General features: G+C 71.8%; 55 protein-coding genes and 1 pseudogene (1 of these 56 cut by a window edge). 22 read left to right on the top strand and 34 right to left on the bottom strand.

Annotated features, from left to right (window positions below):
* On the top strand, positions 1 to 569 hold the 3' portion of the coding sequence (locus ABD295_RS06555) for a hypothetical protein (protein ID WP_344302871.1). The gene continues 775 nt to the left of window position 1, outside the view; 569 of the gene's 1,344 nt are visible here — the last part of the coding sequence; its start codon lies off the left edge, out of view; its stop codon occupies positions 567 to 569.
* On the opposite strand, the gene ABD295_RS06560 is transcribed toward ABD295_RS06555, so the two are convergent.
* Both ABD295_RS06560 and ABD295_RS06565 read right to left on the bottom strand, forming a co-directional pair.
* The gene (locus ABD295_RS06560; protein WP_344302872.1) at positions 532 to 1,800 is read right to left on the bottom strand and encodes a CpaE/TadZ family protein; all 1,269 of its coding nucleotides are present in this window, start codon (positions 1,798 to 1,800) and stop codon (positions 532 to 534) included. The genes ABD295_RS06555 and ABD295_RS06560 overlap by 38 nt on opposite strands.
* A 5-nt stretch (positions 1,801 to 1,805) precedes the next feature.
* A complete protein-coding gene (locus tag ABD295_RS06565; RefSeq protein ID WP_344302873.1) occupies positions 1,806 to 2,462 on the bottom strand; it encodes a CpaB family protein in 657 nt (218 codons plus the stop codon).
* Between the two features lie 100 nt (positions 2,463 to 2,562).
* Between ABD295_RS06565 and ABD295_RS06570 the strand changes: the two genes are divergently transcribed.
* Entirely contained in the window at positions 2,563 to 2,796 is a 234-nt protein-coding gene (locus ABD295_RS06570; RefSeq protein WP_344302874.1) for a helix-turn-helix domain-containing protein, read from the top strand.
* 22 nt (positions 2,797 to 2,818) lie between these two features.
* On the opposite strand, the gene ABD295_RS06575 is transcribed toward ABD295_RS06570, so the two are convergent.
* From ABD295_RS06575 to sigE, 3 genes are read right to left on the bottom strand one after another with little or no spacing between them, the layout of a single operon-like run.
* The gene (locus ABD295_RS06575) at positions 2,819 to 4,324 is read right to left on the bottom strand and encodes a S1C family serine protease (protein ID WP_344302875.1); all 1,506 of its coding nucleotides are present in this window, start codon (positions 4,322 to 4,324) and stop codon (positions 2,819 to 2,821) included.
* Positions 4,321 to 4,800 (bottom strand): anti-sigma factor, encoded by a 480-nt coding sequence (locus ABD295_RS06580; protein ID WP_344302876.1) that lies wholly within the window; start codon positions 4,798 to 4,800, stop codon positions 4,321 to 4,323. Before ABD295_RS06580 ends, ABD295_RS06575 begins: the two co-directional genes overlap by 4 nt.
* Positions 4,797 to 5,402, bottom strand: a complete 606-nt coding sequence (gene sigE / locus ABD295_RS06585) for an RNA polymerase sigma factor SigE (protein ID WP_344302877.1) — start codon at positions 5,400 to 5,402, stop codon at positions 4,797 to 4,799. Before sigE ends, ABD295_RS06580 begins: the two co-directional genes overlap by 4 nt.
* A 188-nt stretch (positions 5,403 to 5,590) precedes the next feature.
* Here sigE and ABD295_RS06590 point away from each other — a divergent pair, with 188 nt between their 5' ends.
* Entirely contained in the window at positions 5,591 to 6,292 is a 702-nt protein-coding gene (locus tag ABD295_RS06590) for an O-methyltransferase (RefSeq protein WP_344302878.1), read from the top strand.
* A 27-nt stretch (positions 6,293 to 6,319) separates the two neighbouring features.
* Here the strand turns inward: ABD295_RS06590 and ABD295_RS06595 are convergent, their stop codons facing one another.
* From ABD295_RS06595 to ABD295_RS06605, 3 genes are read right to left on the bottom strand one after another with little or no spacing between them, the layout of a single operon-like run.
* The gene (locus ABD295_RS06595; protein ID WP_344302879.1) at positions 6,320 to 6,667 is read right to left on the bottom strand and encodes a hypothetical protein; all 348 of its coding nucleotides are present in this window, start codon (positions 6,665 to 6,667) and stop codon (positions 6,320 to 6,322) included.
* Complete coding sequence (locus tag ABD295_RS06600; protein ID WP_344302880.1) at positions 6,664 to 8,247, bottom strand: leucyl aminopeptidase family protein; 1,584 nt, start codon at positions 8,245 to 8,247, stop codon at positions 6,664 to 6,666. The genes ABD295_RS06595 and ABD295_RS06600 overlap by 4 nt, the downstream gene beginning before the upstream one ends.
* Positions 8,248 to 8,252: 5 nt before the next feature.
* Complete coding sequence (locus ABD295_RS06605) at positions 8,253 to 8,420, bottom strand: DUF3117 domain-containing protein (RefSeq protein ID WP_344302881.1); 168 nt, start codon at positions 8,418 to 8,420, stop codon at positions 8,253 to 8,255.
* Between the two features lie 135 nt (positions 8,421 to 8,555).
* On the opposite strand from ABD295_RS06605, the gene ABD295_RS06610 reads away from it, so the two are divergent.
* Positions 8,556 to 9,365 carry an enoyl-CoA hydratase/isomerase family protein gene (locus ABD295_RS06610; RefSeq protein ID WP_344302882.1) on the top strand — a complete coding sequence of 270 codons (810 nt, stop codon included), beginning with the start codon at positions 8,556 to 8,558 and terminating at the stop codon, positions 9,363 to 9,365.
* 25 nt (positions 9,366 to 9,390) lie between these two features.
* Here ABD295_RS06610 and ABD295_RS06615 read toward each other — a convergent pair whose 3' ends face one another.
* A complete protein-coding gene (locus ABD295_RS06615; RefSeq protein WP_344302883.1) occupies positions 9,391 to 10,767 on the bottom strand; it encodes a hypothetical protein in 1,377 nt (458 codons plus the stop codon).
* 323 nt (positions 10,768 to 11,090) lie between these two features.
* On the opposite strand from ABD295_RS06615, the gene ABD295_RS06620 reads away from it, so the two are divergent.
* Both ABD295_RS06620 and ABD295_RS06625 read left to right on the top strand, forming a co-directional pair.
* Positions 11,091 to 11,558 (top strand): hypothetical protein, encoded by a 468-nt coding sequence (locus tag ABD295_RS06620; RefSeq protein WP_344302884.1) that lies wholly within the window; start codon positions 11,091 to 11,093, stop codon positions 11,556 to 11,558.
* Positions 11,559 to 11,566: 8 nt separating this feature from the next.
* Positions 11,567 to 12,109, top strand: coding sequence for a hypothetical protein (locus ABD295_RS06625; RefSeq protein ID WP_344302885.1), 543 nt, complete (start codon positions 11,567 to 11,569; stop codon positions 12,107 to 12,109).
* Positions 12,110 to 12,113: 4 nt separating this feature from the next.
* Here ABD295_RS06625 and ABD295_RS06630 read toward each other — a convergent pair whose 3' ends face one another.
* Genes ABD295_RS06630 through dapE form a run of 5 tightly spaced genes read right to left on the bottom strand, consistent with a single transcriptional unit; the run spans position 12,114 to position 15,466 of the window.
* On the bottom strand, positions 12,114 to 12,857 hold the full coding sequence (locus ABD295_RS06630; RefSeq protein ID WP_344302886.1) for a M14 family zinc carboxypeptidase: 744 nt from the start codon (positions 12,855 to 12,857) through the stop codon (positions 12,114 to 12,116).
* Complete coding sequence (locus ABD295_RS06635) at positions 12,854 to 13,273, bottom strand: hypothetical protein (RefSeq protein WP_344302887.1); 420 nt, start codon at positions 13,271 to 13,273, stop codon at positions 12,854 to 12,856. The genes ABD295_RS06630 and ABD295_RS06635 overlap by 4 nt, the downstream gene beginning before the upstream one ends.
* Positions 13,274 to 13,287: 14 nt before the next feature.
* Positions 13,288 to 13,581, bottom strand: coding sequence for a DivIVA domain-containing protein (locus tag ABD295_RS06640; protein ID WP_344302923.1), 294 nt, complete (start codon positions 13,579 to 13,581; stop codon positions 13,288 to 13,290).
* Positions 13,581 to 14,393, bottom strand: a complete 813-nt coding sequence (locus tag ABD295_RS06645) for an LOG family protein (protein ID WP_344302888.1) — start codon at positions 14,391 to 14,393, stop codon at positions 13,581 to 13,583. Before ABD295_RS06645 ends, ABD295_RS06640 begins: the two co-directional genes overlap by 1 nt.
* A 5-nt stretch (positions 14,394 to 14,398) precedes the next feature.
* Positions 14,399 to 15,466, bottom strand: coding sequence for a succinyl-diaminopimelate desuccinylase (gene dapE, locus ABD295_RS06650; RefSeq protein WP_425573996.1), 1,068 nt, complete (start codon positions 15,464 to 15,466; stop codon positions 14,399 to 14,401).
* Between the two features lie 57 nt (positions 15,467 to 15,523).
* Between dapE and ABD295_RS21145 the strand changes: the two are divergent.
* A pseudogene (locus ABD295_RS21145) lies at positions 15,524 to 15,787 on the top strand (2'-5' RNA ligase family protein); the annotation flags it as partial.
* Between the two features lie 160 nt (positions 15,788 to 15,947).
* Here ABD295_RS21145 and ABD295_RS06655 read toward each other — a convergent pair.
* From ABD295_RS06655 to ABD295_RS06665, 3 genes are all read right to left on the bottom strand, one after another.
* Positions 15,948 to 16,628: a VOC family protein gene (locus ABD295_RS06655; protein ID WP_344302889.1), complete on the bottom strand. Its 681-nt coding sequence runs from the start codon at positions 16,626 to 16,628 to the stop codon at positions 15,948 to 15,950.
* Complete coding sequence (ileS, locus tag ABD295_RS06660; RefSeq protein ID WP_344302890.1) at positions 16,625 to 19,807, bottom strand: isoleucine--tRNA ligase; 3,183 nt, start codon at positions 19,805 to 19,807, stop codon at positions 16,625 to 16,627. The genes ABD295_RS06655 and ileS overlap by 4 nt, the downstream gene beginning before the upstream one ends.
* A gap of 265 nt (positions 19,808 to 20,072) precedes the next feature.
* Complete coding sequence (locus ABD295_RS06665; RefSeq protein ID WP_344302891.1) at positions 20,073 to 21,440, bottom strand: FAD-binding oxidoreductase; 1,368 nt, start codon at positions 21,438 to 21,440, stop codon at positions 20,073 to 20,075.
* A 101-nt stretch (positions 21,441 to 21,541) separates the two neighbouring features.
* On the opposite strand from ABD295_RS06665, the gene ABD295_RS06670 reads away from it, so the two are divergent.
* The 5 genes from ABD295_RS06670 (at position 21,542) to ABD295_RS06690 (ending at position 25,448) form a co-directional block, all read left to right on the top strand.
* Positions 21,542 to 22,138 carry a TetR/AcrR family transcriptional regulator gene (locus ABD295_RS06670; protein ID WP_344302892.1) on the top strand — a complete coding sequence of 199 codons (597 nt, stop codon included), beginning with the start codon at positions 21,542 to 21,544 and terminating at the stop codon, positions 22,136 to 22,138.
* A 259-nt stretch (positions 22,139 to 22,397) separates the two neighbouring features.
* Positions 22,398 to 23,348 (top strand): 2,3,4,5-tetrahydropyridine-2,6-dicarboxylate N-succinyltransferase, encoded by a 951-nt coding sequence (gene dapD / locus ABD295_RS06675; protein ID WP_344302893.1) that lies wholly within the window; start codon positions 22,398 to 22,400, stop codon positions 23,346 to 23,348.
* A 4-nt stretch (positions 23,349 to 23,352) separates the two neighbouring features.
* Positions 23,353 to 24,333 carry a VldE C-terminal domain-containing protein gene (locus ABD295_RS06680; protein WP_344302894.1) on the top strand — a complete coding sequence of 327 codons (981 nt, stop codon included), beginning with the start codon at positions 23,353 to 23,355 and terminating at the stop codon, positions 24,331 to 24,333.
* A gap of 209 nt (positions 24,334 to 24,542) precedes the next feature.
* On the top strand, positions 24,543 to 24,938 hold the full coding sequence (locus ABD295_RS06685) for a hypothetical protein (protein WP_344302895.1): 396 nt from the start codon (positions 24,543 to 24,545) through the stop codon (positions 24,936 to 24,938).
* 117 nt (positions 24,939 to 25,055) lie between these two features.
* A complete protein-coding gene (locus ABD295_RS06690) occupies positions 25,056 to 25,448 on the top strand; it encodes a hypothetical protein (protein ID WP_344302896.1) in 393 nt (130 codons plus the stop codon).
* A 6-nt stretch (positions 25,449 to 25,454) separates the two neighbouring features.
* Here ABD295_RS06690 and ABD295_RS06695 read toward each other — a convergent pair whose 3' ends face one another.
* The 5 genes from ABD295_RS06695 to ABD295_RS06715 all read right to left on the bottom strand — a co-directional run bounded on the left by ABD295_RS06695 (position 25,455) and on the right by ABD295_RS06715 (position 31,531).
* Positions 25,455 to 26,978 (bottom strand): glucoamylase family protein, encoded by a 1,524-nt coding sequence (locus ABD295_RS06695; protein WP_344302897.1) that lies wholly within the window; start codon positions 26,976 to 26,978, stop codon positions 25,455 to 25,457.
* Positions 26,979 to 27,322: 344 nt separating this feature from the next.
* Positions 27,323 to 28,234 (bottom strand): carbohydrate ABC transporter permease, encoded by a 912-nt coding sequence (locus ABD295_RS06700; protein ID WP_344302898.1) that lies wholly within the window; start codon positions 28,232 to 28,234, stop codon positions 27,323 to 27,325.
* Entirely contained in the window at positions 28,231 to 29,199 is a 969-nt protein-coding gene (locus tag ABD295_RS06705) for a carbohydrate ABC transporter permease (protein ID WP_344302899.1), read from the bottom strand. Before ABD295_RS06705 ends, ABD295_RS06700 begins: the two co-directional genes overlap by 4 nt.
* A gap of 1 nt (position 29,200) precedes the next feature.
* Positions 29,201 to 30,490, bottom strand: a complete 1,290-nt coding sequence (locus ABD295_RS06710; RefSeq protein WP_344302900.1) for a sugar ABC transporter substrate-binding protein — start codon at positions 30,488 to 30,490, stop codon at positions 29,201 to 29,203.
* A gap of 45 nt (positions 30,491 to 30,535) precedes the next feature.
* A complete protein-coding gene (locus ABD295_RS06715; RefSeq protein ID WP_344302901.1) occupies positions 30,536 to 31,531 on the bottom strand; it encodes a LacI family DNA-binding transcriptional regulator in 996 nt (331 codons plus the stop codon).
* A 167-nt stretch (positions 31,532 to 31,698) separates the two neighbouring features.
* On the opposite strand from ABD295_RS06715, the gene ABD295_RS06720 reads away from it, so the two are divergent.
* Together ABD295_RS06720 and ABD295_RS06725 are read left to right on the top strand one after the other, a co-directional pair.
* Positions 31,699 to 32,586, top strand: a complete 888-nt coding sequence (locus ABD295_RS06720) for a phosphotransferase enzyme family protein (protein ID WP_344302902.1) — start codon at positions 31,699 to 31,701, stop codon at positions 32,584 to 32,586.
* A gap of 212 nt (positions 32,587 to 32,798) precedes the next feature.
* Positions 32,799 to 33,314 carry a glycine cleavage system transcriptional repressor gene (locus tag ABD295_RS06725; RefSeq protein WP_344302903.1) on the top strand — a complete coding sequence of 172 codons (516 nt, stop codon included), beginning with the start codon at positions 32,799 to 32,801 and terminating at the stop codon, positions 33,312 to 33,314.
* Here the strand turns inward: ABD295_RS06725 and ABD295_RS06730 are convergent, their stop codons facing one another.
* From ABD295_RS06730 to ABD295_RS06755, 6 genes are all read right to left on the bottom strand, one after another.
* Positions 33,315 to 33,998, bottom strand: coding sequence for a Type 1 glutamine amidotransferase-like domain-containing protein (locus ABD295_RS06730; RefSeq protein ID WP_344302904.1), 684 nt, complete (start codon positions 33,996 to 33,998; stop codon positions 33,315 to 33,317).
* Positions 33,999 to 34,093: 95 nt separating this feature from the next.
* Positions 34,094 to 35,239, bottom strand: a complete 1,146-nt coding sequence (locus ABD295_RS06735) for a hypothetical protein (RefSeq protein ID WP_344302905.1) — start codon at positions 35,237 to 35,239, stop codon at positions 34,094 to 34,096.
* A gap of 324 nt (positions 35,240 to 35,563) precedes the next feature.
* Positions 35,564 to 36,694 (bottom strand): succinyldiaminopimelate transaminase, encoded by a 1,131-nt coding sequence (gene dapC, locus ABD295_RS06740; RefSeq protein ID WP_344302906.1) that lies wholly within the window; start codon positions 36,692 to 36,694, stop codon positions 35,564 to 35,566.
* A 3-nt stretch (positions 36,695 to 36,697) separates the two neighbouring features.
* Entirely contained in the window at positions 36,698 to 37,024 is a 327-nt protein-coding gene (fdxA, locus tag ABD295_RS06745; RefSeq protein WP_344302907.1) for a ferredoxin, read from the bottom strand.
* Positions 37,025 to 37,077: 53 nt separating this feature from the next.
* Positions 37,078 to 38,001, bottom strand: coding sequence for a hypothetical protein (locus ABD295_RS06750; protein WP_344302908.1), 924 nt, complete (start codon positions 37,999 to 38,001; stop codon positions 37,078 to 37,080).
* 20 nt (positions 38,002 to 38,021) lie between these two features.
* Positions 38,022 to 39,077, bottom strand: a complete 1,056-nt coding sequence (locus ABD295_RS06755) for a hypothetical protein (protein WP_344302909.1) — start codon at positions 39,075 to 39,077, stop codon at positions 38,022 to 38,024.
* Between the two features lie 50 nt (positions 39,078 to 39,127).
* Here ABD295_RS06755 and ABD295_RS06760 point away from each other — a divergent pair, with 50 nt between their 5' ends.
* Positions 39,128 to 40,048 (top strand): GNAT family N-acetyltransferase, encoded by a 921-nt coding sequence (locus ABD295_RS06760; RefSeq protein WP_344302910.1) that lies wholly within the window; start codon positions 39,128 to 39,130, stop codon positions 40,046 to 40,048.
* A gap of 169 nt (positions 40,049 to 40,217) precedes the next feature.
* Entirely contained in the window at positions 40,218 to 41,504 is a 1,287-nt protein-coding gene (gene aspS, locus ABD295_RS06765; protein ID WP_344302911.1) for an aspartate--tRNA(Asn) ligase, read from the top strand.
* A gap of 96 nt (positions 41,505 to 41,600) precedes the next feature.
* Here aspS and ABD295_RS06770 read toward each other — a convergent pair whose 3' ends face one another.
* The 4 genes from ABD295_RS06770 to ABD295_RS06785 are packed head-to-tail and all read right to left on the bottom strand — an operon-like array spanning position 41,601 to position 45,420.
* Positions 41,601 to 43,355: a VanW family protein gene (locus tag ABD295_RS06770; RefSeq protein ID WP_344302912.1), complete on the bottom strand. Its 1,755-nt coding sequence runs from the start codon at positions 43,353 to 43,355 to the stop codon at positions 41,601 to 41,603.
* A gap of 4 nt (positions 43,356 to 43,359) precedes the next feature.
* Positions 43,360 to 43,698, bottom strand: a complete 339-nt coding sequence (locus ABD295_RS06775; RefSeq protein ID WP_344302913.1) for a hypothetical protein — start codon at positions 43,696 to 43,698, stop codon at positions 43,360 to 43,362.
* Positions 43,699 to 43,708: 10 nt separating this feature from the next.
* Entirely contained in the window at positions 43,709 to 44,611 is a 903-nt protein-coding gene (gene mshB / locus ABD295_RS06780; protein WP_344302925.1) for an N-acetyl-1-D-myo-inositol-2-amino-2-deoxy-alpha-D-glucopyranoside deacetylase, read from the bottom strand.
* 38 nt (positions 44,612 to 44,649) lie between these two features.
* Positions 44,650 to 45,420 carry a (deoxy)nucleoside triphosphate pyrophosphohydrolase gene (locus ABD295_RS06785; protein ID WP_344302914.1) on the bottom strand — a complete coding sequence of 257 codons (771 nt, stop codon included), beginning with the start codon at positions 45,418 to 45,420 and terminating at the stop codon, positions 44,650 to 44,652.
* 51 nt (positions 45,421 to 45,471) lie between these two features.
* Between ABD295_RS06785 and ABD295_RS06790 the strand changes: the two genes are divergently transcribed.
* From ABD295_RS06790 to ABD295_RS06800, 3 genes are read left to right on the top strand one after another with little or no spacing between them, the layout of a single operon-like run.
* Positions 45,472 to 46,155, top strand: a complete 684-nt coding sequence (locus tag ABD295_RS06790; RefSeq protein WP_344302915.1) for an AzlC family ABC transporter permease — start codon at positions 45,472 to 45,474, stop codon at positions 46,153 to 46,155.
* Positions 46,152 to 46,457: an AzlD domain-containing protein gene (locus tag ABD295_RS06795; RefSeq protein ID WP_344302916.1), complete on the top strand. Its 306-nt coding sequence runs from the start codon at positions 46,152 to 46,154 to the stop codon at positions 46,455 to 46,457. The genes ABD295_RS06790 and ABD295_RS06795 overlap by 4 nt, the downstream gene beginning before the upstream one ends.
* Positions 46,458 to 46,467: 10 nt before the next feature.
* On the top strand, positions 46,468 to 47,580 hold the full coding sequence (locus ABD295_RS06800) for a hypothetical protein (protein ID WP_344302917.1): 1,113 nt from the start codon (positions 46,468 to 46,470) through the stop codon (positions 47,578 to 47,580).
* A gap of 10 nt (positions 47,581 to 47,590) precedes the next feature.
* On the opposite strand, the gene ABD295_RS06805 is transcribed toward ABD295_RS06800, so the two are convergent.
* Complete coding sequence (locus ABD295_RS06805; protein ID WP_344302918.1) at positions 47,591 to 48,415, bottom strand: thioesterase family protein; 825 nt, start codon at positions 48,413 to 48,415, stop codon at positions 47,591 to 47,593.
* A 24-nt stretch (positions 48,416 to 48,439) separates the two neighbouring features.
* Here ABD295_RS06805 and ABD295_RS06810 point away from each other — a divergent pair, with 24 nt between their 5' ends.
* From ABD295_RS06810 to ABD295_RS06820, 3 genes are read left to right on the top strand one after another with little or no spacing between them, the layout of a single operon-like run.
* Positions 48,440 to 49,351, top strand: a complete 912-nt coding sequence (locus ABD295_RS06810) for a LysR family transcriptional regulator (RefSeq protein ID WP_344302919.1) — start codon at positions 48,440 to 48,442, stop codon at positions 49,349 to 49,351.
* A 2-nt stretch (positions 49,352 to 49,353) separates the two neighbouring features.
* On the top strand, positions 49,354 to 49,710 hold the full coding sequence (locus tag ABD295_RS06815) for a YidH family protein (RefSeq protein WP_344302920.1): 357 nt from the start codon (positions 49,354 to 49,356) through the stop codon (positions 49,708 to 49,710).
* A complete protein-coding gene (locus ABD295_RS06820) occupies positions 49,707 to 49,988 on the top strand; it encodes a DUF202 domain-containing protein (RefSeq protein ID WP_344302921.1) in 282 nt (93 codons plus the stop codon). Before ABD295_RS06815 ends, ABD295_RS06820 begins: the two co-directional genes overlap by 4 nt.
* 29 nt (positions 49,989 to 50,017) lie before the next feature.
* Here ABD295_RS06820 and ABD295_RS06825 read toward each other — a convergent pair whose 3' ends face one another.
* Positions 50,018 to 51,310, bottom strand: a complete 1,293-nt coding sequence (locus ABD295_RS06825) for a phospholipase D-like domain-containing protein (protein WP_344302922.1) — start codon at positions 51,308 to 51,310, stop codon at positions 50,018 to 50,020.
* Between the last annotated feature and the right edge of the window lie 476 nt (positions 51,311 to 51,786).

Genomic DNA, 51,786 nt, shown 5'->3' on the forward strand with positions numbered 1-51,786 from the left:
TGGTGGCGGTGCTGTTCGGGAGCACGGCGTACGACTCCTTCCAGGACTCCCAGCCCTGGGTACGTCTCACCAACGACCACCTCGAGTACGCCCAGCTGCTCAACCACGCGGCCCTGCTGGGCTTCTGCGTGGGTGTGGGACTGATCCTCGCGGCCGGCAGCATGCTGACGGGGGTCGGTCCCGAGCAGAGCCGCCGGGCGCTGCCGGACCTCTTCGCCCACTCGGTGGTGCCGATCATCGTCGGCTACGTCGTGGCTCACTACCTGAGCTATCTCGTCGAGACCGGCCAGGACACGATCATCAAGATGAGCGACCCGATGGGCGACGGCAGCAACCTGCTGGGCACCGGGGACTGGAAGGTCAACTTCTGGCTGTCCTACCACCCCACGCTGCTCGCCACGACGAAGGTCGTCGCGGTCGTGGTCGGTCACATCCTGGGGGTCGTCGCCGCCCACGACCGGGCGATCCGGCTGCTGCCGAAGCGACACCAGGTCACCGGGCAGCTCTCGATGCTCGTCGCGATGATCGTCTTCACGGCCGGCGGGCTCTACCTCCTCTTCGCCGCCTGACCCCGCGACGGGGCGCGGTCCCCGAGGCCGGGACCAGGGCGGCAGCGACGTCCTCGACGGCACGGCCGAGCGCGGAGTCACCGGACTCGACGAGCGTGCGACCCGCGACCAGGGCGCGGTCGACGGCGACCCGGTCGTCGGGGAGGAAGTGCACCCCTGCCACCCGGGCGAAGCCCCCGACCATGTCGCGCACCTCACGCTCCGACCATCCCAGGCTGGACCGGTGCTGGTTCACGACCAGCCGCACCGGTGTCGCCGGGACGACCTCGCGGAGGTCCACCAGGCCTCTGGCCAAGCGGGTCAGCCCGACCGGGTCAGGAGTCGCGACCACGACGACCTCGTCGGCGACGCCGAGCGACCCGAGGGTCATGGCGTTGCGCGACGGCCTGCCGCCGACGTCACCAGCAGGGTCCTCCTCGAGGCAGAAACCGGTGTCGACGACCACGTGGCCGTGCGCGCGGAGGGTCTCGACGAGGTGCTCCACCGCGCCCGAGCGCACCTCCACCCAGCGGTCCGGACGCGGCAGGCCCGTCACCACCGACAGGTGCGGGCCCACCGCACGGAGCACGCGCGGCCATCGCTCGGCGAGCGTTCCGGCCGCAGAGAGACGCGCGGCAGCCAGGAGCCCCGAGACCTCGTCGAGCACGCCGAGGTGCTGCGCCAGCGCCCCGCCGTAGGGGTCGGCGTCGACGAGGGCGGTGTCCTCTCCGCGGGCGGCCAGCGCAGCGGCGAGCCCGGTCGCGACCGTCGTACGCCCCGGCGCACCCTGCGGGCCCCACACGACCACGACGCGGCCGGGGTCCCGGACCTCAGGCGCCGGCTCGCCGACCGGCGTCTGCTCCACCGGGCGCGGAGCCTGGTCCGGGGTGGAGTCCGCGACGACCGCGCCGAGGGAGTCGAGCTCGGACTCCGCCACCACGGCGGTCACGCCGATCCGGTGGGCCCGCAACCGGGCCTGGTCGTGGGTCGCGGCCGCGCCGGCGACGATCACCACGGGCCGGACGTGCTGGCGTCGGAGGTGCTCCACCGCCGCGGTGTCGAGCCCGGGCGCGTCCAGGGCGACGACCGCGACGTGCGCCTGACCGGCGGTCGCGGCGGCCAGGAGGTCCTCCACGTCGACGCAGCGCTTGAGGACGACGACGCCGGGACGGGCGCCGAGCGCGGCCAGCGCGCGTGACTCCCAGGCCGCACCGGACGCCACCACGAGCACGCACACAGGCGGGCTGACCATCGGGCTCACCCCCGCCCGACCACCGTGAGGGACCCCGCGCTCGACGCGGCGATCAACCGGGACAGGGCGGCATCGTCCACCCGCACCCCCAGCACCAGCTGGCGCTCGCCACTGGACCCGAGCGTCTCGGCCACCCGGGGGGCCGCGGTCACCGCCACGTCGGTGAGCAGCAGTCGCGCCGGCCGCTCGGACTCGGTCTCGTCGCTGGCGTAGACGTCCACCCGGCTCCCGACCTCGACGCTGGGCGGGACTCCCTCGGCGCCCACCCGGATCGGCACCTGAACCACGCCCGAGCCCGCGGCCGGCCCCAGCGCGGTCACGGGGAGCAGCTCGCCGGCCCCCAGCCCGCGCAGGAGCGTGCGGTCCGCGGGCAACGCCTGGTCCGCCCGCAGGTAGAGCGCCAGGTCGTCCTCGTCGCCGAACCGCACCGCACGCACCTCGAGGGCCTCGGGCTCGACCGTCGCCCCCACCGCGAGGTCCTCGCTCAGCGCCCAGACGGACACCGAGTCGTCCGCGGCGCCCACCACCCGGACGCCCGCCACCACCGAGACTGCGACGATCGCGACACCCACCCAGAGGCGCGGGTCGCGCCAGCCGGGCGTGCGCACGCGGGTCGCCGCCGCGACGTCGTTGTTCCGACCGGTCCCGAGAGAGGTGTCCACCCGCCCATCCTGGCCGCTCCGCGGCGGTCGGCCGGCTGGCTGTCCACATGCCCCCTGACGGCGGCCAGGGACCTTCAGGCGGGGCTGGCACGATGGGGCCATGTCCGAAGCCCCCCGCTTCCTCACCCTCGCCGATGTGGCCGAGGTGTTGAACACCTCCAGCGCGCAGGTCTACGCCCTCGTCCGCCGTGGCGAGCTGCCCGCCATCAAGATCGGTGGCCGTGGCCAGTGGCGGGTCGAGAGCAGCCAGCTCGAGGAGTTCATCCAGCGCATGTACGTCGAGACCCGCACCTTCGTCGACGAGCACCCGCTGGTCGACGACCGCAGCGACTGAAGGGCCCGGGCCCTGCGTCGTCCTAACCGACCTTGGAGTCGAGGGTCACCTCGACCTGCCGGTCCTCGCCGCCACGCCGCACGGTCAGCTCGATGGTCTCGCCGGGCTGGTGGGTGCGGATCATCACGATGAGCGCGATGCCGTTGGCGACCCGGTCGCCGTCGACGGCGGTGATGACGTCGTCGGTCTCGAGGCCGGCCCGCTCGGCGGGGGTGTCGGACTGGACCTCCTCGACCACGGCTCCCTCACCGCTGTCTCGGCCTCCGGTCTGCACCGTCGCCCCGATGATGGGATAGCGCGCCTCCCCGGTCTTCAGGATCTGGTCGGCGGTCACGCGCACCTGCTCGATGGGGATCGCGAACCCCACGCCGATGTTGCCCGACTCGCCGCCCAGGCCGCCCCCCGTGGTCGCGATCGCGGAGTTGACCCCGACGACCTCGCCACGCAGGTTCACCAGCGGCCCGCCGGAGTTGCCGGGGTTGATCGCCGCGTCTGTCTGCACAGCGTCGATGTAGGAGGTGTCGTCGGCGGAGTCACCGGTGGTCACCGGCCGGTTCAGTGCGGAGACGATGCCCGCGGTGACGGTCGAGCTGAGGCCCAGGGGCGACCCGATGGCGACGACCGCCTCGCCGATGCGCAGGTCCCGCGAGGCGCCGAGCGCCGCGGGCCGCAGGTTCGGCGCGTCCTCGACGAAGAGCACGGCCAGGTCGTAGACCGGGCTGCGGCCGACCAGCTCGGCCGTGTAGCGGTTGCCGTCGGTGTCGACGATCTCGATGAGCCCGTCGTTCTGGGCGGCATCGGCGACCACGTGGTTGTTGGTGATCACGTGGCCCTGGCGGTCGATCACGAAGCCGGAGCCGGTGGCGCCGCCCTCCTGGCCGTCGAACTCCGCCGCGATCTGCACGGTGCTGGGCAGCAGCTCCTGGGCGACCGCGGCGACCGAGCCGTTCTCAGGGGGCAGCGGCGCCTCGTCACGGGTGTCGACCCCGTCGAGCCCTTCACGGTTGGCGCCCGGCGAGGACGTGGAGTCGACCCAGCGGTCGTACGCCGCTCCGCCCACCGCACCGCCCAGCAGTCCCACGACCATGGCCAGGGCGGCCACCGTCGGCCAGACCCAGCCGCCGAGGCGGCCGTGACGCGACGACCGCTCGGGGCGTCCGAGGACGAGGGTCTGCGGCGGACCGCCGGGAAAGCCCGGGGGCGGCGCGTTCCAGGGCCCCGGGGCGGAGCCCTGCTGCGGTCCCGGGTACGGACCTCGCGGGGGCCCGGGCGGGAATCCGCCCTGCCGGCCCGACAACTGGGGGCCCGACAGCTGGGGGCCCGACGGGTGCGGGCCGGACGCGCGCGGGAGCGGCTGGGTCGGCGCCGCTGCGCTGGGCGGCGTCCACGCAGGAGGGGCGGTCCTGGGGCCGCTCTGCCGGGGCTCGTCGTGCCGGAAGCGCAGGCCGCCGATGGGCTCCGTCACCGCACCGTCCGAGGGGCTGTCGGCGGGAGGCGACTCCGAGTGGTCGCCGTGCTGGTCCGTCACGGCACTATCTTGACCCCGGCGATACCGCCTGTCGCGTGCCGGGTCGCCAACCGCAGGTCTGCGGTCACGGCGGGAGAGCTGCTGGGTCGGGCGTTCAGGCTGGTGACCGGCGGACGACGATCCGCAGGCGCGCCGCCCTGGGCGACGCCCAGCGCCAGCACCCCGGCCACGGCCGCCCCGAGCGCGGTGCCGCCGAGGAAGGCGACGCCGCTGCGTCCACGTCCTGGAGCGGCGGTCCGCAGGGGCGGGGCGCCGAGGAACGACCCGTGCGCGAGCGCGCCCTTGAGCCGGTCGGGAGTTTCTCCGGTGCGGTGGGCCGAGAGCCCCGCGAGCTGGGTCTTGACCCAGCCCTCACGCTCGACCAGGTCGCGGCAGGCATGGCAGGCGTGCACGTGCGCCCACGCCTTCTCGGCCTCCTCCGCGCTGAGCTGGCCGTCGAGGAGCGCCGACACCCGCGGCCCCAGGTGGCCGATCACGACACGTGCCCTGACGGCTGCGGAGCGGACTCGTCAGGGCCGGCGTACCGCTCCCGTCCCTGCCCCGGCGCGCGGTGCGCCAGCGCGGCCCGCAGCATCGCGCGTCCACGGTGGATGCGCGAGCGCACGGTGCCGAGCTTGGCGTCCATCACCTCGGCGATCTCCTCGTAGGAGAGCCCCTCGACGTCGCACAGCACCACGGCCGCCCGGAAGTCCGGGGGCAGCGAGGCCAGTGCGCGCTCGACGTCGTCGTCGAAGGTGTGGTCGGCCACGGCGATGTGCGGCTCGGGCGACGCGCTGCGCAGCCGGGCCGCACGCTCGTCGGAGAGGGCGTCGAAGCGGATCCGCTGGCGGCGCCGGGCCTGGTCGAGGAAGAGGTTGGTGGTGATGCGGTGCAGCCATCCCTCGAAGGTGCCGGGCGTGTAGCTGTCCAGGCTGCGGAAGACGCGCACGAACACCTCTTGGGTGAGGTCCTCGGCGTCTGCCCGGTTGCCGGTCAGACGGTAGGCGAGGCGGTAGACGCGGTCGGAGTGACGCTCGACGATCTCGCCCCAGGACAGCGCCTCGCTCGGCACCACCTGCTCGACTGCCGACTCGGCCACGGGGCCCTTCCCTTCGTTGGTGAGCTGCTCCTGGATCAGGACTTCCTCCAGCTGTCGACAACGGTAGGGATCTCTCCTGAGAGGAACCTGGGAGCGGACCCGGAAGCAGACTTGGGTGAAGCCTTTGCAGCGGCCTGCCCGAGCCGTACCCACTTCCTCTCGACCCCACAACGAGCCGACCGCCCGAGATGTTCCTGTCGCGATACAGTCGGGCGCAGTCGCGACCCCGGGAGGCCACCATCACCAGTCCGCTCAAGCCGGCCAGCTGGCTCTACGCCGAGCAGTTCGTGGCCGAGGACGAGGTCCTCGCCGAGGCTCGTGCTCGCGCCGAGGAGGTCGGGGTCGTGCCGATCGGCCCGGGGGGCGGCGCCGCGCTGCGGTTCCTCGCCTCGATCCTCGAGGCGCGCGCCGTGGTGGAGATCGGCACCGGCACCGGCGTCTCGGGCCTGTGGTTGCTGCGGGGCATGCGCTCCGACGGTGTGCTCACCACCGTCGACGTGGAGGCCGAGCACCAGCGGCTGGCCAAGCAGACCTTCGCCGACGCCGGCATCCCCCACCAGCGGGCGCGCACCATCTCGGGCGCGGCGCTCGACGTGCTGCCGCGGCTGACCGACGGGCACTACGACATCGTGTTCTGCGACGGTGACAAGCGGGAGTACGGCGCCTACCTCAAGGCCGCGCTGCGGCTGTTGCGCCCCGGCGGGATCGTGGCCTTCGACAACGCCCTGTGGCACGACCGCGTCGCCGATCCGGCCCAGCGTGACGAGGAGACGGTGGCCGTCCGCGAACTCGGTCGCGCGGTCGCGGAGGACGAGTCTCTGGTGCCGGTGCTGCTCCCGGTCGGCGACGGCCTGCTGGTCGCCAAGAAGGAGTGGGCCGGGGACGCCTAGCCCGTCGGTCCCAGACCGGTCTCGGGGTCAGGCGCGCGGGGCTGCGACGAACCCGGCGGCGCCCTCGGCGATCGAGACCACCTGGCACGGCTCGATGAGCACGGGGCTGCTGCCGATGATCTGCGAGCCCGGCGACTCGGCGGCGACGTCCCGGAAGGACGCCTCGAACGCCGCCCGCGCCGCGTCGTCGGTGAAGACGTAGCAGCCCTCGAACCACTCGCCGGGGACCAGCCGCCACGTCTTGTAGGACAGCCCGTCCATGCCGGTGAAGCGCGCGTGGGAGGTGTCGACGACGTACGTCGCCAGCGCGGCCTCCACGCCGTCCGGGGCGTCGGCGAGCGACCAGCGCACGGTCAACCCGCGCATCCCGGTCATCGGATCCCCTTCACCGGGTCGTCCGAACCCAGCCACTCCAGGAGCGCCCGCGCGCCCCACCCGGTCGGTCCCTTGGACCACTCGAACGAGTCGGCCGTCGCGTCGCCGACCGAGGCGAGGTCGTAGTGCGCCCAGGGCACCTCGCCGACGAAGCCCTGGAGGAACAACGCAGCGGTGATCGAGCCGGGGCCTCCCGGCGCGTTGTCGACGTCGGCGATCTTGGACGCCAGCTTCTCGTCGTAGACCGACGCGAGCGGCATCCGCCACGACGGCTCGCCCGCACGTCGGCCCGAGTCGAGGAGCCGTTCGGCGAGCGTGTCGTCGGTGGCGTAGAGCGCGGCGATGCTGCTGCCGAGCGCGACCCGGACCGCGCCGGTCAGGGTGGCGACGTCGACGATCACGTCGGGCTTGAGCTGGTCGACGGCGTACGCTAGCGCGTCGGCCAGCACCAGCCGGCCCTCGGCGTCGGTGTTGTTGACCTCGCTGGTGCGACCGCCGTAGTGGTGGACGACGTCGCCGGGCCGCACGGAGTCGGCGCCGACGGCGTTCTCCGCCGCGGCGACGAGACCGGTCACCCGCACCGGGCAGCCGACGGCGGCGAGCGCGCCGAGGACGGAGATGACGACACCGCCACCGGTCATGTCGCGCTTCATCGTCGCCATGCCCTCGGCGGTCTTGATGGACAGTCCCCCGGTGTCGAAGGTGATGCCCTTGCCGACCAGGACCACCCGCGCCGCGCGGCGGGCGCCCCGGGTGGTCCGCTTGCCGGAGGTCCTCCCCGACGAGGGCGTGTAGTCGAGCCGGATCAGCCGGGGCGGCGTCGCCGAGGCCCGGCCGACGGCCAGCAGGCCGCCCATGCCGCGCTTGGCGAGCTCCTTCTCGTCCCAGACCGACACCTCGAGGCCGGAGTCGGCGGCGACCTCGCGGGCCTGCTCGGCGAGCCACTCGGGGTTCTTGAGGTTGGACGGCACCGTGGCCAGCGTGCGGGACCGCCAGGACGCGCCGCCGATGGCGATGGCGCGCCGCAGGACGCCGTCGAGCTCGCCCGCGTCGGCGTGGCCGGCCAGCACGATCCGCGCGACCGGCGTGTGCTCGGGGCCGGTCGAGCGCCAGTGGAAACCGAAGGAGCCCAGCATCGCGCCGACCACGAAGGCCTCGAACCCGTCGGGCTCGGCGATCGCCGCGATCGAGCTGGCGACCGCGTCCACGTCGCGGGTCGCCCGCGCCAGCGCGGCGCCGGCCCGCCGGAAGGCTGGGGCGCTCTGGTCGCCGACCCCCACCAGCAGCACCCGGCGCACGGACGCGTGACCGCCCACGGGGAGCGTGGTCACCTGCCCGGGCTTGCCGGGTGCGTCGGCACCGGGCCCGGTCAGCGCGTCGAGGAGGTCGAGCAGGCCGATCCCGAGACTCTCGGCGGCCTGGTCGGCGCCGGGGCCGAGCAGGGTCGATCCGTCGGGACCGGGGAGCGCGGGAAAGGCGAGCACCTCGACGCCACCGATGGCGTCGGGGAGCAGCGTGCTGAGGGCGAACTGGGGCGGAGAGACCTGCGGGGGAAGGCCTGCCGAGTCAGACGGCGTCACCCGGGTCAGCCGGTGACGGCTTTGAGGGCGTCACCGAGAGCGCCGGCCTCGTCCGCGTTCAGCTCCACCACCAGGCGTCCGCCGCCTTCGAGGGGCACGCGCATGACGATGCCGCGACCTTCCTTGGTGACCTCGAGCGGTCCGTCGCCCGTCCTGGGCTTCATCGCCGCCATCCGCGCACCTCTTCCTGTTGTCCGTGAAAAGGACGCGGCCCTCCGTCCGCGTCGCGCTCACCATTATCCCCCATCCACGCGTGATCCCGACCACAGACCCTCTCCGAGCCCGGCGGCGTCCCTAAGGTGGCGGCCATGAGCCTGCCCCACGAGCCCGTCCGTCTCGATGTCTCCGAGGGGGTCGCGACCATCACGCTGGACCGGCCCGACGCGATGAACAGCCTCGACGTCGCCACCAAGGAGGCACTGCTCGCGGCCGTCCGCTCCGCCGCCGACGACGCGGCCGCCCGCTGCGTCGTGCTCACCGGGACCGGCCGGGCGTTCTGCGTCGGCCAGGACCTCAAGGAGCACATCGGCATCCTCCGGGCGCTGAAGTCGGACGGTGAGGGCGAGCTGTTCGACACCGTCACCGCGCACTACAACCCCATCGTCGAGGCCCTCAGCACGATGCCCAAGCCCGTCGTGGCGGCCCTCAACGGCGTCGCCGCCGGAGCCGGCGCGAGCCTCGCGTTCGCCTGCGACCTGCGCGTGCTCGCGGACACCGCCGGCTACAACCTCGCCTTCGCCGGGGTCGCTCTCTCGTGCGACACCGGCTCCAGCTGGACGCTGCAGCGGCTCGTCGGCCGGGCCAAGGCGTTGGAGCTGCTGTACTTCCCCCGCACGATCGGCGCCGACGAGGCCCTCACCTTGGGCCTGGCCAACCGCGTGGTCCCCGCCGACGAGCTGACGACCGTCGTCGCCGAGCTGGCGGGCCGGCTGGCGACCGGCCCCACCGTCGCCTACGCGTCGATGCGGCACTCCGTGGCGTACGCCGCCGAGCACACGTTCGCCGAGTCCCTCGCCGTGGAGGCGGAGATGATGGCCCGCACCGGCGCGACCCGCGACCACGAGGCCGCGGTCGCGGCTTTCGTGGCCAAGGAGAAGCCGGTCTTCGAGGGCCGCTGACCGGGTGCGGCCGGCGCGGGGACGGCTAGAACCCCGGCGTGGGGAACCTGGCCTCCGCGTTCGGGAAGCCGTCCGCCTCGAGGGTGACGACGAACTCCCCCTCCTGAGCCAGGTGGCTCTCGTTGCCCGTGACGTAGACCCCGTACGGGGACAGGACGGGGATCACTTCGCCGGGCCCGTTGTCGACGGTGCTCGTCCAGGTCGCGACGGTGTCCACCTCGGGGCCGGAATTGTTCTCGTAGCCGGTGAAGTAGTCCGCCTGCTTCGGCAGGATCGACATGTCCATCCGCGTGCCGTCCGCTGCCTCGAAGGTCACCATGACACGCAGGGTCCCCGCCAACGCCCTCGCACCACCGCCGACGATGGCGTTGCCCCGCAGGTCCAGCTCCCAGGGCGCAGCGGCATCCGGGCCATGGGTCACGGCTGTGCCCTGGGGGTCGTAGAGCAGCTCCTGCGCCCCGACGGTCGAAGCCGACGTGTGGACCGCCGGCACGAACCCAGGGGCCTCCAGGGTGATCACGAAGCGGCCACGCTGGACGTCTTCCCACTCAGCAGCGTCGAAGTACTCGCCGTTCTCGATCCTCAGCGACGCGCCGTCGGTCAGACCCGAGGCAAGGGTGTAGGCGAGGCTCTCCTCGATCTCACCCCCTGTGTAGGGGAAGTCCCACCCCGACGGCCCGGAAGGGTTCTGCAGGGCCCTGAGGCTGATCTGGTCCTCGAAGCCGGGATCGGGCTGGTAGGTGACCGTCATGGTCAGAGCACCGGCGGCGACGTCGCCGCTGGTGGCCGTGACCGTGGCACCGCTGAAGGTGAGCGCACCCGTGCCCAAGAAGTTGATGGACGAGGCGCCGGGATCGAAGTGCAGGGTCGGGACAGCCGACGGGACCACGTCGGAGAAGAAGTGGACCGGAGCGAAGCCGTCCGCCGACACGCGCATGACGAACCTGCCGCGCTGGACGTCGTCGGTCTTCTCCGTGCGGGCCCAGACCCCGTCGCTGAGCGTCAGGCTGCTCTCGGCGTCGATCTTCGCGGCAGACATGCACTGCAGGAGCACTCCTTGGCTGGTGCTCCACAGGCCGCCGGCGCCGAACGGCGTGCCGGCCGTTGTGTTCTCGGCCACCAGCGACTTCTCGTCCTCGAAGCCGGTCGACGGCTCGAAGGACACCTCGAGCCGGAGATCGCCGGCAGCGATGTCGCCCCCCGTGACCCAGAACGACACACCGGACAGGCGCAGGCTCCAGGTGCCGTCGTCGTTGCGCTCCGCCGAGACGGAGCCGTAGGGGACCAGCTGCCGCATCGGGGACCCGGCGTACGCCGGAGCCGCAGCGGCGACCGACACCACGGGCAGTGACCAGGCCGCGGCGCGCACGACGGTGCGGCGCGGCAGGGGGAGGTGGTTCATGGAAGCCTTCCTTCGACGGGTGGCAGCAGCCCGAGCACCACGCGAGAGCCAAGTCATTCGATCGGAAGAACCATACGAGCGTATTACACTCGTCGTCGCCAGTCCGAGCACGCTTGGACGTTCGGCCTCCACCGCGCGCGCAGCCGAACATTCTGTTTCGATCGCTCCGACGTCGGCCGGCCTCGAGGTCACCTCGAGCCCGGGGGTGCGTGACGTCCGGGAGTTCTTCCGGTTCGGTCTCGATTAAGGTGATCGCCTGAAAGAATGGGAGGATCGCCCCCCACCACCTCGACCCACAGGGATCCACGTTGACGCTGCACTCGATGCCCCAGCGGCTCGACCCCCCGCCCGGCGACGGCGCACCCACGCTGTCCTTCAACCCAGGCCGCTCGGTGGTCAAGGCGACCGGGAAGGGCGGACGCCACGTGCTGGTGCTGGCCAACGCCTCGATCGTGGCCAACGGCGCATCGCTGCCGGACGGCGGGCTGGTGATGTCGGCCTCCTTCGAGCTCGACTCAGGAGCCGTCAAGCCGATGTTCGTGCACGCCTGGACCTCCGCCGGGTGGACGGGTCCCCGAGAGCCGCGCGTGCTCTACTCCGCCGAGTTCAGCTTCGGGCTGCCCGTCCCCGACGACTTCGCCATCCCGCTCGGTCCGCGCTGGCCGGACACCGCACCACCGATCGTCGAGACGACCGTCGATGCGGGTCGCTGGCCCGGCAGCGTCGTGCTGATCTGTTCCGCGCCCGGTTTCACCGACGGCGTGCACGCCTTCCGGGTGCCGGCCGAGTGACCCGGCCGGTGACCCGTCCGACGCGCCGCACCGTCGTGCGGGCGGCCGCCTGGTCGGCGCCCGCGCTCACCATCGCCGCCACGGCTCCTCCCGCTGCGGCGAGCACCCCGCTGCAACTGGTCCTGAACCCCGCCGACGCGGGTGTCGTGAAGCGCACCGACGGCCGCTACGACCTCTACTTGCGGACCGCGACGATCACGGCTTTCGGGGGGCAGGTCGACGCGGGGACCCTCCTGCTGGAGATCCAGTTCATCTCCGCCGCCGATGGCCAGCCCAAGACGTCCTCGCCCTATCCCAACATCCCCTTCGGCTGGTCGCCCTACAGCGCCCCGACCAACGTCGTCGTCGCCAACCTCACCTATCCCGCCGGCCTCTCAGCCCTGGTGCCCCTTCAGATCCTTCAGCCTGGGGAGGTCGCCTCACCCGTGTTCCGGACACCGCTCAACACTGCCTTCCTACCTGGAGAGATCAGGTTGTCCGTCACCGGCCGCACGCCCGGCCCCGTTCGCCGGAACTTCTTGCCGGACACTCACCAGATCACGATCGGCTGACAGCTCACCGCCAGTCGGACCAGCCGCCGCCGAGCACCTCGACGACCTGGCGCGGCGCCTCGACGCGCATCCGGTGCCGGCTCGGCCGGGCGCCGTACTCGATCGTCATCGCGGAGCCCTCGAAGTGGCGGTTGAACCACATCGTCATCGTCCCGTGGCACACGCCCCCGCAGTCGAGCGTGCGTCGCGGCAGCCGCAGCTCACGGGCGACCCGGCGGGCGAAGCGCGCGTCCTTGGTGTCGGTGTCGACACCGAGCAGCGGCTGGTGAAAGCTCAGCACCCGCAGCGGACGGACCTCGCGGAGGAAGTCCATCATCGCCCGCGTCTCGGGCTCCGAACCCGGCCGCGGGCCGGACTCGTAGCCGCCGTCGAGGTCGGCCCAGCGGTAGGGGAAGTTGCGGTTCAGGTCGACCCCGTGGGCGTTCTTGCGCGTCCCGGCCACCAGGCCGTCGGGGTTGTACGTCGGCACGACCCACACGTTGATGCCGTCGAAGGCCGGGCCGTCGCGCAGCGCCTGCAGGATCTGGCGGGTGTGCGGCTCGTTGCCGTGCATGGTCGCGATCAGCACGTACGTCGGCGTCCCCGGCTCACCCAGGTGCCAGGCGACGATGTCGCGACCATGGACGGACTGGCCGATGACCCGCTTCTCGAGCAGCGACGTCTCGGGCGCGGCCGACGCCGGCACGACGAGGGCGAGCATCAGCAGCAACGCGGCCCCGAGCGCTCGCAGGTTGCGTGGCGGGTTCACACGGCGGAGGTGAGGTAGGCGTAGGTGAACACGAGCACGCCCACCAGCAGGCCGACGTGGGCGAGCACCGAGAGTCCCGGACCGTCGCTCCACGAGTCCTCGACCGCGCCGGAGGCGTGCCGTCCGCGCGACGGCAGCCAGCGCAGCAGCAGCAGGAGCCCGGCCAGGACGGTGAGCCACCAGAAGCCGAGGGCCACGATGCCGACCAGGCCGTTCCAGGACAGGTCCTCGTCGGTCACGAGGAACGTCACCCAGCCCGCAAGCGCGAGGACTCCGCAGGCCGTGTGCAGGAGGAGCAGGCCCGAGCCGACCTGGTGCCGGCCGGCTCCCTCGTCACGCCGTAGTCGGAGGCGGGTCAGCACCACCACGACCGCCGCGAGGGCGGTGAGGACGTAGACGACCACCTCGAGGGACATCTCGGAATGATCCCTCAGTCGGTCTTCGCGTCGCCACTGGACGCGTCGGTGGGAGCGGCGTCCTCGGACGCTTCCTCCTTCTCCTTCGCCAGGCGGTCGAGGAGGGCGTCCACCTCGGACATGCGATAGCCACGGAAGGCCAGGGAGAAGCGCACCCGTCGCAGGTCGTCCGCGCCGATCTCGCCCTCGGCAGGGACGAGCGCGTCCGGGCGGTCGTCGTACGCCGGCGCGAGCGGCTGGCCGCGACCGGCCGCGACCGCCGCGATCACCCCGAGGGCCAGCACGACCAGGACGGCGAAGAACCACATCACGGCGACGACGGCTCCCCGGGCTCCCCGGGCTCCCCGGGCTCCCCGGGCTGCCCGCCCTGCCTGCTCCGGCCGCCCTTCGCGCTGGCCTCGACCATCAGCCGCACCGCCTCGTCGACGTCGTCGGTGAGGGTCAGGCGATCGAGGTCGGCGGCGGAGATCTTGCCGTCGGCGAGCACGGTGTCGCGCAGCCAGGCGAGAAGACCCTGCCAGTAGGTGGTGCCGACAAGCACGATGGGGAACGACGTGATCTTGCCGGTCTGCGCGAGCGTCAGCGCCTCGAAGAGCTCGTCGAAGGTGCCGAGTCCTCCTGGCAGCACCACGAACCCCTGGGCGTACTTCACGAACATCGTCTTGCGCGCGAAGAAGTAGCGGAAGTTGATGCCCTTGTCGACCCACTGGTTCAGCCCGGTCTCGAAGGGCAGCTCGATGCCGAGCCCGACGCTCAGCCCCCCTGCCTCGCTGGCTCCCTTGTTGGCGGCCTCCATCGCACCAGGTCCGCCGCCGGTGATCACCGCGAAGCCCGCCGCGACCAGCTTGCGGCCGACCTCTTCGGCCTGGGCGTACGACGGGTGACCCTCGGGCGTCCGCGCCGAGCCGAACACCCCGATCGCGGGACCGATCTCGGCCAACGACCCGAAGCCCTCGACGAACTCCGCCTGGATCCGGAGCACTCGCCATGGATCGGTGTGCAGCCACGCCGCCGAGCCCTTGTCGTCGAGGAGCCGCTGGTCGGTGGTGGTGCCGTCGACCTGGTCCCGGCGCAAGACCTCCGGGCCGCGGTACTTCTCGCCGGAAAGGTCCCTCGGCACCGGGCTCACAGGTCGCCCCCGGTCAGCCAGGCGCGCAGCCGGCGTTCGCACTCCACGAGCTGGGCGACGGGGACGTGCTCGTCCTTGTGGTGGGCGAACATCGGGTCGCCGGGTCCGTAGTTGACGGCAGGGACCCCGAGCGCGCTGAAGCGGGCCACGTCGGTCCAGCCGAACTTCGGGTTGACCTGACCGCCGACCGCCTCGACGAACGCCTTCGCCGCCGGCACGTCCAGCCCGGGGCGGGCGCCCGGTGCGACGTCGAGCACCTCGACGTCGTACCCCTCGAAGAACTCACGGACGAACGCCTCCGCCTCGGCCGGGCTCCGGTCGGGGGCGAAACGGTGGTTGACGTTGACGGTGCAGCGGTCGGGAATGACGTTGCTGGCGACGCCGCCGGTGATGCCGGTCGCGTTGAGTCCCTCGCGGTAGGTCAGGCCGTCGATGACCGGTTCGCGGGCGACGTACTCCGCCAACCGGGCCAGGATCGGGCCGGCCTTGTGGATCGCGTTCTCGCCGCGCCAGGAGCGCGCCGCGTGCGCCCGCGCGCCGGTGGTCGTCACGGCGACGCTGAGGGTGCCCTGGCAGCCTGCCTCGACGAGCGCGTCGGAGGGTTCCATCAAGATCGCGAAGTCGGCCTCGAGCAGGTCGGGGCGGCTCTGCGACAGGAGGTAAAGGCCGTTGAACGCCGCCTCGATCTCCTCGGCCTCGTAGAGCAGGTAGGTCACGTCGTGCACCGGCTCGGTCACCGTGGCGGCGAGCTTGAGGATGACGGCGTCGCCGCCCTTCATGTCGCAGGTGCCGAGCCCGCGGAGCATGTCGCCGTCGAGCGTCGACGGCCAGTTGTCGTTGACCGGCACGGTGTCGAGGTGCCCGGCGACCACGACCCGCTGCGCCCGCCCGAGGTTGGTGCGCGCCACGATGGTGTTGCCGTGCCGGCTGACCTCGAGGTGGCTGAGAGGTTGGAGCGCCCACTCGACCTGGTCGGCGATCTCCTGCTCGTTGCGGCTCACCGACTCGATGTCGACGAGCGCGGCGGTCAGGCTCACGACGTCCGCGCTGAGGTCCAGGGACATGCGGCCCATCCTGTCATCGGCACCGCCCGGCGCTGAGGACCGGCCAGCGTCACGGCCATGTCGGACTCGGTGCTGCTCGTCCAGATCCCCGAAGCCGAGCCGGTCGTGGGACAGCACCGCCTCCGCCTCGACCCCGTGACCGAGCACGGCGTGCCGGCGCACGTCACTGCGCTGTTCCCGTTCGTCCCCCGCGGACTGCTGGACGACGGGGTCGTGGCTCGCGTCGCCGAGGTCGCCGCGCAGCACTCCGCGTTCGACTACCGGCTGTCGCGGACGCTGTGGTTCGAGAACAGCGCGCTGTGCCTGGACGTCGACGATCCCGCGCCGTTCTCGGCGGCAGGCTCTCCTCGACCCGGCTGTGAACCTGCGGCGGGGCTCCAAGGCCACGTTTGGTCAGAGACTGCAGGATTCGCGGCACATTTCCTGCGGACTCTGACCAATCGTCGCCCTCACCGCGTCCGCGCCCGGCGGAGTGCGCGGATCAGCCGGGGAAGGCGCAGAACTCGTTGCCTTCAGGGTCGGCGAGGGCGGCCCCGCCGCCCTCGTGGTCCCACAGGTGCGTGGCTCCCGCCGCGAGCAGCGGTTCGACCTCGCCGAAGAGGTCCCAGTGCACGCGGTTGGAACCGACGCGCGGTTCGGGCACAGGCACGAAGTCGAGGGTGAGCCTGGGATCGGGGGTGGCGTGCTCGAGAGTGCACCAGGGCTCGTCGTCGTAGGTCGTGACGTCGACGCCGAGGACCCGGCCCCACCACGCGGCCTGAGCGGCGGGGTCGACGCAGTCGATCACCACGCCGTGCAGCCGGTACGCCGGCATCCGGTCGGGCTCGCGCACGAAGGCGCAGAACTCGCCACCCTCGGGGTCGGCCATCACCGTCCACCCGAAGCCGGTGTCCTCGGCGCGCTCCAGCACGGTCGCCCCGAGCGCCTCCAGGTCGGCGATCGCGGCGGTGTCGATGTCGAGGTGGAGGCGGTTCTTGACCGCCTTCGGACGGTCGACGGCATTGATCCAGATCCGCTGGTAGTCGTGCTCGCCCTCCAGCGACACCTTGCCGGGCGAGGTCTCGATGCCCAGGCCGATCACGGCAGCCCAGAACTCGCCGAGCGCGAGCTGACCGTTCGACGCGTCCAGGCAGAGGTCCTTCCAACGGGCGAGGGTGGTCATGCCTTCACCACCGCCACGGTCATGACGTCGGGCGTCGCCGTGTCGTCGACGACCAACGTCGTCGCGAGCGTCTCGTCGGCGACGAACCGCTCGTGTGCCCGCACCGCCGACCGGGTCGCGTCGGAGCCGCCGATCGTCAGCGCGATCCGGTCGGACACGTCGAGACCGGCGTCCTTGCGGGCCTGCTGGACCGCGCGCACGACGTCGCGCGCGACGCCTTCCGCCTCCAGCTCAGGCGTCACCACGGTGTCGAGCACCACGAAGCCACCGCTCGGCAGCACGCCGGTCGCCGCGCCTTCGCCGGCACCGGCCACGGTGTCGAGGGCGTACTCCCCCTCCTCCAGCACCAGCCCGCCCGCTGTCACGGTGCCGTCCTCGGCCACCGACCAGTCACCGGACTTCGAGCCCTTGATGGCCGTCTGGACGTCCCGGCCCAGGCGGGGACCGGCCGCGCGCGCGTTGACGGTCAGTCGCTGCGAGACGCCGTACGCCGCCGCCTCGTCGGACGCCGCGTCGAGCAGGCGGACCTCCTTGAGGTTGAGCTCGTCGGCGACCAGCGACTCGAAGCCCTGGAGGGCCGCCGGGTCGGCGACGACCACCGTCATCGACGCCAGCGGCAGCCGGTTGCGCAGGGACGCCGCCTTGCGCAGCGCCGAGCCTGCGGAGCAGACCTCACGCACCGTGTCCATCGCGGAGACGAGCGCGGGGTCGGACGGCAGGGTGTCGGCCGACGGCCAGTCGGTCAGGTGCACGGACCGCTCGCCGGTCAGTCCGCGCCAGACCTCCTCGGTCGTCAGCGGCAGCAGCGGCGCGGTGACGCGGCAGACCGTCTCCAGCACCGTGTAGAGGGTGTCGAACGCCGCGGCGTCCTCGGCCCAGAAACGGTCGCGCGAGCGACGGATGTACCAGTTGGTCAGCACGTCGAGGAAGGTCCTCGTCGAGTCGCACGCGTTGGCCACGTCGTACTCGTCGAGCTGGTGGGTCATGGTCTCGACGAACTGCTGCGCCTTGGCCAGCACGTAGCGATCGAGCGGGTCGGTCGAGTCGGTCCTCAGGGACGCGGAGTAGCCGGCCGCGTTGGCGTAGAGGGCGAAGAACGACCAGCTGTTCCACAGCGGGATCAGCACCTGACGCACCGAGTCGCGGATGCCCTGCTCGGTCACGATCAGGTTGCCCCCGCGCAGGATCGGCGACGACATCAGGAACCACCGCATCGCGTCGGCACCGTCGCGGTCGAAGACCTCGCGCACGTCGGGGTAGTTGCGCAGGGACTTCGACATCTTGTTGCCGTCGTGACCGAGCACGATGCCGTGGCTGACGCAGGCCGAGAAGGCCGGCCGGTCGAAGATCGCGGTGGCGAGGACGTGCAGCGTGTAGAACCAGCCGCGAGTCTGGCCGATGTACTCGACGATGAAGTCGCCCGGGAAGTGGTGGGTGAACCACTCCTCGTTCTCGAACGGGTAGTGCACCTGCGCGAACGACATCGACCCCGAGTCGAACCACACGTCCAGCACGTCGGGGACGCGCCGCATCATCGACCGCCCCTCCTCCGGCGACCGCGGGTCGTCGGGGTTGGGCCGCACGAGCTCGTCGACGTACGGCCGGTGCAGGTCCGTGACGGGCACGCCGAAGTCCGCCTCCAGCTGCTCGAAGGAGCCGTAGACATCGATGCGCGGGTACGCCGGGTCGTCGCTGCGCCAGACCGGCACCGGCGAGCCCCAGAACCGGTTGCGGGTGATCGACCAGTCGCGGGCGTTGGCCAGCCACTTGCCGAACTGGCCGTGCTTGATGTGGTCGGGGACCCAGCGGATCTGCTCGTTGAGCTCGAGCATCCGCTCCTTCACCGCGGTCACCTCGACGAACCACGACGAGACGCCCTTGTAGATCAGCTTCTCGCGGCAGCGCCAGCAGTGCGGGTAGGAGTGGTCGTAGGTCTCGCGCCGCAGCAGCTCGGTGCCCGGGGTGACGGCGCCGGTGCGGGTCTTGAGGTGGTCGATGATGTGCAGGTTGGCGTCGAAGACCTGCATGCCGGCGTACTCGTCGACCGGCGTGGTGAACCGGCCGTCCTTGCCCACCGGCATCACCGGCGCGATGCCCTCGCGGTCGGTGACCTCCTTGTCGACCTCACCGAAGGCGCCGGCGCTGTGCACCAGACCCGTTCCGTCGGTCGTGGTGACGAACTCGTCGCCGGCGACGACCCGGAAGGCGTTCTCGTGTCCCTCGAAGTAGGAGAACGGCGGCGTGTACTCGAGCCCGAGCAGCTCGGAGCCCTTCCCGCGCCACACCACCTCGGCGTCGCCGAGCTCGCGGGCGTACGCCGGCAGCCGCGCCTCGGCCAGCAGGTAGCCACCACGCCCGTCGGGGCCGTCGGCGTGGACGCCGACGTAGTCGATGTCGCTGCCGACCATGACTGCGAGGTTGCTCGGCAGCGTCCAGGGGGTCGTCGTCCAGGTCAGCAGCTTGACGCCCTTGAACTGGCCCTCCGTCGTGATCGAGAAGCCGACGGTCACGGCGGGGTCCTGGACCATCTGGTAGACGTCGTCGTCCATCCGCAGCTCGTGGTTGGACAGGGGCGTCTCGTCGTTCCAGCAGTAGGGCAGCACCCGGAAGCCTTCGTAGATCAACCCCTTGTCGTAGAGCTGCTTGAACGCCCACATCACCGACTCCATGTAGTCGGGGTTCATGGTGCGGTAGTCGTTGTCGAAGTCGACCCAGCGCGCCTGACGGGTGACGTAGTCGCGCCACTCGCCGGTGTACTGCATCACCGACGCCCGGCAGGCGTCGTTGAACTTCTCGATGCCCATCTCGACGATCTCGTCGGTCGTCTTGATGCCGAGCTGGCGCATCGCCTCGAGCTCGGCGGGCAGCCCGTGCGTGTCCCAGCCGAACCGGCGCTCGACCCGGCGCCCGCGCATGGTCTGGTAGCGCGGGATCAGGTCCTTGACGTAGCCGGTGAGCAGGTGGCCGTAGTGGGGCAGGCCGTTGGCGAACGGCGGCCCGTCGTAGAAGACGAACTCGTTGGCGCCGTCGTCCCCGGCCTCGCGCTGGTCGACGCTCGCCTGGAAGGTGCCGTCGGCGTCCCAGTAGGCCAGCACCGCCTCCTCGATCGCCGGGAAGCGCGGGCTCGACGGGACGCCGCTAGCGCTGGCGTCGGTGTGGGAGACCTTGGGGTACGTCATCGAGTGGCCCTCCTGCGGTTCGTCTTCGGTGATCGAGCTGAGTCGAGATCTCGAGGACGACGTGAGCCGCGGTACCACCTCGCTTGCCTGGTTCGTTGGTCGAGACCAGACCGCTTCGTTCAGGGCTGTGACGGGCCTACCCGTCCGGTTCTAGTAGGCCGCTCCTGGTGGGAGAGACCGTTCTTCCGGAGGCTCGCCGCTGATGACGGCTCGGACGCCTGTGCCTCGATCGTACGGGGAGGCACAGGCGTCCGGCCAACTGGAATCACCGCGGCGTCGGAGAAGGCGGCACGTGGTGGTTGCCCCGGAACAGGTCGTCCGGGTCGTAGGCGTCCTTCACCCTCCGCAGCCGCGCCCAGGTCGCGCGGTCGAAGAACGCGCTGGGGTCGGCGGGGTCCATCACGAAGTTGGGGTAGTCGCCGGCTCGTTCGGGCAGCAGCGCCGCCTCCAGCGCCAGGAGCTGCTCGCGCACGACCGGCTCTGCCGCCGGGTCGGGCACCACGCCGAGGCTGAGGAAGGCGATGTCACCGGGCAGCGTCGCCCGTGCACCAGCCCCCTCGGGCGCCCGGTGCAGCGCGCCACCCACGTGCCGGAACTCGACCAGTCCCAGCGCCGAGCCGGCGCCGCCGACCCGCGCGACCTCTTCGATCGCAGCCGGGGTGAGCCGGTCCAGCAGTGCGGTCGTCGAGCGGAACGGCAGCGGCTGCTCCGGGTCCATCGCCAGTCGGTTCAGGCCGAGCGGCGACTGCACGGCGAGCGAGTCCATGACCGGCCCGAGGGCCCGCAGCGGACGGAGCAGGTCGGACCCGTCGGCCTCGTCGCCGAGGAAGGCCACGAGGACGACGATGAACGAGCGACCGCGGACCGGTTCGGGGACCTCGGGCAGCGGCGGGAAGTGGATGATCGACGCCCAGGTCGTGAGCTCCTCGGGGTACGACGCCAGCAGACCCGTCCAGGTGTGGAGCACGTCGGCGGCCCGCTCGACGGGGAAGAACAGCGCCCCGGCGTACAGCTCCTTCAGCGGCTGCACCTCGAAGTCGATCCCGGTGACGACGCCGTAGCTGCCGCCCCCGCCGCGCAGGGCCCAGAACAGGTCGGGCTCGTGCTCGTGGTCGGCGCGGACGAGTCGGCCGTCGGCGGTGACCACCTCGAGCGCGGTGACGGCGTTGGTCTGCATCCCGTGCTTGCGCGAGAGCCACCCGATGCCGCCCCCCAGGGAGTAGCCGGCGACGCCCACCTCCGGCGACGAGCCGTGCAAGCCGGCCAGGCCCCGTGGTGCCAGCAGCGGGGTCACCTCGCGCCACCGGGTGGCGGCGCCGACCGAGACCTGCCGGACCCGCTCGTCCACCCGGACGCCGGTCAGCGCCGAGGTGTTGACGATCACGGTGCCGTCCAGCGAGCCGAGCGGCCCCGCGTTGTGCCCGGTCGTCTGCGCGGTGATCCGCAACCCACGCTCTCGGGCCCAGCCGACCACGGAGGCGACCTGCGCCGCGTCGGTGGGGAGGGCGATCGCCTCGGGTCGCTGGTCGACCAGCACGTTGAACGCTCCCCGGACGGCGTCCCAGTCCCGATCGCCGGGCCGGACCAGGCGCCCGGGAGCCCGGTCGGTCCGGGTGTCGATCTCGACTGTCATGTCACTCACTCCTTTTCATCGAACATGTCTGTGTCACCGAATTAGAGCAGTCGTCCCCCGGCCTGTCAATTGAACGAACACACATGTGCGATAATTCTGGGGTGACCCGCACCTACCAGCAGAAGAAGCGAGCCGAGCAGCAGGAGAAGACCCGCCTCCGGATCGTGGAGGCCGCCGTCGCCCTGCACGGCGAGCTGGGTCCCGCGCGCACCACGATGAGCGCCGTCGCCGAGCGAGCAGGCGTCCAGCGCAACACGCTGTACCGGCACTTCCCGGACGAGCGTGCGCTGCTCCACGCCTGCTCCGCCCACCACGTCGCCCAGCACCCGTTGCCCGACCCCGCCGACTGGCTCGACATCGACGACCCGGTGGCGCGGAGCCGGCACGGGCTCCGCCTGGTGTACGCGCACTGGGAGGCCGACGAGGCCATGACCTCCCACGTCGTCCGCGACGCGGAGGTGCACCCACTGGTGGGCGAGGTCAGCCGGCTGCGGCTCGGGGGACCCCGTGCGGCGATCCGCGAGGCGCTGCTCACCGCGTGGCCCGAGGGGCAGCGGAGCCCCGAGGTCACGGCTTCGATCGACCTGGCGCTGAGCTTCCGCACCTGGCAGACGCTGGTCCGCGGCAGCGGGCTGAGCAGCGACGCGGCCGCCGACCTGATGGCGGCCGCGATCGCCTGCGCCGCTCATCGACCGTGAGGGCGCGAGCCAAACGTCTTGGCCGCACGGCGTTTCGCGCGGCCTTCCTGGACAAGTGGGTGGTCCAGACGGGGGGCTCCGTCGGGCCCACCTGTGGGGGGCCCAATGCTGTGGCTGTGGGGCTGTGGGGCTGTGGGGCTGTGGGGCTGTGGGGCCGTGGGGGCCGGGGCCGTGGCGGCCGGGTGGGGAACGCGTCGGTCAGTAGCCGGCGGCGGGTGGATTCGGCACCCACTGGGGTGGCCTCCGTAAAGTGAGGCGGGTGACTCGCAGCGCGTTCGGCTTCGGCCTGGCCACCGTCGTGACCTCCGGCGCCAGCGCGGGCACGGTCCTGGACACGTGGTACCCCTCCCCCGCTCTCGGCGGACGACCCGAGGGGGTGACCGTTCCCGAGTCTCTCGTCGCGCTGGCAGCCGAGCACCCCGCCCGCCGCGTCCGCACCGAGGTCGTCGAGCGCGAGATCGACCTCGACGTCGCACCGGCCGACGCCAGTGACGCCTACCTCCGACTGCACCTGCTCTCCCACCGTCTCGTGGCCCCGCACGGGCTCGACCTGAGCGGCATCTTCGGCGTGCTGGCCAACGTCGTGTGGACCAACCACGGGCCGGCGCCCGTCGACGGCTTCGAGGAGACCCGCGCGCGCCTGCGCGCGCAGGGTCCGGTCACCGTCTACGGCGTCGACAAGTTCCCGCGGATGGTCGACTACGTCCTGCCCGTCGGCGTCCGCATCGCCGACGCCGACCGGGTCCGGCTCGGGGCCCACCTCGCCGACGGCACCACCGTCATGCACGAGGGCTTCGTCAACTACAACGCCGGGACCCTGGGCACGAGCATGGTCGAGGGCCGCATCAGCGCCGGCGTCGTGGTCGGCGACGGCTCCGACGTCGGAGGCGGCGCCTCGATCATGGGGACCCTGTCGGGTGGCGGCAAGCAGGTGATCTCGATCGGCCGCCGCTGCCTGGTCGGCGCGAACGCCGGCATCGGCATCTCCCTCGGCGACGACTGTGTCGTCGAGGCGGGGTGCTACGTCACCGCGGGCACGAAGGTGACCATGAAGGGGTCCGACGGCGAGCCCGTCGTCGTCAAGGCGCTGGACCTCTCCGGGGCCGACAACGTCCTCTTCCGTCGCAACTCCGTCTCCGGCGCGATCGAGGCGGTGCCGTGGCAGGGCCAGGGCATCGAGCTCAACAGCGCCTTGCACAGCAACGCCTAGCTGGATGGTCCGCAGGTCAGCCGGTCGCGTCTCCGCGATCGTCCTCATCGGCGTCGGTGCCGTCGTGGCCGTCGTCGCGGCCGGCCTCGCCCTGCTCACGGGCGCGGGCCCCCTGCCCGACCCGGTCGGCTGCACGGCCAGCGTCCAGGGGCGCGAGGTCACGCTGTCGACCGAGCAGGCGGAGAACGCCGCGCTCATCTCCGCGATCGCCATGAAGCGCGGGATGCCGCCGCGCGCGGTGTCGATCGCGCTCGCGACGGCGTACCAGGAGTCCAAGATCCTCAACATCGAGCACGGGCACCTCGACTCGATCGGCCTCTTCCAGCAGCGGCCGTCGCAGGGGTGGGGCACCCGCCGGCAGATCCTGGACCCGGTCTACTCCATCAACAAGTTCTACGACGCCTTGAGCGAGGTCGACGGCTACGAGTCGATGCGCATCACCGTGGCGGCGCAGGCGGTGCAGCGGTCCGCCTACCCGGAGGCGTACGCCGACCATGAGGCCGATGCGCGCGTGCTGGCCTCCGCACTCACCGGGGAGACCACCGGCGGCCGGTTCTGGTGCACCACCCGTGGCGACGTCGACGAGGAGTCCGACGAGCTCGACGACGCGGGCCTGACGAACAGGGCCGCGATCGTGCGTGAGGAGCTGGGCAACGTCTTCGGCGACCTGTCCCTCGGTGGGTTCGAGCCTGGTGGCGTCACCAGCGGCCACATGGAGAGCTCCGCGCACTACGACGGTCGCGCGGTCGACGTGTTCTTCCGGCCCGTCGCCGAGGCGAACCGGCAGCGCGGCTGGGAGGTGGCGCAGTACCTCGTCGCCCAGGCCGACCGGCTCTCCATCCGCACGGTCATCTTCGACGGCAAGATCTGGACTTCCGGCAGTCGCTCGGAGCAGGGCTGGCGCGACTACGACCCGCCCAGCTCCAGCGGCGACCCCGACGTGCTCGCGCACCGGGACCACGTGCACGTCGACGTCTTCGACTAGCACGCCCACCAGGGCCCGGGACCTCCGGAAACCTCCGTCGACAGTCCGCAGCGGTAAAGATCCACGCTCGGCCACGCCCGCACGGCAAAGAAATCCGCAAGTTGGCGGGTTTCCCAGACGACTTTCGTATCGTTGTCCCACTGACGTCATTCAGTGCGACCGGGGGGTAGCACGGGCGTCAGGGGACATGGACTCATGGGGGAGACACCATGCAGCAGAGCTCTACGATCCTGACGGTCGGCACCGCGCTTCGGCGGGCCCAGGACGGCGGCGTGCAGGTGCACGTCCTCGTCGGCGGCTTCTGGATGACCGGCGACGTGCTCGGTCTCGACGGCGAGGGTGCCGTCCTGCAGACCCAGGAGGGCGACACCATCGTGCTGCGCATCCAGGCCGTCACGGCGGTCCGGGTCGAGCAGGCCATCGCCGCCGACGACGTCCCCGAGGAGCCGGCTGCGCCCAGGTCCGCCGCGCCGTCGTGGCACCCGGAGAGCGCTCCGGCGTACGCCGCCGGCGAGTCCGACGTGGTCGGCGACCGCATCCGTGCGGCCACCGAGATCTTCACCCGGGACCTGGTCGAGCTCCACCGCGAGCCGCAGCCGGCCTAGCCAGCAACGCGGTTGCGACGCGGTCCGGGGAGAAACTTGTCTCCCCGGTGATTGCGGCAGGCCCGGTCGTGCGGTGCAATTGGTGGGTCGGATCGAGCCTGGGGGGGACATCGACCCATGAACATCACTACCACCATCCTGACGGTGGGCACCGCGCTGCGGCACGCCGAGGCGAGCAGCGTGCCCGTGCAGGTGCTCTGCGGGACCACGTGGATGACCGGCCACGTGATCGGGCTCGACGGAGAGGGCGTCGCCCTCTACACACCGGACGAGGAGACGCTCGTCATCCGGATCTCCGGCATCTCGGCGGTCCGCATGAAGGCGCCGGTCTCGTCGGCTCGCGAGGAGCGGGTGCGCTCGCAGTACGACATGGGCTTCCCGCACCACACCCCGGACGACCTCAGCAACCTCGGCGTGGAGCCGATGCCGTCGCCGGCCCGGGTGGCCGAGGAGAAGCCCGTCGTGAGCCCCTACCCGGTCGGCCACCCGGCCCGTGCGTCCAGTCGTTAGCAGCCACTAACGACCCGCTGAGCCGAAGGTCTCCTCCGCCATCAGCGGCTTGACCTTCTCAGCGAGCCCGCCCGGCGCGACGTAGCCACGCAGGTCGTCCCCGGCGAGCGCGTTGCCGAGCGCGGCCATGATCATGCCCTGGTCGAGCGACAGGTAGCGCTTGGAGACGTCGCCGGTCGGCACCTCGACGGCGTCGTAGAAACCGCCGGGGCCGTAGGCGTCGAAGTTGCGCTTCAGCTTGGCGAGGTTGGCGAGCGCCTGCCCCTTGGCGTAGCGCAGCGCGAGGAAGGACGCGTGCGGCGTCACGACACCGTCGCCGTACTCCGTCGGCGCGGGCTCACCGGCCCGGTTGTTGGGACAGCCCTCGACCACGTTGGGCTGGCTCCAGTCGGTGCGCTGCTGGTCGGAGGTGTAGCCGGGCTCGTCCATGCCGAGCGCGTCCACGCCGTACTCGCGGTAGCCGCCGTCGGGGTTGTTCGACGGGGAGAAGCCCCAGTAGCCGTAGCCGGCCTCTTCCTTGCCGTGCTCGATCTGGGCCTGCACGTAGAGCGGGTGGTTCTTGCCCCACGAGGACGGGCCCCACTTCTCCTCGGGCACGAACAGCGGCACCATCAGGGCCTCGAACATGCTGCCGCCCCACGTCGGGACGATCTTCATGCCGCGGTAGGGCAGCGTGCCCTCGAAGACGTCGACGCCCTCGTGGGAGACCCACTCGCCGGTCGGCGTGGTCTCGGTCCAGGTGTAGTCGCAGATCGGCGGGAAGGTCCGCTGGGTACCGAAGTAGTGCTTCGCCGGGATCTGACCGGCAGCGATGCCGAGGTACGACGCCATCCGGGGCTCGGTGTTGAACGCGCCGTAGCGGTGGCAGGTGTGGTAGACCGGCGCGGTTCCCTCGCGGAAGCTCAACAGCTGCGAGCAGCCCGGGGGCGGCTCGACCCAGAAGCCGCCGCTGATCTGGCCGCCGACGGGACCGTCCGGCGTCTTGCGCACGCCGGCCGACTCGTCGTAGTAGAAGCCGAAGTCCATCTTCTCGCGCAGGGCGTCGGCCGCCGGGGCGACCTCGCTGTCCGCACGGGCGGCGACCAGCAGCCCGGTGGCGAGCCAGCCGTTGTCGACGCTCGAGACGAACGGGTGGACGGTGCTCTGGTTCTCCGGCCAGACGGTCAGCTTCTCCAGAGTCGCGGGGTCGTACCAGTTGTAGTACTGGCCGGACTCCTCGTGCATCTCGAGCTTGCCGATCGAGTCGATCGTCTGCAGCATCCGCTCGCGCGCGTCGGCCTTGGTGATCAGGCCGGTGTCGCGGGCGACGACGGTGCTCCACAGGTAGGCGCCGATGTTGGTCGGCGACGTGAAGCCGCTGCGGTCCGTCGCGTCGAGGTCGCCGCCGATGTTGTCGGCGGGCAGGCCGGTGTCCTCGTCGGTCATCGCGACGAACGACTTCCAGGTGTCCTTGAGGTACTGCTTCATCACGCGGTCCTGGGCACCGCCCTTGGCGGCACTGGACACGGCGCCGGTCACGGCGCCGGTCATGGAGGCAGACATGGGGCCGGGCATGGGTCCGGACATGGGGCCGGGCATGGGGCCGGGCATGGCGGCGGTGGTCGGAGCAGCGGCGCCGGTGGGCGCCGCTGCTCCGGGTCCGCCGACTGCCAGCCCGAGAGCCACTGCTCCGGCAGCGACGAGTGTGGTGAGCCTGGCGGCTCGTGGGGAGGGGCGCATTGAGGGTTCTCCGTTTCCCGAGATGGATGTTGTGGTGGGGTCTCGACTGATCGCTCGCTTCGCTCGCTGCTCGACCACCGACTGATCGCTCGCTTCGCTCGCTGCTCGACCACCGACTGATCGCTCGACCACCGGTGGTCGAGCTCAGTCGAGACCTACTTGATGCCGGTCATGGCGATGCCTTGCATGATGTGGCGCTGCAGGACGAGGAACAGGACGAGCACGGGGATCACGACGACCACGGAGCCCGCAAGGAGCAGGCCGTACTCGGTCGCGTTCTGCCCGACGGCGTACAACGCGAGCGCCACGGGAAGGGTGTACTTGTCCTCGGTCTGGGCGACGACGACCGGCCAGAGGAAGTTGTTCCACGAGCCGAGGAAGGTCAAGATCCCCAGCGTGGCCAGGGCCGGTCCGCACAGCGGCATGATCACCGAGGCGAAGATCCGCAGCTCGCCGGCGCCGTCGATGCGGGCCGCCTGGATGAGCTCGTCGGGCAGCGCGCTGATGTACTGCCGCATCAGGAACACGCCGAACGGCCCGGCCAGGAACGGCAGGATCAGCCCGATCAGGCTGTTGGTCAGACCCATCTTCGTCACCAGCACGAAGAGCGGCACGAAGGTCACCACACCCGGGATCATCAGCGTCGCCAGGACGACCGCGAACAACGCCCGCTTGCCGGTGAACTCCAGCTTCGCCAAGGCGTAGCCGAGCATCGAGCAGAAGACCATGTTGCCCAGGGTCACCGCGAGAGCGACCACGATGGAGTTGAAGAAGTACGTCGGGAAGTCCAGCTCGGTGAAGAGCGTGCGGTAGTTGTCGAGCGTCGTCGTCTCCGGGATCCACGTCGGCGGGACGCGGCGCACCTCGGCCTCGGGCTTGAAGGACGAGACCACCATCCAGATGAACGGGACGACGACCACGAACAGCCCTCCTGCCAGGACGCCGTAGATCCAGCGAGGAGCGCGGTCGTAGCCGTCCTCCCGGCCGGACGGAGCCGTCGGTGCGGGCGTCGCCGGAGATGTCGGCGGGTGATCGGCCGCAGTGGCGGCACGCGCGGTGTCAGTCATTTGGAGTCCCTCTCGCCGAGCCAGCGGAACTGGAGGTAGGTCAGCGCGACGATGGCCAGGAACAGGAGATAGCTCGCCGCGGCGGCATACCCGTAGTTGCCGTAGCCGAACTGGTCGAAGGTGAAGAAGGTGACCGAGCGGGTGGAGTCGAGCGGTCCGCCTTTGGTCATCACCACGGCCTCCTCGAAGAACTGGAGGTAGCCGATGCCGGTGATCACCGCGCCGAAGAGCAGCGTCGGTCGCAGCATCGGGAGCGTGATGTGTCGGAAGCGGCCCCAGCCGGTGGCGCCGTCCACCTCGGCGGCCTCGTTGACCTCCTGGGGGATGGTCTGGAGGCCGGCCAGGAAGATCACCATGAGCGCGCCGAAGTTGCGCCACACCGACATGACCACGAGCGAGGGCAGCGCCAGCGCTGTGGAGTCGAGCCAGGCCGGACCGTCGATGCCGACGAGGTCGAGCAGGGAGTTGAGCAGTCCGCCGTTCTCGCGGTACAGGAACTTCCACACCACCGAGATGGCGACGATGCTGGTCACGACCGGGAGGTAGTAGCCGACCCGGAAGAAGCCCTTCAGACGGGTGATCCGGTTGAGGCCGACGGCGATCGCGAGGGCGACCATCATCGTGAGCGGGACGCCGAGCACCAGGTAGAGCAGGGTGTTCAGGGTGACCTTGCGGAAGAGCGGGTCCTGGATCAGCTTGGTGTAGTTGTCCAGGCCGACGATGTCGACCGCGAACGGGTTGCGGATGTCGACCCGCTTCAGGTCGGTGAACGACATGCCGAGCCCCGCTAGCACCGGCCCGAGGGTGAAGGCCAGGAACAGCACCACGAACGGGAGGGCGAGCACCCACGCGGCGACAGCCTGCTGCCGCCGCGTGGGATCCGTGCCCCGAGCTGGTCCGCGTCGCGGCGCCCCGGACCTCTTGGGGGCGGACGCCGCGTCGCGGGTCACGGTGGTGGTGGTCATGTCACAGACCAGTGCCGATCGCGGAGGCCTGCTCCTGCATCGAGGCGATGGCGTCCTCCACGCTCAGGTCGCCGCGCGTGACCTTCTCGGTCTCGCTGTCGACCACGCCGGCGACCTCTTCCCAGGTCGGCACCGACGGCGGTGCCTGCGTGCTGGCGAGCTGCTCACCGAAGATCTGCAGCTGCGGGTCGTCGGCGAGCTTGCCGCTGTCCCACGCCGACTGCACGGCGGGAAGGTCACCGACCTCGTCGTAGAAGCCCTGCTGGGTCTCGGGGTCCGAGAGCCACTGGACGTACTTCCAGGCGTTCTCCTTGTTGTCGGAGTCCGCGAAGACGGCCAGGTTGCCGCCACCCACGAAGGACGTGCCGGGCGAGCCCTCGGGACCGGGCAGCAGTGCGACGCCGTACTCGTCCTTGCTCAGTCCGGCCTCCTCGACGAGCCCGGCGTGCCAGGGCCCGGAGATGAAGGACGCGTAGGTGCCGTCGGCGAAGCCGCTCTCCAGCTCACCGGCGTCCATGGTCTTGGCGACCGTGATGCCCTCGTCGAAGAACGACTTGTAGTACTCGAGCGCCTCGGCCATCTCGGGGCTGTCGAGGGTGTACTCCGTGCCGTCCTCGTTGGTGAGGCTGGCGCCGTTGGACCACGCGAACGGCATCATCGTCTGCCAGGACCCGGTGCCGCCGGGAGGCAGGCTGATGCCGTACTCCGCGCCACCCTTGTCCATCAGGTCCTTGGTGAACTGCTTGAAGTCGTCCCAGCTCTGCGGGGGCTCGTTCCAGCCGGCCTTCTCCGCGAGGTCCTTGCGGTAGTAGAGGACGCGGGTCTCGACGTACCACGGCACGCCGTAGACGGTGCCGCCGACGTCGTTGGAGCCCCAGGCGCCCTCGAAGAAGTCGCCGCCGTCGACGAGGCCCTCCGGGATCGGGTCGATGCCGCCGGACTGGCCGAACTCGCCCATCCACGTCGACCCGACCAGGGTCACGTCGGGTGTCTCGCCGGACGCGATGGCGTTGGCGATCTTGTCGTGCGCGGCGTCCCACGGGACGGCGGTGACCTTCACGTCGGCGTCGGGGTTCTCGTCCATGAAGGACTGGGAGAAGTCACCGAGCATCTCGCCCTCGGTGCCCATGGCCCAGACCTCGATCTCGCCGCTGGCCTCACCTTCCGAGACGGCCTCCCCCTGGCCCTCTGCTCCGCTGTCGTCTGCGTCCCGACCGCATGCGGTCAAGGCCAGGCTGGAGATGGCCACGAGCGCGAGTGCGCGGGTGGCGATGCTGCGGTTCCGCTTCATCACTGGGTTCCTTCCGAGGGAGTTGTCTTGCCGGTGGCGCTGGTGTCAGGTCGTGCTGGTGGTGCCGGTCGTGCTGGTCGTGCTGGTGCGGATGATCAGCTCGGTGGCGAGCACCTCGTGCCGGGGCTCGGTGCGCTGACCGCGGATGAGCTCGTCGAGCATCCGGGCGGCGGTGGCCCCGAGGTCTCGCATGGGTTGGCGCACAGTGGTGAGGCCGGCGTACCGCGCGGCCATCACGTCATCCCAACCGGAGACGAGCACGTCATCAGGTACCCGGACCCCGCCCGCGCGAAGCGTGGTCATCAGGCCGAGCGCGAGCTCGTCGTTGGCGCAGGCGAAGGCGTCGGGCAACCGGCCGGACGCGACGACGGCGTCGCCGGCCCGCTGGCCCGAGCCCTCGTCGAGCTCGGGGGTACGGGTCACGGTCACGGTGGCGCCGCCGGCGCCGGCCTCGAGCCCCTCGAGGCGTTCGGCGATGTCGGGCGACAGGTCGGGGTCACCGACGAAGGTGATGGCCCCGGCCCCCGCGGCGGTGAGGTGCGCGGCGAGCGCCCGGGCGGTCTGCCGGTTCTCGGCGTTCAGGGAGTCGATCTCGGCGAGCGGCGTACGGGCCAGGAGCACCAGCGGAACCCCGCGCCGCACCAGGCTGTGGAGAGCGTCGTCGGGGACGGTGCGCCCGAGCACGACGAGCCCATCGGTGCGCGCAGCAAGGTCGTGGACCATCGCGGCGGCACTCTCGCGGCCACGCGTCGAGAGCAGCAGCACCGACCGGCCGAGCTCGGCGGCGACGGCTTCGTAGCCCAGCACGACCTCGGCGAAGTAGGGCCCGGACAGGTCGGGGAAGACGATCCCGTTGGCAGCGTGGCGCCTCTCGGCCAGCTGGCGGCCGAGGTGGTTCGGCACGTAGTCCAGCTCCTGGGCCGCGAGGGCGACCTTGCTCTGGGTCTCCTTGCTGACGATCTGGGGGTCACGCAGCGCCCGGCTGACGGTGGCGATGGACACTCCGGCCTTGCTGGCCACGTCCCGGATCGTGGGCCGCATCGGGTCCTCGCCTCCTTCTCGTCACTGGGTGATGGATGTGACGGCGCTCTCTGAAACCGTTTTCAGAAACCGTTTTCACCATGACGGAGGTCTAGACCACCTGTCAACCCTCGAGGCTGATTTCACCGGTGACCGGACGGTCGTGTCCGGATGGCACGCTTGGGCCCGTGCCCACCGACATCGAGCTCGCCGCCCTCCTGCCGGCACTGACGCTGCAGCACTGGGGTGACACGGCGCTCGACGTGCGCCCGCTGGGCGGCGGGATGAACTCGTCGACCGCGCGGGTGCGGCTGGTCTCCGGCCAGTACGTCGCCAAGTGGGTGGCCGCGTCCTTCGTCGGCGGCGCGACTGCAGGCCTGGCGGAGTCGCTGCAGCTGGCCGAGCGCGGCCTGGCGACCGGCGCTCCCCTGCCGACGGCCTCGGGGGCGCTGTGCGTCGACCTCGACGAGGGCGTCCTCGCCCTTCTCAGGTGGGTGCCCGGAGCGGAGCTGGCTGGCGACTCCCCCGGCGACCAGCAGCTGATCGGCCGGACCCTGGCCCGCGCGCACACGCTCGGCGACCCGACGATCGAGCCGACCCGGAGGTTCTTCGACTGGTTCGACGAGGACTCCCCGTACCTCGACGCCGCGCCGACCCTGCGGGTCGAGGTCACCGGCGCGCTCGCGGCGTACGACGCGCTGCCACCCCTCACCTGGGGGTTGCTGCACACCGACCCCGCCCCCGAGGCCTTCCGCCACGACCCGGCCTCCGGTGACACCGGGCTGATCGACTGGGCCGGCGCCCGACGGGGCCCGCTGCTGTACGACGTCGCGTCGGCCGTGATGTACCTCGGCGGGCCGCCGGCCGCCCGACCCTTCCTCGACGCCTACCTGGCGGCTGCTCCGCTGCCCGCCAGCGAGCTGGACCACCTGCCGGCGCTGTCGCGCTACCGGGGCGCCGTCCAGGCGGCGTACTTCGCCGAGCGGCTCTCCCGCGCCGACCTCACCGGCACCGACGAAGCCGGCAACCGGCAAGGCCTCGCGGACGGGCTGTCGATGCTGCGCGACCTCTCGTGAGGCCAGCCGTTCAGCGGCGGGGAGGGACGCGCCCGTCCGGTGGTCTGGGGGCCACGGGGGTGGATCAGCGGCCGCCTGGTGCCGGCCGCGCTGGTCGTCCCGCTGCTCTGCTCGTCGCCTGCGCCTACTGGGGGCAGGACGTCCTCCTGCGCCGTCGGCGCGAGACCTGAGCGAGAAGACCCGATCCTCCCCTGGAGGGTCTAGCCTGCGGCATGGCCACCTTCGTCCTGACCCTGTTCGGCGACGACCGCCCCGGACTGGTCTCGGACATCGCCGGAGCCATCAGCGCCCGCGGCGGCAGCTGGGAGCAGAGCCAGCTGTCGCAGGCGGCAGGCAAGTTCGCGGGCATCGTCGTCGTGTCGGCGCCCGACGCCGAGGCGGAGACCATGCTCGCGGACCTGCACACGCTGGAGGACGAGGGGCTGCACGTGCTGGTCGACCAGATCGACGCTCCCGTCGAGGACGACCTGGCGAGGTTCACCCTGGAGCTCGTCGGCGCCGACCGACCGGGCATCGTCGCCGACATCGCCGCCCTGCTAGCCAGGCACCGGGTGAGCATCGAGGACCTGGTCAGCGAGCTCACCGATGCGCCGATGGCGGGCGGCAAGCTCTTCGAGGCCCGGGCAGTGCTCGTGGCGCCTGAAGCGATGAGCGCCGAGGACCTGCGCGAGGCGCTCGAGGAGCTCGCTGACCGGCTGATGGTCGACGTGCACCTTTCGCTCAGCTGATCAGAGCTCGGGCGACCCTCGCCTCCACCCCTCGAAGCGGGTCCACTCTCCTTCGGAGACCACCTCGGCGACGCCGTCCACGACCTTGATCGCGGTCTGCTCGTCGATGGCGTACGACGGGTTGCCGAGGGCGGCGGCCCAGCGCGCGGCGGCCTCCGGGTTGTTGTCGGGGAAGTAGTTCAGGTGGGGGAAGATCGAGAAGTCGACGACGCCCAACCCGGCGTCGTCGTCGGGCTGCGCCCAGTGGACGAACTCGGGCCCGATGCGAGGCGTCAGCACCATGCTGCCGGCGCTCATGCCGACCCAGACCTTGTCGGGCAGCGTCGGCAGCAGCTCGGCAAGCCCGGACTCGCGCATCCAGTGACACAGGTACGTCGCGTCGCCGCCGTCGACCAGCAGCACGTCGGCCTCCCGCAGCCACGGCTCCCAGCGCTCGGCAGCGATGGTGGGGAGGGCGGTCAGCTCGAGCACGCCGAGCGAAGCCCAGCCCAGACCGCTGAAGTGCTGCTGCGGATCGACAGCGATCGAGCGGTGCACCCCGGCTGGTCCGCACATCGGGTGCCCCCATTGGGCGGTCGGGACCAACAGCGCGTGGGCCTCAGCCACGGGCTTGCCGAGCAGGTCGACGAGGGCCGCTTGGATGCTCGGGTTGGTGATGCCGCCTGATGTGAGCAAGAGCTTCAAGGGGTTCCTCCGGGATCTCGTCCTGCCTGGTCAGGTCTGGAGACCCGTGACGCTAGCCGGACTCATCGGCCGGAAGGCAACGCGGCCGCGTCGCCTCATCGCTGGAGATCCGCGACGAAGCGAGTGGACCCCGTGCAGCCGTACGTGGCCACAGCGAAGGTGCCGGCCACGCGCCGTGGCGACGTCGTCAGCAACTGCACCCCGTAGTAGCCGGTACCGAAGACCTGGTCGGGGACCCTGATGACACGCGCGGTGGCGCCGGTGCGTGGTACGCGCAGCTCCTTGGACAGTCGAACGCCGTACTCCTGTCCGTCGTCGTTGCACCGCACGCCATCGACCGACAGCGCCTTCACCTTGAAGCGTGGCGTCACCACGAGACGCACGTCACCGTCGGCGGACTCGTAGCGGCCCGGCATCGGACGCTGGGCCTCGATCGTCTTGGCGACGACGTCGTAGCGAGCGTCGAAGGCGCCGCTGTCACGGCCGTCGCGGGCGGAGAGCGCGACCTCGGACCTGCCCTCACGCTTGGCCTTGACACGCACGACGACGGGGCGGGCGCGGTCTGCCGCGATGGCGCCGGTCTCGACGCCGGGGACGTCGACGCGCCGGCCAGCCACGCTGACTGTCGCGCCCTTGCTGCCGAGCGTGTGCGAGGTGACCATCACGATCGCGGGGGTGCTTCGTCCGGCGGCGACCAGGAAGCGGCCGCCGGCCGGCGCTGCCTGGACCCCCGAGGTGCGCGTGTTCGGGGAGAAGGAGCCAGTGAGCCAATCGGTCAGGACGTCGTCGGTGAAGACCAGGGCAGCCATGCAGGTGAAGGGTTGGGCGAAGTCGTCGTCCACGTAGGTGCGGGTGATCGTGAACGCCCCGTCGGCGGCCACGGGCGAGCTGGGCTCGCCCACGCTGAGGAGCACCTCACAGCCGTTCGGCTGCTGCCGGCCAAGATGCCAGGCGATGTCGATCTTGCTGCCCGGAGGAACGGGACCAGCGAGGTTGATGGTGCCGGTCCACTGGCGCCTCAGGTCGTCGGTCACGAAGGTAGACTGCGTGAGCGTGCGCCACGGCTCGCTCGTGGCGGGGTAGCCCGCGGCGTGCTCGGTCGCCGTCCCCTCGACGCCGACGACGACCTCGTCGGCCCGAGCGGCTCCGCCAGGAACCAACAGGGCGGCGCTTCCGGTGATGAGCGCCAACACAAGAGCAGCCGCGCGGGACCGCCTCCGGGGGGTGTGGTGCAGGGTCATGGTTGGTCCTCGTCTCGACTGGTGGCGTCTCTATGACGCACCTGCACGCGGATCGGTTCGGGTCAGGGCAGCGCGGCGGCGTACCGCTGCGCCAGGTCGCGCACGTGCGCCACGAGCTCGGGCGGCTCGCTCACGTGGAACTGCGGGCCTCTGCCCGATGCACGGACCCCCGCGCCGGCCTACCGTTCGGCTGACATCGGCTTGCGTGGAGGATGCGTCCCTGCAAGGCGGGCGAGCAGCTGGCACGATTCTCTCCAAGACGGTGGAGCCTGGTGGTCGACGACGTCACCGTGCCGGTGGGCCGGTCGTCAGGGCAGTAGCCGGTCAGCCGGCCAGGCGGTCGGCCGCGGCGGCGACGCGCTCGTCGGTGGCGGTGAAGGCGACGCGCACGTGCTTTGCACCGGCGGCGCCGTAGAACGAGCCAGGGGCAGCGAGGATGCCGCGCTCGGCGAGCCAGGACACCGTGGCCCAGCAGTCCTCGTCGCGGGTCGCCCAGAGATAGAGCGACGCCTCCGAGTGATCGATGCGGAAACCCGCGGACTCGAGCGCTCGACGAAGGATCGCCCGGCGGGCGGCGTACCGCGCGTGCTGCTCGACGACGTGCGCGTCGTCGTCGAGGGCCGCGACCATCGCGTGCTGCTGCGGGCCGGGCATCATCAGGCCGAGGTTCTTGCGTACGGCGAGCAGCTCGCCGACGACAGCAGGGTCACCGGCGACGAAGGCGCAGCGGTAGCCCGCGAGGTTGGACCGCTTCGACAGCGAGTGCACGGTGAGCAGCCCCTCGGGCGAGCCGCCGCAGACGTCGGGGTGCAGCAACGAGACGGGCGCCCCCTCCCACGCGCACTCGAGGTAGCACTCGTCGGAGACCAGCAGCACGCCGCGCTCGCGACACCAGTCGACCATCTTGCGCAGGTGCTTGGGCGGCAGCACCCGGCCGGTCGGGTTGGACGGGGAGTTCACCCACACGAGCGCGGGCGTCTCGGGGCCGAGCGACAGGAGCGAGTCGGTCGCGACGGGGCGGGCGCCGGCGAGGACGGTGCCGACCTCGTACGTCGGGTACGCGAGCGCGGGATGCACGACGACGTCGCCGGCGCCGATGCCGAGGTGGCCGGCCAGCGAGCTGATCAGCTCCTTGGACCCGATCGTCGGGAGCACCGCGTCGAGACCGAGCTCGATCGCCCCGGCCCTCCGTGTCAGCCAGTCGATCGCCGCGCGGCGGGTCGCCTCGAGACCGATGGTGACGGGATAGCCAGGCGAGTCCGCAGCCGCCGCCAGCGCCTCCTGGACGACTGTCGGCGTCGGGTCGACGGGCGTGCCGATCGAGAGGTCGACGATGCCGTCGGGGTGGGCCCGCGCGGTGGCGGCGTACGCCGTCAGCTGGTCCCAGGGGAAGTCAGGCAGCCGGGTGGAGACGGGGTCTCGACCGACCACTCGCTGCGCTCGCTGCTCGACCACCGATTATTCGTCGTGCTCCTGCGGAGGCAGCGCCGAGACCAGCGGGTGGTCCTTGTCGATGACGCCCATCTTGGCGGCGCCACCGGGCGACCCGAGGTCGTCGAAGAAGTGCACGTTGGCGTCGTAGTACGCCTTCCACTCCTCCGGGGTGTCGTCCTCGTAGAAGATCGCCTCCACCGGGCAGACCGGCTCGCACGCACCGCAGTCGACGCACTCGTCGGGGTGGATGTAGAGCATCCGGTTGCCTTCGTAGATGCAGTCGACCGGACACTCGTCCACGCAGGCACGGTCCTTGAGGTCCACACACGGCTGGGCGATGACGTAGGTCACCAGATCCTCCTCGACACGACGGGCTTCGCTGCGACTCAGCGTAGTGCCCGCCGTCATTCAACGCGTGCCCACCCGCCCAGTCCTCGGTCGTGTGTCACGACGAGGTTGCCGCGCACCACGACGTAGCCGGTCCCGTCCCGGCCGGTCGCGACGCTCTCGGCGGCGGTGACCGGCGACAGGTTGCGCGCCGGGCCGAGCGCCGCCGACAGCGGCCAGGTCTCCCAGCCGGCACCCGCGTGGACGAGCAGCTCGAGCCCGCGCCCGGTCGAGCAGGTGGCGTACGCGGTCGTCGTACCGATCCGCTCGCACCCCGGAGTGGACCGCCGCCAGGTCCGGCCGCCGTCCGTCGTCACGACCGGCTGTGGGAGCCCACGACGAGTCACCCAGACGACGAGCTCGTCGCCTGCGGCCGTCGGAGCGGCGTCGGGGTCCAGGCCTGGAGGCAGGGCGACCGGTCGCCAGGCGCCGTCGTCCAGCGCCGCCCGCCAGAGCGTCGCGGGCCGGCGCTCGCGGCGTACGAGCGCCCAGGCGAACGACTCGCCGACCTCGACCTGCACCTCGTCGCCGGCACCGACGGCGACGTCGGTCTCGCCGGTCCAGCTGTCACCGCCGTCGTGGGTGACCCAGAGACCGCCACCGCCGATCAGCCCCTCGGACCCGCTGTCGGAGACCCTCACCTGACCAGGGAGATGGTCGCTCCCGACCTGGCGCAGCGGGACCCACGCGTCCTCGTCCGGCCCCCGCCGCCACACGAGCACGCACCCGCCGCAGTCGACGCCGGCGGTGGTCAACCAGACGGTGCCGGAGGGGGTGAGATCCACCGAGAGGACGACGGAGCCGCGCTGGACCTCGGCCGCACCCGGGTCGGCGGGCGGTCTCGCAGGCGCGGCGCTCGGGAGGCCGCCCGACAGCGCACCCACGGCGACCACCGCACCCACGAGGAGTGCTGCGAGCAGCAGCCAGGCGCGACGTCCCACGGGCCCAGCATGCTCCTGCGTCACCGCAGCGGACGCCACGTCCCGCTCTGGCCGGAGCTCCTGAGCAACCGGCCGCGCGCGACGACGAACGTCGTCCCATCCGATGCCACGGCGTGGTCCTCGACCTCGGCGGGAAGCGTGGTCCGGAGGATCCGGTCCTGGGCGAGCAAGCCCGGGCCGCTCCGCAGCCCCGACGTCACCTCGCCCAGCACCAGGTCGTCGGACAAGGCCTCGGGCCGGCCGAGCCCGGACGCGACCCCTCGCGTCGGGATCGTGACGAAGCGCTCCCAGGTCCCGGCTTCCGGGTCACCCCGCATCACGCGCATGGACGCCCGGCCGATGTTGCAGAACGCGAAGAGGCGACGAGGCCCTGCCTGGAGCCAGGTGGTCCAGCACGGCAGGTCGAGCCGTGCCCAGGTCTCGCCCTGGTCGCGGCTGACGAAGGCGATGTCGGCATCGACGCCCAGCATCGGGTTCTGGGCGACCAGCACGTCGCCGACTGCCAGCAACGAGCCGGCGTACGTCGTCGTCGGCAGCGGCAACGGCAATGGCTCCCACTCCTCGGTGAAGTCGCCGTCGTCGACGGGCGCCCGGACCGCCCAGCCACCCAGTTCGTCGTTGCCGAGGTGCGCCAGCACGTAGCCGCCCTGGATCGCCGCGCTGACCTGCATCCCAGGCTGGCCGTCGACCTGCTCCGCCCACCTGAGGCCGCCGTCGTCGCTCGCCCACAGGCCCTCGCCCGCCGCGAGCACGAGGCCGTCGTCCGAGACCTCGAGCCGCGAGACGCCGAGGCGACCGCTGGGCACGCCGCCGAGGGCCTCCCAGGTCGCCTCCGGCGTACGCCACCACAGCACCTCGCAGCCGTGGCAGCCACGTCCCTCGGTCAGTCGCCAGAGCGTCCCGTCCGGGTCCACGTCGACCGCGACCACCCTGCCGTCGGGGTCGGCGACCTTGTCGAGCTCCGCCCAGGCGTGCTCCGCGGTCGACCGGAGGTTCACGACGACGGCGACGGCGCCCACGACGCCGAGGAGTCCCACGGCAGCGAGCAGCGCCAGCACGAGCCGCAGCCGTCCCATCCCCGATCACCTCCCCGGGCGACAGGATGTCCCACTCCTAGGATCTTGGGGTGCCGAACGACGAAGGACCTGACATCGGCCGCCACCTGCTCGGACCGCACGTCGTCGGCCAGCGCGTCGTGATCCGCCGGGTGCTGCGCGGCCAGACAGGTCCGACGGGCGGGCCGGCGATGACCGACGCGCTCGGGATCTGCACCGCCTGGGCCGACGGGCGGGCCGTGGTGCGCACGGAGGCGGGCGAGATCGTCGAGATCGCGACCGCCGACATCGTGTCGGGGAAGCCGGTGCCGCCGAGGGCGTCCATCCGCGACCGGATCTCGCCCCGCGATGCCCAGGTGCGGGCCCTGGCCCTCTGGCCGGACCTCGTCACCGTGCCCCTGGGTTCCTGGTTGCTGCGCTCGTCCGACGCGAGCACCGCGCGCCGCGCCAACTCGGTGCTGGCGATGACCGACGCCGGCGTCCCCGATGCCGTCGAGGCCGTCGTCGCCCACTACCGCGCGATCGGGCAGCGCCCGATCGCGGCCGTGCTGCCCGGCAGCGCCGAGGAAGCCCTCTTCCTCGACCGGGGCTGGGTCGCCGAGAGCAACGACGGCAACACCATCTACCAGGTGGCGTCAGTGGCGCACGCGCAGCGCGGGCTGCGCGGCCTGCCGCGCGTCGACGTGCGGCTCACCGAGACCGGCGACGTGGTGGACGCTCACGTCGGCGATGCCGACTCCCCCGACGCCTGGGGAACGGCGGCGTACGCCGACGACTGGGTCGGCTTCCGCGGCATCGAGACGATCCCCGAGCGACGACGGCAAGGACTCGGCCTCGCGGTGATGGCGGCGCTGCTGGACTGGGGTGCCCAGCGCGGCGCCCTGACGGCGTACCTCCAGGTGCTCGACGGGAACGACGCCGCCCTCGCCCTGTACGGCCGTCTCGGCTTCCGTCACCACCACGACTACCGCTACCTCGCCGAGCCGGTCTAGCATTTGCCGCGGAGACGGTGAGGCCTGACAAGCCTCGCGAACCCGATCCCGCGCGTGCGGCGTCATCGACGAGAGGCCGGCGGCTCCACGACAGCCGGCGAAGGTGTGGTGGCACCGCGATCTAGCCCCCGCCCACACCTCCAGGGCTTTCCGCCGACTGGAGGTCCCGATGAATGTCTCGACAAGCTCGACAACCGAGCGCCTGATGGCGCGGTCCCTGCCCACTGTCACGCCCGGCGAGACCGTCACGCTGCAGGGCTGGGTGCACCGCCGGCGCGAGCTGGCCAAGGTCACTTTCCTGGTGCTGCGCGACCGCACCGGGCTGGCCCAGGTCGTCCTCCCGGCCGGCACGCCCGTGCCGCCCGAGGAGACGACGGTCGAGGTGACCGGCGTCGCCACTGCCAACGCACAGGCGCCAGGCGGCATCGAGGTCACCGAGGCGACCGTGACGGCACTGACCGAGGACGCGGAGACGCCGCCTTTCGAGCTCTGGCGTCCCGAGCTCGGCGTCTCGCTGCCGACGATGCTCGACCACGCGCCCATCGCCTGGCGGCACCCGGCACAGAAGGTGCGCTGGGAGCTGGCGGCCGCGTCGATGCGGGCCTTCCGCCGGACGCTCGACGCGATGGACTTCACCGAGATCCAGACGCCGAAGTTCGTGGAGTCCGCGACCGAGTCGGGCGCCAACGTCTTCAAGGTCGACTACTTCGGGCGACCGGCGTACCTCGCCCAGAGCCCGCAGTTCTTCAAGCAGCAGATGGTCGGGGTCTTCGAGAGGGTGTACGAGGTCGGGCCGGTCTTCCGGGCCGAGCCGCACGACACCGTGCGGCACCTGGCGGAGTACGTCTCGCTCGACGTCGAGCTCGGCTTCATCGAGGACCATCGCGACGTGCTTGCCGTCCTGCGCGAGGTGCTGGCCGGGATGGTCGGCGAGCTCGGTCCGCTCGCCGAGCGCGCCGGCGCCGACCTGCCGCTCGTGCCCGACGAGATCCCGGTGGTGCACTTCGGTCGCGCTCTCGAGATCGTCGGGGCGCCCGCCGACGAGCCCGACCTCGCGCCCGAGCACGAGCGGGCGCTCGGGGTCTGGGCGCGCGAGGAGCACGGCAGCGACTTCCTCGCCGTGGAGGGCTACCCGATGGCCAAGCGGCCGTTCTACACGCATCCGCAGCCGTCCGACCCACGCTGGAGCAACAGCTTCGACCTGCTCTTCCGCGGGCTCGAGCTGGTCACCGGCGGCCAGCGGCTGCACCGGCTGTCCGACCACGAGGCGGCGCTCCGGGCCCGCGGCGAGGACCCGGCCGACTACACGGCGTACCTCCAGGCCTTCCGGCACGGCATGCCGCCGCACGGCGGCTTCGCGATCGGCCTGGAGCGCTGGGTGGCCCGGCTCGTCGAGGCACCCAACATCCGCGAGGTCACGCTCTTCCCGAGGGACCTGACCCGGCTGGCGCCCTAGGTCTCGACTGCGCTCGACCACCGGTGGTCGAGGAGGTCGTGCAACGACCGTCCCATCGGTGGTCGAGGCGGTCGTGCAACGACCGTCACGAGACCCCTACTGGCAGATGACGGTGTCGCTCGGGGTGTAGCGGGTGTGCATGACCTCGCGGTGGTCGACCGTGCTCTCGTCGGCGCGGCGGAAGACGCGCGTGACGTCGATGTCGAAGCCGCCGTACCCCTCGTTGGGATAGCAGTCGTCGGTGTCGAGCGTGCGCGTCTCGGGGCTGGTGAAGTTGTAGCGCTCGCCGGTGAGCGCGGTGATGTCCCAGTAGTCCGTCGACCACATCGACACGGTGAGCGCGCCCGACGACGAGACCGTGCTCGGCTGCAGCGAGGCCGAGACCAAGACGCCGTAGGGGGTGTCGTTGGTGAACTTCAGGTCCACGGTCGGCCAGGCGACGGTCGCCTCGCGGCCGACGGGGTAGCGGTCGATGTAGAACGAGTGCGGCTTGTGCTCGACGTCCTCGAGGCCGGCGAAGAAGGCGGCGTTGAAGGTCGTCGTCGCGACCTGGGAGACGCCGCCGCCGAGGTCCTCCTTGAAGATGCCGTCGCTGATGATGAAGCCCTCGGTGAAGCCGTTCTCCCTGGTGCGCTCGCCGACGATGCCGTTCAGCGAGAACGTCTCCCCTGGCTTGAGCAGCGTGCCGTTGATCAGCTCGGCCGCGCGGCCGATGTTGGTGTTGCGGTAGTCGGCGTGGGGGAAGTACGTCGTGAACGTCGAGACCTGCTCGGTGACGCCGAGGGCACGGGCGTCCTTGGTCGTGAACTCCGGCTTCGCCACGGTCGCGGGGACCTCGGTGTCGCGTTCGCCCTGCGGCTTGACCACCAGCTCGAGGAAGGTGCTGTGCACGGCCTCCGGGTCGTAGGTGACACCGGGCTTGGCGGGGATCACCTGAGGGGTGCCGTTGACCAGCTGGACGGTGGCGTCGACCGGCGCGCCGTCGCCCGCGACCTTGCCGCTGAGCAGCTCGTCGAGCTTGGCGGTGTCGAGCTGCGGCACCAGGACGCCGCCCTCGGGCACCAGCTTGATGGCCCGGGCGTACTCGCGGGGCGCGAGCCGCGCCGAGGCCGAGCCGAAGCGGAGGTTGACCGGGGCCGACATCGCGGGGTTGGCGAAGTCCTGGACAGCCGCCTCCACGTCGGTGACGTCGATGTCGGGCCGCATCCGGACCATCGGCAGCTCCGAAGCGTCCTGCTCGCTGCCGTCGAGCGCAGCGGCGTACGCCGCCTCGAGCTCGGCCGCGGCGGCGGCGGCGTCGAGGTCGCGGCCGTCCGCGGCGTCCTTGGTCCTGACCCCGTTGGGCGTCAGGCGGACGGCGCCCTCCACCGCGGGTGTGCGCACCTCCGCGGCAAGCTCGCTCAGGAAGCCTGCTTGGACCTCGTCGTCGACGGCCACCACGGCCTCGAGGTCGTCGCCGCCGTTGTAGTAGTCCCACAGCCACACCGGCGACCAGCTGCGCTGCGCGCCGGCCTCGGCGACCGAGGCGGCGTAGTCGACCGACAGACCCGCTGCGCTCGGGACGATGGTGCGCGAGCCGCCGTCGGCGACGACGGCCAGGGCGGCGTCGGAGGTCTCGGCGAGGCCCTCCTCCAGCGCGGCGGCCGCCTCCTCGCGGTTCATCCCGCCGATCTCGACGCCCTCCACGGACGTGCCGCGGGGCACCCGGTCGCTGGCGGAGAAGTACGCCGCGGCGTAGCCGCCACCGAGCAGCGCGACCAGCCCCAGCAGGACGAAGAGGACGGCCCGGCCGCCCTCCTTCTCATGCTGCTCCGGCTCCCGCCAGATGGCGGTGTCCTTGTCGACGCTCACGCGGTCAGCCTACGTGGCGCCGCGGACGGATCGTCCCGACCGGGCCGAGCACCGCCACCACCGCCGCAACCCCGATGAGGCCGTATCCGGGCAGGTCCGCGCTGACCAGGAAGCCGCCGTTGGGCCGGGTCTGGCTGAGCGCGAACGCGACCCCGGCGAAGCCCCAGCAGAAGGGCAGCCGCGCCCACCACTCGCCCGGCAGGGCGTAGGCGGCGGTCAGGACCGCCGCGACCGCGAGCGGCCAGCCCCAGACGGTCGCGTGGACCGCGACCGCGGCCACCCCGGTGGCCAGGCCGCCCGCCAGCGCCAGCACGGCCAGGAGGCTGCGCGCCCCCACCCTCAAAGCAGCAGCCTCACAGGCCGGCGAAGAGGTCAGTCTCGAGGCCGTCGGGACCGAGCTCACCCTGGGTGCCCTTGGCGAGCCGGTAGTACTCGACCCCCCACACGTGGTTGCCCGCGTTGTTGGACAGGGCGAAGAACGGGCCGTCGACGGTGATCTGGGTGGCGTGCGCCTTCATCGCGGCGATCTTGCGCTCGGCGTAGTCCGTCGCGTCGACGACGGCCGCCAGGTCGGCGTCGGGCGTCGTCCACGGCAGCGGCCCGTCGGGGTCCATCCCCTCGAAGGACGTGGTGTCGCCGGCGTCGCGCAGGGCGCGCATGCCCTCCCGGAAGCGGGACTCCGACATTGCGCCCCAGTAGACCTTGCTGATGTCCCAGGCCTCGCCGAGGTCGCGCCGGTAGGACGGCACGGCGGCCAGCGCCGTGGCGTACGTCGCCACGCGGTGCGCCTGAATGTGGTCGGGGTGGCCGTACTGCCCGAACTGGTCGTAGGTCACCAGGACCTGCGGGCGCACCTCCCGGATCACCTCCACCAAGTGGTTGGCGGCCTCGAGCAGGTCGGCGTTGGCGAAGGCGCGCTCGTCCATCTCGTCGGCGGCGGTCGCGTTGCCGTCGTCGTCCCACTTCATCCCCGAGTCGCGATAGCGCCCGAACCCGCCCAGCCACCGGTGGTCGGTCACGCCGAGCTCGGCCATCGCGTCGGCGATCTCCTGGCGGCGGTGCTCGCCCAGCGTGTCGTCCTTGTCGGCAGCGAGGTGCTCGAGCGAGGGCACCAGGATCTCGCCGAGCTCACCCGCGGTGCAGGTCACCAGCGTCACGCCGCGGCCCTCGGCGGCGTACTTGGCCATCGTGGCGCCCTGACCGATCGACTCGTCGTCGGGGTGGGCGTGGACCAGCAGCAGGCGCTGCGCCGGCATCTCCGTCACGCTTCCGAGCGTAGTGACCGCCACCGACGTCACGTCGGCCGGTGCAGTCGCCTCGGCGCCGTCTGGAGGTCGAGCGGGGCCGCGCTCGTGCTCGCTGGCAAGACGCCGGACCCCCCGCCTGACATCCCGCCTGACATCCCGCCTGACATCCCGCCTGTTACCCCGCCTGTTACCCCGCCTGACACGTCACCGGTGTCGAGCCAGCCGTCGTGCTCGTCCACGAGTGGCTCGAGCACAAGCTGCGGCGCGTCGGTCGTGACCGCCCAGGGGTGGTCGTCGTCGTCGTCCTCGCCGGCGTAGCGCTCCCGAGAGAGCCCGGCGTCGAAGCCGGCCGAGCGAAGCCGCTCGACCACGGCTGCCGCACCCTCGCCGTCGAAGAACACCGCGCGCAGCCACGTCGTGGCCGAGGCGTTGAGGGCCTCGCGCAACGCCGGCAGGAACGGCCGGTCGGAGTCGAGCCAGTCGACGGCCTCGAGGTCGTCGGGCCCCAGCCAGCGCACGGCGTCGTGCTCGTGCGGCTCCGGCTCGCCCGCTTCCAGCGACGCGAGCGCGACGACGAGCGCGAGGTCGTCGCTGATCCGGGTCCGGCCGGGCAACCAGCCCCCGACAGCGATGGTGCAGCCGAGCTCCTCGGCGATCTCGCGGACCAGCGCGGCACCCGGGTCCTCCCCCGGCTCCACCTTCCCGCCCGGCAGCTCCCACCGACCGGCCGCGTCGACCGGACGCGTACGCCGCGCGGCGAGCACCTGCCCGTCGCGCAGGATCGCCGCACCCACCACGAGACGTTCCTCACCGGCCACAGGGCGAAAATACCCGTCCCGTGTCGGCGCCTGTCATTAGCGTGGGGGCCGATGAGCCATGAGGCGCGAGCATCCTTCCTGACCGGGGTCCGGCTGGGGCTGCCGTACGCCGCCGTCGGCTCCGTCCTGTCGCTCTCCTTCGGTGTGCTGGCCCGCGAGGCCGGCTTCACCCCGCTCCAGGCGATCGCGACGGCCATGCTGGTCTTCGCCGGCTCGGCACAGTTCGCCGCGCTGGCGGTCCTCACCGGCGGCGGCTCGGCGGCCGCCGCCGTCGCGGCCGGCACGCTGATGAACGGCCGCTTCCTCGCGATGGGCATCGCCCTGGCGCCGTCGCTGTCGGGCGGCGCGGTCCAGCGCGGCGCCCAGGGTCAGGCCGTCGTCGACGCCTCCTGGGCGCTGGCCAACAGGGGCGACGGAACCTTCGACCGGTGGCAGCTCTTCGGCACCACCGCCCCGCAGTACGTCACGTGGGCGCTCGGGACGGTCGTCGGCGTCTTCGCCGGCGACGTCATCGGCGACCCGGCGCGGCTCGGGCTCGATGCGATCTACCCGACGTTCTTCCTCGCGCTGCTGCTCGCCGAGCTGCGGGACCGCCGGTCGCGGACCGTCGCCGCAGTGGGCAGCCTCATCGCCCTGGCGCTGGTGCCGTTCGCGCCGCCCGGCGTCCCGATCCTGGCCGCCGCCGCCGCCAGCCTGATCGGTCTCGCCCGACCTGCGGGCCGGGAGGACGCATGACCATCTGGCTGACGATCCTGGGCCTCGTCGTCGCGACGGTGGCCATCAAGGCCTTCGGTCCCGTCCTCTTCGGCGGGCGGGAGCTGCCGCGGGCCTTCATCCGGGTGATCTCGTGCATGGCACCGGCGCTGCTGGCCGCGCTGGTGCTGACGTCGCTGTTCGCCGACGGGCAGCGGCTGACCGCTGGAGCGCAGGCCCTCGGCGTGGCCGTGGGCGGCGCCCTGCTGTTGGCTCGTCGGTCGATCGTCCTCGCCGTGCTCGCCGCCGTGGTCGTGACAGCGGCGCTGCGCGCCCTCGCCTAGGGTCGATTCCGTGGATGCGTCGCCTGGGGACCCCGGACCACCCGTCGCCGGCGTCCGGCTGACGCGCACCGAGGAGAACCTCGCCGAGGTCGACGCGCTCGCCGCCCTGCTCGGCGGCCGCACGGGCGTGGCCCCGGTGCTCGGCGACCTGCACCGCCAGGGCCGGCGCACGCTGCCGTGGGGGCGCGCCGTGGTCCGGTCGTTCACCTGGGACGCCGAGGACCGGCGTACGACACAGTGGTATCCCCAGGGCATCACCACCTCCGCCGACGCCGACGACTCCGAGCGGGTGCACGGCAAGGCCCTGGTGGTGGCCGCGTGGTACCTCAAGGACGAGCACGGCGGCAACCAGGGCAGCCGGGTGACCTTCGTCGACCTGCAGACCCTGCGCTACCGGCACGTGCTCCTGGTGCAGCCACGGCTGCGCAAGGGCAGGCTCGTGCTGTCGCCGCTCAAGGTGCACGCCGGGGGCATCGTCTGGCGCGGCCCCTACCTGCATGTGGCGGCGACGTCCAAGGGCTTCGTGACGTGTCACGTCGACGACGTCATGCGCATCCCCGACGAGCGTGCGGCCGACCGCGGCGGGGCGCACCTGCGGCGCCTCGGGGTGCAGGGCGACGAGGTGGCCTCGCTCGGCTACCGCTACGTGCTGCCGGTCCGCTTCGCCTACCAGGCGTACGCCGACGAGGGGCACCAGCGCATGAAGTACTCCTTCCTCTCCCTCGACCGGGCCGACGACCCGCCCGCGATCGTCGCCGGAGAGTACGCCCGTGGCGACGAGGCCACCCGCCTGGCCCGCTACCCCCTCGATCCCCTCACCTCCCTGCTGGTCGGCGGCGCGGATGGCACCTCGCGCCCGGTCGCGCTCGACACCGGCGGCGTGACGTCGATGCAGGGCGCCTGCGTCGCGAGGGGGCGCCACCACGTGACCGTCTCGCACGGTCCGTGGATGCCGGGCTCCGTCTACTCCGGCTCCCCTGGCGCGCTCCGCCGGCACCGCTTCGCCCTGCCGATGGGCCCCGAGGACATCTCCTACTGGCCCTCGGCAGACCTGCTCTGGTCACTCACCGAGCACCCCCGCCGCCGCTGGGTCGTCGCGATGCGCCGGTCCTTCTTCGACTGACACGCACCCGCTAGGACCTCGGCAGCCGCGCCAGCTGGCGCGACTGGGCGACGAGCCGGTCGGTGGAGTCCCAGACCTCGCAGTCCTCCTCGAACATCCCGCCCGAGACGTGACGGGTGGCGTGGCGGATCCGCAGCCACCCGGGTGCGGGCGCGGCGCGCACGTGCGCGGTCAGCTCGAGGGTCGGCGCCCAGCCGGTGCGGCCGAGATCCATCGACACGGGCGGCAGCGCGTCGACCGCCATCAGCAGGAGCAGCGGGTCCGGCTCACGGCCGTCCACGAGGCGCAGCCACGCCTGCATCTCGCCCCGACCGGACGGCTGGCCGAGCGCCCACCCGATCATCCGGGGGTCGAACCTGATGTCGAAGCGACGGACGAACGGCGCCATCTCGAGCACCTCCGGCGGCGCCATCGAACCCGGCACGCACTCGTCGACCGGTGGCAGGTCCGGGGGCTGCGCCGCCGCCGTCCAACCCTCCGGGACGTCGTCGGACAAGGACCCGAGGGAGCCGAAGGTCGCCAGGGCCGTGAGACGTACGTCGTCCCCCTGCGCGAGCTCGGCGCTGACGGTCGCGACCGACCCGCCGTCGCGGAGCACCCGGACGCTGGCACGGGCAGGACCTGGCGCGGAGGCGGACAGGTAGTAGGCGCTCACCGCGATCGGGTCCGGCTTCTCCGGAAGCGTGCGCGAGACCGCGTGGCCGATGACGGCCAGCAGGTAGCCGCCGTTGACGGCGCCGCCGACCATCCACCCAGAGCTCAGCTGGGCGTCGTGCTCGCCAGCGGCACCCTCGACATCTCTGACCGCGATGTGCTCATCGAACTCGAACGACATGCCGAGGACACTAAGGTCTGGCTCATGGACCGACGCCACCTGGAGTACTTCGTGGCCGTCGCCGAGCTCGGCAGCTTCACCCGGGCCGCACAGTCCCTCTCCATCGCGCAGCCGTCGCTGTCGCACGCGATCGGCTGGCTCGAGCGCGACCTCGGGTCCCGGCTCTTCGAGCGCCACGGGCGCGGCGTCCGGCTGACCCCTGCGGGCGAGGCGCTCCTCGAACCGGCGCGACGCTCGCTGCGGTCGTTCCAGGTGGCGAGGGGTGCGGTCCGCGCGGTCTCCGAGGGCGGCTTCGGGCACCTGACGCTGATCACCAACACGCTGTGGGCGGTCGACCCCCTCGCCCGCCTCATCGGCGGGTTCCGCCAGCAGCACCCCGGCGTACGACTGTCGGTGGCCGACCCGGCGCGGCGCAGCGACGTGCTCGACGCCGTACGTCTCGGCGGCGCCGAGATCGGCCTGCTCGACGGGCGGCCGCCGCAGGGCATCCTGGCCAGCCGATGGCTGGCCGAGCAGGAGCTGGTCGCGGTGCTCCCGGCGGCGACCGGGCCCACACCAGCGGCGCTGTCCATCGAGGACCTCGACGCCATCGGCCTCGTCTGCACTCCTGCGGGCACGGCGCTCCGCGCGATCGTCGACGACCTGCTCGAGACCATGGGGCTCCCGTCCGAGGTGACCGTCGAGACCGCGCACCTCGCGTCGGTCGTCCCCCTCGTGCTCGCCGGCGCGGGTGCCGCGGTGCTGCCCACCGGCCTGGCAGCGGAAGCAGCGGCGAAGGGGTCGCGCGTGGTGCCCCTCGCTCCCGCGGCCCGCAGCGAGGTGCACCTCGTCTGGCGCGACGGACGGCTGAGTCCGCTGGCCCGCCGGTTCGTCGACTTCTGCGCGAGCGGTGACGACGCCGGATCAGAGGTCGCCGCGGACGGCAGGTCGGTCTAGCCATGGCGCACGGACGCTGGCCCTCGTGGGTCTACGACGTCGGGTCCGAGCCCGACCTGCGGTTCAGCCTGGCCAACGAGCGCACCTTCCTCGCGTGGATCCGCACCGCGCTCGCACTGCTCGCGGGAGGCGTCGCGCTCGACGCGGTGGAGCTGCCCGGCTCCGACGTGCTCCAGCAGGTGCTGGCGGTCGGCGTGGTGGTCCTCGGCCTCGGGTGCGCCGTGATGTCGTGGGTGCGCTGGGCGAGCACCGAGCGCGCTATGCGGCTTCGGCTGCCGCTGCCGTCGACGACGGTGCTCGCCGTCTTCGCCGTCGCCATGGTGCTCTTCGCCGCGGCCCTGGTGGTGCTCGTCCTGTGAGCGCGCACGAGGTGCCTGCCCTGGAGGACCAGCAAGAGCGCACGCAGCTGGCCTGGCGGCGTACGGCGGGCTCCTTGGCCGCGGCGGGGCTGCTCGCGGGTCACTTCGCGACCGAGAACGCCGGCCGGGTCCTCGTCGCCACCGCTTTCGTCCTGATCGCGGCGCTCATCGCCTACACCTGGCTCAACCCGCACAGTCGCCCGGCCACCGCCGGGCTGTCGCTCGCCCTCGGCGTCGTCGTGCTGGGCGCACTGGCGCTGGTCGCCGTGATCGGCTGAGCTCGTCGCCCACGAGGTCGGTGAACGACTCAGCGACAGGGCTTCATGACCGGGATGATGGGCGTGCTCGCCTGGCGCGCGTGCCCGAACGCGTCCCTGACATGGGCCGAGTAGGCGTGGAACGCCCACTTGCCGTCGAGACGCAGCATCATCTCGTCGTTGTAGAGCAGCCCGCCGCAGGTGCTGTTGCTCGTCCCGGTGATCACCAGGCGACGCTCCCGCCCAGCGACCTTGGCATGGATGGCGTACACCTTGTCGTGCGTGATCAACCAGCGCACCCTGTCGTCCGGGATGTCGACGAGGCGGCCGTCGGGGAGCCTGAAGGGTTTCTGCAGCCAGTTCTCGATGGTGTCGCGGGTGGTGACGATGCGCAGGTTGCAGCCGCCCAGCGCGAGCCGGCCGATCTGCGCGCGGACGTCCGCCCGCTGCACCACGGCGATCATGATGTCGACGGTGCGCATGCCGGGTGCGCAGGTGACCGACCGCAAGGTCTCGACCAGCAGGTCGCCGCGGCGCGGGTAGACCATCGCGCGGGGCGGCCCGGCGTACGTCTTGTCGGCATCGGACCACCGCTTGCCGCCGACCTCCCACCGCTGGGCCTTGAGCCGTGCGAAGTACCTCGAGCCGTAGGCGTAGAACGCGTCGTCGTACACCCGCGCCAGGCTGTTGTACTGCGTGTACTGCCGGCCCTCGAAGTTGGTCGACGAGGTGATCACGGAGCGCCGGCCGTCGATGTCGGCCAGGAGCAGCTTGAGGTGGTTGACGTCCTGGGAGTCGGGCGCCGGGCCCGCGCCCGACCACGGCAGGCAGGCGCCGCGGCAGACGACGACGTTGCCGGGAGCCGGGTCCCCCTCCTCGATCTTCTGCAGCACCGCCCGGCCCGCGACCTTCGTGCGCAGGTCGGCATCGGCGACGAGCTCGACGTGTGCGCCCCGCTTCTGCGCCGCCACGATGGCCTTGGTGGTGGCCGGGATGTCCCACCGGAACATCGCGATCCGGAGCGAGTCACCCTCCCCCGCCTCACCGAAGATGCTGATGAAGCGGCGTACGACCGCCGGGTCGGGGCCGTTCTTGAGACCGGGCGAGGAGAAGCAGACCTCGTACGCCGCGTCGGTCTGGCAACCGCTGAGCACCGGCGCGCTCGAGGTCGCCTTCGTCGCGGCGACAGGCTCCGACTTCTCCGCACGGGCGCCCGGCTCGCCGGCAGCCGCCGGGGCGACCAGCAGCGTGCCGTCGTCGGACGGGTCGGCGGTGGCGACGAAGCTGGACACCGTGGCGAGCGTGACGACGGCAGCCACGGCGAGCACGAGTGAGCGGCGCATGGGCCCTAGCGTCTCATCCGGGCGGCGCTGCGTCCGCAGACCCGCACCGGTCGGGTCACGAGACCCCGCTGGAGGAGGAGGTAACGCAGCGCCCCGGTGGTCGAGGAGGCCGCCCAGCGCCCCGGTGGTCGAGGACGTCGCGCCACGCGCCCGGTGGTCGAGGAGGCCACCCAGCGCCCCGGCGGTCGAGGACGTCGCGCCACGCGCCCGGTGGTCGAGGAGGCCACCCAGCGCCCCGGCGGTCGAGGACGCCACCCAGCGCCCCGGTGGTCGAGGAGCGAGCGAAGCGAGCGGAAAGTCGAGACCACCACCCGGCAGTCGAAGAGCTAGCGCAGCGACGTCACAAGCCCCGGAAGCGTGCGAGACCACTTGTGGAACAAGACCCTGCGACCCGGGAGGCGTTGTCGGCGGCCACTGCTTGGATTGGTGACATGACAGCAGCACGCGACCACGAGCCGGGTCTCGACGACCTCGGC

The sequence above is a fragment of the Nocardioides bigeumensis genome (assembly GCF_039531755.1).
Taxonomy (GTDB): domain Bacteria; phylum Actinomycetota; class Actinomycetes; order Propionibacteriales; family Nocardioidaceae; genus Nocardioides; species Nocardioides bigeumensis.

Bases quoted from the DNA above. Each gene is read 5' to 3' on its own strand.
- ABD295_RS06735 (WP_344302905.1), bottom strand. From the start codon at position 35,239: ATGACCCTGCACCACACCCCCCGGAGGCGGTCCCGCGCGGCTGCTCTT.
- ABD295_RS06640 (WP_344302923.1), bottom strand. From the start codon at position 13,581: ATGTGGTTCTTCGCCGTCCTGGTCGTGCTGGCCCTCGGGGTGATCGCG.
- dapE (WP_425573996.1), bottom strand. From the start codon at position 15,466: ATGTCCCTGGACCTCAGCGCGGACGTCGTGAGCCTGACCGCCGCGCTC.
- ABD295_RS06620 (WP_344302884.1), top strand. From the start codon at position 11,091: ATGCCCCAGCGGCTCGACCCCCCGCCCGGCGACGGCGCACCCACGCTG.
- ABD295_RS06810 (WP_344302919.1), top strand. From the start codon at position 48,440: ATGGACCGACGCCACCTGGAGTACTTCGTGGCCGTCGCCGAGCTCGGC.
- ABD295_RS06695 (WP_344302897.1), bottom strand. From the start codon at position 26,978: ATGACCGGCGCCGTGACCGGCGCCGTGTCCAGTGCCGCCAAGGGCGGT.
- ABD295_RS06680 (WP_344302894.1), top strand. From the start codon at position 23,353: ATGGTCCGCAGGTCAGCCGGTCGCGTCTCCGCGATCGTCCTCATCGGC.
- ABD295_RS06710 (WP_344302900.1), bottom strand. From the start codon at position 30,490: ATGAAGCGGAACCGCAGCATCGCCACCCGCGCACTCGCGCTCGTGGCC.
- ABD295_RS06755 (WP_344302909.1), bottom strand. From the start codon at position 39,077: ATGGGACGGCTGCGGCTCGTGCTGGCGCTGCTCGCTGCCGTGGGACTC.
- ABD295_RS06790 (WP_344302915.1), top strand. From the start codon at position 45,472: ATGAGCCATGAGGCGCGAGCATCCTTCCTGACCGGGGTCCGGCTGGGG.
- ABD295_RS06635 (WP_344302887.1), bottom strand. From the start codon at position 13,273: ATGTCCCTCGAGGTGGTCGTCTACGTCCTCACCGCCCTCGCGGCGGTC.
- ABD295_RS06615 (WP_344302883.1), bottom strand. From the start codon at position 10,767: ATGAACCACCTCCCCCTGCCGCGCCGCACCGTCGTGCGCGCCGCGGCC.
- ileS (WP_344302890.1), bottom strand. From the start codon at position 19,807: ATGACGTACCCCAAGGTCTCCCACACCGACGCCAGCGCTAGCGGCGTC.
- ABD295_RS06700 (WP_344302898.1), bottom strand. From the start codon at position 28,234: ATGACTGACACCGCGCGTGCCGCCACTGCGGCCGATCACCCGCCGACA.
- ABD295_RS06690 (WP_344302896.1), top strand. From the start codon at position 25,056: ATGAACATCACTACCACCATCCTGACGGTGGGCACCGCGCTGCGGCAC.
- ABD295_RS06825 (WP_344302922.1), bottom strand. From the start codon at position 51,310: ATGCGCCGCTCACTCGTGCTCGCCGTGGCTGCCGTCGTCACGCTCGCC.
- ABD295_RS06595 (WP_344302879.1), bottom strand. From the start codon at position 6,667: ATGACCGGGATGCGCGGGTTGACCGTGCGCTGGTCGCTCGCCGACGCC.
- ABD295_RS06605 (WP_344302881.1), bottom strand. From the start codon at position 8,420: ATGGCGGCGATGAAGCCCAGGACGGGCGACGGACCGCTCGAGGTCACC.
- mshB (WP_344302925.1), bottom strand. From the start codon at position 44,611: ATGCCGGCGCAGCGCCTGCTGCTGGTCCACGCCCACCCCGACGACGAG.
- ABD295_RS06610 (WP_344302882.1), top strand. From the start codon at position 8,556: ATGAGCCTGCCCCACGAGCCCGTCCGTCTCGATGTCTCCGAGGGGGTC.
- ABD295_RS06705 (WP_344302899.1), bottom strand. From the start codon at position 29,199: ATGACCACCACCACCGTGACCCGCGACGCGGCGTCCGCCCCCAAGAGG.
- ABD295_RS06715 (WP_344302901.1), bottom strand. From the start codon at position 31,531: ATGCGGCCCACGATCCGGGACGTGGCCAGCAAGGCCGGAGTGTCCATC.
- ABD295_RS06665 (WP_344302891.1), bottom strand. From the start codon at position 21,440: ATGACAGTCGAGATCGACACCCGGACCGACCGGGCTCCCGGGCGCCTG.
- ABD295_RS06655 (WP_344302889.1), bottom strand. From the start codon at position 16,628: ATGACCACCCTCGCCCGTTGGAAGGACCTCTGCCTGGACGCGTCGAAC.
- ABD295_RS06590 (WP_344302878.1), top strand. From the start codon at position 5,591: ATGTTCCTGTCGCGATACAGTCGGGCGCAGTCGCGACCCCGGGAGGCC.
- aspS (WP_344302911.1), top strand. From the start codon at position 40,218: ATGAATGTCTCGACAAGCTCGACAACCGAGCGCCTGATGGCGCGGTCC.
- ABD295_RS06795 (WP_344302916.1), top strand. From the start codon at position 46,152: ATGACCATCTGGCTGACGATCCTGGGCCTCGTCGTCGCGACGGTGGCC.
- ABD295_RS06560 (WP_344302872.1), bottom strand. From the start codon at position 1,800: ATGGTCAGCCCGCCTGTGTGCGTGCTCGTGGTGGCGTCCGGTGCGGCC.
- ABD295_RS06570 (WP_344302874.1), top strand. From the start codon at position 2,563: ATGTCCGAAGCCCCCCGCTTCCTCACCCTCGCCGATGTGGCCGAGGTG.
- ABD295_RS06805 (WP_344302918.1), bottom strand. From the start codon at position 48,415: ATGTCGTTCGAGTTCGATGAGCACATCGCGGTCAGAGATGTCGAGGGT.
- ABD295_RS06725 (WP_344302903.1), top strand. From the start codon at position 32,799: ATGGCCACCTTCGTCCTGACCCTGTTCGGCGACGACCGCCCCGGACTG.
- ABD295_RS06685 (WP_344302895.1), top strand. From the start codon at position 24,543: ATGCAGCAGAGCTCTACGATCCTGACGGTCGGCACCGCGCTTCGGCGG.
- ABD295_RS06815 (WP_344302920.1), top strand. From the start codon at position 49,354: ATGGCGCACGGACGCTGGCCCTCGTGGGTCTACGACGTCGGGTCCGAG.